This is a genomic window from Nocardia sp. NPDC051832 (assembly GCF_040681285.1).
GTDB lineage: Bacteria > Actinomycetota > Actinomycetes > Mycobacteriales > Mycobacteriaceae > Nocardia.
In genome coordinates, this window is sequence record NZ_JBFAYL010000002.1 from 1,015,114 (window position 1) to 1,072,020 (window position 56,907).

Genomic DNA, 56,907 nt, shown 5'->3' on the forward strand with positions numbered 1-56,907 from the left:
AGCTCGAGGCCGAACGCGACGCCGTCATCGACCTGGGATTCGCCAAACGCGACTGAGAAATCCGCGAAAGCGCAGCGCACGGCCTTCGGGCCGTGCGCTTTTTTGTTCTCACCGACACCCTTGGCATCACTACAGATGGAGTACTACATTCACATCACTACGAATGCAGTGGTTCAAGGAACGTCAAGGAGACACCGTGCGAAACCAGCTTCAGAACACCGTCCTCGACAACAACGACCAGGCGCAGAACCGCGCGGCCCGGCGCGGAAAAGGTAAGGCGGTCCGCAGCATTCAGCCGACCGGCCGCTTGAACACCTCGCGGCGGCCCTCGGCCGCTCCGCGTCGCAGTGCCTACTGACATGCGGGCGAACGCCGAAAAGGCGGTTCCGGCTTCGGCCGGGACCGCCTTTTCGCTGTATGAACTATGTTCCGACGGTCCAGGTTTCAGTGCCGCTGAGCAGAGCTTGCAAGGAGTCGCCGTCGACGGGCCCGCGTTCGCGCGCCGCGTCGGCCTGGGCGCGAACGCCGTCGTCGTAGGTGGGGCGGCTGACGGCGCGGAAGACGCCGGTGACGACATGGCCCAGGTCTTGGTCGGACAGGCGGGACAGGGCGTAGGCGTATTCCGGGTTGTCGCGGTAGGCGTCGTGCACGATGATGTCGGATTCCTCGACGTCCGCGGTGCGCGCCACCAATAACGCGAATCCGGAACGGACCACGGCGAATTCGCCGTCCGCGCCGAAACGGATCGGCCGGCCGTGGTGCAGCGGGATCAGGCGGGATTCGGCGTCACCCTTGCGGAGCACGTCGAAGGAGCCGTCGTTGAAGATGGGGCAGTCCTGCAGGATCTCCACGAACGAGGTGCCGCGATGCTCGGCGGCGGCGCGCAGGACCTCGGTCAGGCCCGCGCGGTCGGAGTCCAGAGCTCGTGCGGCGAAGGAGGCTTCGGCGCCCAGGGCCACCGACAGCGTGTTGAACGGATGGTCCACCGAACCCATCGGCGTCGACTTGGTGACCTTGCCCGGTTCCGAGGTCGGCGAGTACTGGCCCTTGGTGAGGCCGTAGATCCGGTTGTTGAACAGCAGAATCGTCATGTTCACATTGCGCCGCAGCGCGTGGATGAGGTGATTGCCGCCGATGGACAGGGCGTCGCCGTCACCGGTGACCACCCACACCGACAGATCTGGGCGGGTCACCGCGAGCCCGGTCGCGATCGCGGGGGCCCGGCCGTGGATGGAATGGATGCCGTAGGCGTCGAGGTAGTACGGAAAGCGGCTGGAGCAGCCGATGCCGGACACGAACATCAGGTTCTCCCGGCGTAAGCCGAGGTCGGCGAGGAAACCCCGGACGGTCGCCAGGATGACGTAGTCGCCGCAGCCGGGGCACCAGCGCACCTCCTGGTCGGAGGTGAAGTCCTTGACCTTCTGCGGGGCGTCGGCAGCCGGCACGCCGGATAATCCGGTGAGCCCCAGATCGGCGCCGACGAGCGAGGTTTCGGTGACAGTCATCAATTACCCCCGGTCGGGATGTAGGTGGCGCGCGCTCGCGCGGTGAACGCCTTGTCCTGTTCCATGTCCTCGATCGACCCGTCCAGCGCGGCATCGATGACGCCGACGAGTTCCTGCGCGGAGAAGGCGGTGCCCGCGATCTTCGTCCACGGCTTGACGTCGACCAGATACTTCCCGCGCAGCAGCAGGGCCAGCTGCCCGCCGTTCATCTCCGGCGCGACCACGGTCCGATAACGCCGCAGGACCGCGCCGAGGTTGGGCGGCAACGGATTCAGGTGCCGCAGCTGCGCGTGGGCCACCGGGACGCCGCGCCGGCGAGCCCGCCGGCAGGCCTCACCGATCGGGCCGTAGGAACTGCCCCAGCCGATGATCAGCAGCTCGGCGCGCCCGTCCGGATCGTCGACTTCGAGGTCGGGCACGGTGATTCCGTCGATCTTGGCCTGCCGCAACCGCACCATGAGTTCGTGATTGGCAGGGTCGTAGGAGATGTTGCCGGTGCCGTCGGCTTTCTCCAGCCCGCCGATGCGATGCGCGAGGCCCTTGGTGCCGGGCACCGCCAGCGGGCGGGCCAGGGTTTCCGGGTCGCGGGCGTAGGGCTGGAAGTCCTCGGATCCCGCCGGGGTGAAACCCGGTTCGATCGGCGCCAGCCGCGCGACCTCCGGAATCGACCACGGCTCCGAGCCGTTGGCGATCGAGCCGTCCGACAGCAGCAGCACCGGCGTGCGGTAGGTGAGCGCGATCCGGGCGGCCTCGACCGCGGTGGCGAAACAGTCGGCCGGGGAGCGTGGCGCGAGCACCGCGACCGGGGATTCGCCGTTGCGGCCATAGAGCGCCTGCAACAGATCCGCCTGCTCGGTCTTGGTCGGCAAGCCCGTGGAGGGCCCGCCCCGCTGGACGTCGACGATCACCAGCGGCAGTTCCGTCATCACCGCGAGCCCGATGGTTTCGCTCTTGAGCGCGAGACCCGGCCCGGAGGTGGAGGTGACGCCCAGCGCCCCGCCGAGCGAAGCGCCCAGGGCCGCACCGATTCCGGCGATCTCGTCCTCGGCCTGGAAGGTGGTCACACCGAAGTTCTTGTGCTTGCTGAGTTCGTGCAGGATGTCGGAGGCGGGGGTGATCGGGTAGGTGCCGAGGAACACCTCCAGCCCGGACAGCTGCCCCGCCGTCACCAATCCATAGGCGAGCGCGGTGTTTCCGGTGATCTGCCGATAGGTGCCGGGCGGCAGCGTCGCCGGCGCGATCCGATACGTGGTGGCGAAGGCCTCGGTGGTCTCGCCATAGTTCCAGCCGGCCCGGAACGCCAGCACGTTCGCCTCGGCGATCTCCGGCTTCGCTCCGAACTTCTCGCGCAGGAACCGCTCGGTGCCGCCGATCGGACGCCCGTACATCCAGGACAGCAGGCCCAGCGCGAACATGTTCTTCGCGCGCTGCGCGTCCTTCTTGCCGACTCCGGCGGATTCGGTGGCGCCCATGGTCAACGACGTCATCGGCACCCGGTGCACCACGAAGTCGGTGAGCGTGCCGTCGTCGAGCGGATCGGCGGGATAGCCGACCTTGGACAGCGTGCGCTTGCTGAACTCGTCGGTGTTCACGATCACCGTCGCGCCGCGCGGCAGATCTTCCAGATTCGCCTTCAGCGCAGCCGGATTCATCGCCACCAGCACGTCGGGCTGATCGCCCGCGGTCAGGATGTCGTAGTCGGCGATCTGGATCTGGAACGACGAGACACCGGGCAGCGTGCCCTGCGGTGCGCGGATCTCGGCCGGGAAATTGGGCTGGGTGGCGAGGTCGTTGCCGAAAGCGGCCGCCTCGTGGGTGAAACGGTCGCCGGTGAGCTGCATGCCGTCACCGGAGTCACCCGCGAACCGGATGACTACCTTTTCCAATTTTATTGCGGCGGCACCGCTTTGGTCCGCCGGGTGGGTCCACTGCGCCATCGGCCTGCGTCACTTCCTCGTCATAGACGGGTGCCATTGGCCAAAGTACTCCGATTCCGGGAGCCCCTTCAGGCGAACAGCGTGAGCTGCGGATCGGTGGTGTGCTCCGGCTTGGTTTCGGCTGCCGACGGTAGCGCGGTTTCCCTTGTCAGGCCGTGTTTTTGCAAAAGCGGGCCGAGGCGCTCGCGTAACCACGCCGCATACTCCGGCGTCACGTAGGCGCCGCGCCCGTACAACTGGCGGTAGCGGCGCAGCAGCGCCGGATGCTCGCGGGCCAGCCACTCCAGGAACCAGCCGCGGGTGGCGCCGCGCAAATGCATCGGAAACGCCACCGCCGACGTCGCCCCCGCCGCGGCGATCTCGCCGAACAGCTCGTCCAGGTGGGCCCGGCTGTCGGTGAGATACGGAATCACCGGCGCCACCATGACATTCACCTCGAAGCCGGCCTCGGTGAGCGCCTTGACCAGCTCCAGGCGCGCCCGCGGCGAAGGCGTCCCGGGTTCCAGGCCGTGATGCAGTTCCAGGTCGTAGATCGCGATCGAGACCGCCACGCTCACCGGCACCTCGTGCGCGGCCTGAGTGAGCAGCGGCAGATCCCGGCGCAGCAGCGTGCCCTTGGTGAGGATGGAGAACGGGGTGCCGGAGCGGGTGAGTTCGCGAATGATGCCCGGCATCAACCGGTATCGGCCCTCGGCGCGCTGATACGGGTCGGTGTTGGTGCCCAGCGCCACCGGCTCCCGATGCCAGGAACGCCGGCCGAGTTCCTTGCGCAGCACCGCGGCGATATTCGTCTTCACCACGATCTGCGCGTCGAAATCCCGGCCGGCGTCCAGATCCAGATATTCGTGAGTGGGGCGGGCGAAGCAGTACCGGCACGCGTGCGAGCAGCCGCGCATCGGGTTGATCGTCCACCCGAACGGCAGGTTCGAGCTCTCCGGCATTTTGTTCAGGGCGCTCTTGCAGAGCACCTCGTGAAAAGTGATGCCTTCGAATTCGGGAGTCTGCACGGTGCGCACGAACCCGGCCCGGTCGAGACCGGGCAATGCGCCGTCGTCGGCGTCCAGGGTTTGGTTCTGCCACCGCACCCCCTCAGTCGAACATGTGTTCTAAGAAGTGTCAAGCGATGCGGCGGGTGTCCTCGGGCACGAAGGCGGCCGGGTCGTTGAAGAAGGCGACCAGGTCACGCACGGTGTCCTCGGTGGATCGCGGCTGGTAGCCGAGTTCCTTGGTGGCCTTACCGTGATCGACGATCGGCGCCGAGATGATCGCGCCCAGCGCGGCTTTCGAGAGCACCTCGCTGCCGAAGAGTTTGCCGATCGGCTCCAGCACCGGCATCACGCCGGCGACCAGCTTGACCGGCACCTCGAAGCGCGGGCCCTTCCGGCCGTTGGCCGAAGCCGCCATGCGACACAAATCGATGGTGGTCACCATCTCGCTGCCGAGCAGGTAATTCTCGCCGGTGCGGCCGCTCTGTGCGGCCAGGGTCAGACCGAGCGCGACGTCCCGCACGTCGACCATGTCGAAGCCGCCGCTGATCATCGCCGGGACCTTGCCCAGCGACGCGTCCTTCAGATACTTGTTGACCCGCGACAGCGGGGTGCAGAAGTCGGCCGGACCGTAAACGCCGGTGGGGTTGCAGATGACCGCGTCCAGGCCCTGGTCGATGACCTTGCGCAGCTCGATCTCGCCCTGCCACTTGGAGCGGTCGTAGACCGGCAGTGCGGGATCGGTGGAGCGCACGGTGGACTCGTCGATCCGCCCGCCGCAGGTGTACTGGTTGAACGCGTGGATGGAGCTGGTGTGCACCATGCGCCGCACGCCCGCCGCGAGCGCGGCCTCGGCCACCACGCGCACGCCTTCGGTGTTGACCTTCCAGGCGAGATCGTTCTTCTCGGAGAGCGTGATCACCGCGACCAGGTGATACACCAGCTCATTGCCGGCCAGGACGTCCCGCATCGATGCGGGATCCAGGACGTTGCCCGAGACCCAGGTGATCCGGGGATCCGTAGGGTGTTCGGGAACGGCCCGATCGATGGCGGTGACCTCGTGTCCCGCCGCGACGAGCAGGGGGAGCAGGTTACTGCCAAGGTAGCCGGCTGCGCCGGTCACTGCGACCTTCATGTGATCGAGAATATAGAACTCGTTCTAATTTGCAACACGTTCCAGTTAGGCATCCGGACACCTGTATCGGCTCGAAAACTGTGCGCCAGGTCGGCTATATTGAGCGCCAACCGTAGCGGCCGGTTCGAACGCTAGGTGGCGAAACACAGTGATGTCACAAACAACTTGGGGGGTGCCAACTTGACGAATCTCGCGGTAGACACTGACGCGGTGCGCATGTTCGGCGTGCAGAACGCGAACATCGCCAGCCAGATCTTCGGTGTGGCGAATGTGGACTCGGCGGCGAGCGTCGCGGCGATGGTGCCGGTCTTCGGCGTGATCGGCGCCGATTTTCTGATGAGCTTCACCGCGGCGCAGGTCCTGCAGGCCAAAGACATGAACGAGCTCGGGGCCAAGTACTCCGAACTCGCGGCCAACGCCCAGACGGCGGCGCAGTCCTATCTGGCCGAGGATTCCACCAACGCGGTGAATCTGGCGGTCCAGAACAACAAGCTCTGAGGCGGGGGATATGAAACCAATCGATTCCGGGAATACCGGCGTGATCGCGCCGCAGGACATCCCGGCTTCGGAGTCGCTGCAGCATGCTGCCGCGACATCGCACGAACCGGCCGTCGCGGCCGTGCAATCCACCCAGCAGGCGGTTCCCGACGTGCCGCTCGGGCAGTGGCCCGCCGATGTGGCCGAACCCGAGTCGCCCGCACTGGTGTACGCGCGCAAGCTCGCCGAGGACCAGCAGAACGCGGGCACCATGCCGGCGGGGCTGGGGCTCGGCGGCCTGACCGGTCAGCCGATCGCCGACACCCAGAACCTGCTCAACGCGGTGCCGGCCGATGTGTCGAGCCTGCTCAGCGGCGCGCAGACGTCCATCACCGCGGCTGCGCAGCAGGCCCAGACCGCGGCGACCAGCGCGCTCACCGGCGCCGGCAGCGCACTCACCTCCGGCGAGCTGCAGAAGCAGGTCGCCTCGATCGCCGACACCGCCGGGCTGTCCTCGGTGCTCAACGACCCGGCCACCGCGGTGAACTCGCTGCTGAACGGCGCGTCGCTGTCCGCGCTGCCCGGTGTCGACCAGCTGCTCAGCCCGATCCTGGAGCTGCTCAGCAGCTTCGGATCCGGCGTCATGGGCGCGCTCGACCCGACCGCGATCATGAGCAGCGCCTCCTCGGTCATCGAGTCCGCGATGGAGGTGGGCCAGGGCGCCATCACCAGCGTGCAGCAGTTGTGGGAGGGCACCGCGTCGGAGCAGGCGACCATCGCCGCCCAGCAAGCCAACACGCAGGGCACCGAGACCAGCCAGCGCGGGTTCGACATCTCCGATCTCACCCAGAAGGCCGCGGCCGTGGTGCAGACCGGCAACACCCAATTGACCGGTATCGCCACGTCGTTCGCCTCGCAGGCGGTCGCGATGGCGCCGGTCATCCTGACCCCGCCCGGTCAGGCCGCGCTGGTGGCCTCGGCGACCGAGCACCTCGGCAACGCGGTCTCCGTCGTCAACGCGACCCGCGGTGACCTGTCCGGCAAGACGACGGAGCTGAACGCCATGCTCCAGGGCCTGCTCGGCCAGAGCGGGTTGCCCTCGGTGCAGGAAGTCGCGGAGACGGTGGCGCAGAACGTCGCCGAGCCGCTGTCGACCACGGCGCAGGAAGCCGCGACGCAGGCGCAGTCCGCCCTGACCTCGGGCTCGCCGTCGAGCACCACCACCCCGGCCTCGACCAACCCGTCGGCGGTCAATACCGCCGGAACCCCGGGCACCACCAGCGCGCTGGGCACGGGTACCCCGCGGGGCACCACCGGCACGCCGAGAACCGGTACGGGCAGCGGGAATCCGTCCACCGGCAATCCGGCCGCCAAAGCCGTCTCGGGTGTACCCGGCACGGTCTCGCCGTTGCGCGCGGCCACCGTCCCGACCGGTCTCGGTACCGGCCTGAACGCCTCGACGACCCCGGCTGGCACCGGCAACTCGTTCATGGGCAACCCGGCCGGCGCGGCCAACCGCGGCGGCAACAACGACGACGACGAGCACGATCGCAACGTGACGCCGTACCAGAGCCTGACCGGCAACGACGATCTCACCGGCCCGCTCGGTGAATCGACGCCGGACGTCATCGGCGCTACGCACTCCGATGAGATGCTCGGGATGGATTACGAGCAGGATCAGTTCTAGCCGTACGAAAAACGGTGCCCCGCTTCCCTTTCGGGAGGCGGGGCACCGTTTCTTATACGGGCCTAGTCCTGGACGAAGGCGTCGAACAGCCGGCGGTAGAGGGCCGCGAAACGAATCCGCCCGTCCTGCTGTTCGGGCGAGAGCCCTTCGCTGAAACCCGGCGCGTACAGGATCAAATGCACTTCCTGGCCGCGCTCCTCGGGCATCAGGTCGATGATCTGTTTGCTCTCGTCGGTCACCGCGGGCTCCCCGAGATCAACCATCGACAGCGACCGGATCTCGGCTTGCGCGGCCCGCAGCACGTCCGCGCGGATCGAGCCGTTGAGCTGCTGCGGCGGCACGTCGGGCGCCCGTCCGGCGAAGGCGGCATCGGGCTTCTTGATCGCCCGGCCGTCCGGATACACCTCGAGTTCGGGGCGCAGGTCGTGGCGGCCGGACCAGCCGTGCGGGATGTTGGTGAGGGTGATCTCCGCCAGCGACGGCGGGTCGGCCGCGGCGAGGCCCGAGCCCGCCGCGAACAGCAGAACCAGAAGAAGGACAACCGATTTCGCCTTGCGCATGAAAACCCCTAGTTGTTGGAACCGGGTAGTGCCTCGACGGTCGAACGCGCGGGAACCGGGGGTTCCCGCGCGCTGCGGTGCGGATCATTCTGACAGTGCGCGCCGGCCGGCGCGGGCCGGATCAGCGCAAGGCGGGCGGATTGCGCAGATCGGCGGCGGCGAAGGTGTCGCAGCCCTTGACCTGGCCGCTCTTGTAGCCGGCCAGGAACCAGGCCTGGCGTTCCTCGGAGGATCCGTGGGTCCATGCCTCCGGATTCACCCGGCCGGTGGCCGCGCGCTGGATCCGGTCGTCACCGACCGCGGCGGCCGCCGAGAGCGCGTCCTTGACGTCCTGGTCGGTCAGCGGCTTCAGGAACGGCTGCTCGCCGCCGGGCGCGGGCTGCTTGTCGGCGTAGTGCGCCCAGATCCCGGCGTAGCAGTCGGCCTGTAGTTCGGTGCGCACCGCGCCGGACTCGGGTCCGTTCGGATCCCGCTGGGCCCGGCCGAGATCGCCGAGCAGGTTCTGGATGTGATGCCCGATCTCGTGCGCCACCACGTACTCCTGGGCCAGCGGGCCGGTGCTCGCGCCGAAGCGCGTGGTCAGCTCGTTGAAGAAGCGGACATCGAAGTAGGCGGTCTGGTCGAGCGGGCAGTAGAAGGGACCGACGTCGCTGGTGGCGTTGCCGCATCCGGTGGCGGTGGCGCCGGAGAACAGGACGACCTGCGGCTTGACGTACTTGTCGCCGGTCTGCTTCGGAAACTCGGTGCCCCACACCGCGTTCAAGCTGGTGACGGTCGCCGCCACCCGGCAGTCCAGGTATTTGTTGGCGTCCTCGCCGGTCTTGCAGTGCTCCGGCGTGCCCGCGCTCGGCGCGGAGGGTGATTCCTGCACCCCGTTCAGTCCGCCGATCACCGAGCCCGGGTCCCCGCCCAGCAGCAGGACGACCACCGTCAGGATCAGACCGCCCAAACCGCCGCCCAGGGCTAGCTTTCCGCCCGTACCGGGACCACCCCCGGACCTGACCGCGTCCGGATCGATCTGTGAGCCCTCGTTGAAGGTCATGGGTGTCGCTCCTGTGTATCGAGTGGCCGTTGCGGGCGCGGTTCGTCGCGATGGAGCCAGAGCGCCTACAGCTTTACACGTGATACCCAGCAATCCGGGACTCACCGCGAACGTGTCGCGCCGGTCTGGTGCGGTCGCCCTTATTAGGGCTTGGGCCTGCGTCATCGCTACGATGGCTAGGCACCGGGACGGGGAGAATGCCCGGTGACCGCAATCGTCGAAAGGAACACCGTGCTGCGCACCCACTTGGCTGGTTCGCTGCGAAGCGAGCACGCCGGTCAGACCGTCACCCTCACCGGATGGGTGGCCCGGCGGCGTGACCACGGTGGCGTGATCTTCATCGATCTGCGCGACGCCTCGGGCGTCTCGCAGGCAGTGTTCCGCGAGGGCGCGGCGGCCGAGCAGGCCCACAAGCTGCGCGCCGAATTCTGTGTCCGGGTCACCGGTGTGGTCGAGCAGCGGCCCGACGGCAACGAGAACCCCGAGCTGCCCACCGGCCAGATCGAGGTGAACGTCACCGAGCTCGAGGTGCTGAACGAAAGCGCCCCGCTGCCGTTCCAGCTCGACGAGCAGCCCGGTGAAGAGGCCCGCCTCAAGTACCGCTACCTGGATCTGCGCCGCGAAGGCCCGGCCCAGACCATGCGGCTGCGCTCCAAGGCCAACGCCGCCGCCCGCGCGGTGCTGGCGTCGCACGAGTTCGTCGAGGTCGAGACCCCGACCATGACGAAGTCCACCCCGGAGGGCGCCCGCGACTTCCTGGTGCCCGCGCGGCTGCAGCCCGGCAGCTTCTACGCGCTGCCGCAGAGCCCGCAGCTGTTCAAGCAGCTGCTCATGGTCGGCGGCATCGAGCGCTATTACCAGATCGCGCGCTGCTACCGCGACGAGGACTTCCGCGCCGACCGCCAGCCCGAGTTCACCCAGCTCGACATCGAGATGAGCTTCGTGCGCCAGGACGACGTCATCCTGCTGGCCGAGGAGATCCTGGTCGCGCTGTGGAAGCTGATCGGCCACGACATCACCACCCCGATCCCGCACATGACCTACGCCGAGGCCATGCGTCGCTACGGTTCGGACAAGCCGGATCTGCGCTTCGAGGTCGAGATCACCGAGTGCGCCGAGTACTTCAAGGACACCCCGTTCCGAGTGTTCCAGTCGCCGTATGTCGGCGCGGTCGTGATGCCGGGCGGCGCGAGCCAGCCGCGGCGTCAGCTCGACGCCTGGCAGGAGTGGGCCAAGCAGCGTGGCGCTCGCGGTCTGGCCTATGTGCTGATCGGCGAGGACGGCGAGCTGACCGGTCCGGTCGCGAAGAACCTGTCCGAGGCCGAGCGTGAAGGTCTGGCCAAGCACGTCGGTGCGGAGCCGGGCGACTGCGTCTTCTTCGCCGCCGGCGACGTGAAGTCCAGCCGCGCCATCCTCGGCGCGGCTCGCGGCGAGATCGCGCGCAAGTGCGGCCTGATCGATGAGAACGCGTGGGCGTTCGTGTGGATCGTGGACGCGCCGATGTTCGAGCCGGCCGCCGACGCCACCGCGAGTGGCGATGTGGCGCTGGGTCATTCGGCCTGGACCGCGGTGCACCACGCGTTCACCTCGCCCAAGCCGGAGTCGGTCGACACCTTCGACACCGACCCCGGCACGGCGCTGGCCTACGCCTACGACATCGTCTGCAACGGCAACGAGATCGGCGGCGGTTCCATCCGTATCCACCGTCGCGATGTCCAGGAACGCGTGTTCAAGGTGATGGGCATCAGCCACGACGAGGCGCAGGAGAAGTTCGGCTTCCTGCTCGATGCCTTCGCCTACGGCGCGCCGCCGCACGGCGGTATCGCCTTCGGCTGGGACCGCATCACCGCGCTGCTGGCCGGTGTCGACTCGATCCGCGATGTCATCGCCTTCCCGAAGAGTGGTGGCGGCGTCGACCCGCTGACCGACGCGCCGGCGCCGATCACCCCGCAGCAGCGCAAGGAAGCCGGCCTGGACTTCAAGCCGGCGGACAAGAAGAAGGACGACGGCAAGCCTGCCGAGTAGTTCGAAGCAAAACTCCGCCCCGCGCTCGACAGAGCGCGGGGCGGAGTGCGTTTGCCGGGCCTACACCGGGGCGCTGTCGGCGAGGACGCGGTAGGCGTAGGTCACCGCGATGACAGCGATCGGCGCGGCGGCGAGCAGGCCGAAACCGCACAGCAACGCGCCCAGGAAGGTGATCACGATGACCGCCAGGGCGAGCAGCAGGCACGGACCGACATTGGCCATGACCAGTCTCGCGCTGGACTGGATGGCCTGGATCGGGCCCTGGTCCCGATCGATCACGTAGTGCAGGGCGAACATGCACAGGAATCCGATGATGATGCCCGGCAACACCAGCAGTGCCAAGCCGATGAAGGTCGCCGTGAAGGCCAGCAGCGAGGTCAGCAGCACGTTGCCCGCATCGCCGAACTGGAAGAAGGAGCCGAAAACCGGTGGGGTGCCGTCGGTTTCGTAGAGTGCGCCGCGCACCATGGCGGCCTGTAACAGCCACAGCGCCGCCATCACCGCGAGGAACAGCACCGTCAGCACCAGCACCGAATTCGGTTCGAAGAGCGCGACGAACAGCCAATACACCAGGTAGATGGCGAAACCGACCGCCGTAATGCCAAGCCACGGTGCGATATTCGCGCGGAACCGGTCCAGGCCGTAGCCCAGCGCGGCGCCGACATCGAGGCCGGTTCGCTGGTTGTGCGCCTGGTAGCCGTAGGTGGGTGGACCGGAAGGCTGCTGCTGCCCGGGCGGCGGCATGGCCCCCGGCGGCGGTTGCATGCCGCCAGGCGGGCCGTAGCCGGGCGGCGGGGGCGTTCCCGGCGGACCATAGCCCGGCTGGCCCGGGTGGCCGTGCTGGGGCTGGTAGCCCGGCTGGGGCTGATAGCCCGGCGGCGGAAAGCCTTGCTGCGGTGGATAACCCTGCTGTGGCTGCTGGCCGACGTCCGGCGGCGGCTCCACCGGCTCGTCGCCGTACTGCGCCGCGCCCGGGCCGCTGAATTGCGGGTAACCCGCCGCACCCGGCATCTCGTGCTTGCCGTGCCCGCTTTGTCCGGGTTCGGGGTCGGCCTGGCTACCCCCTGGTTCGGGCGCGTCGCCGGTGGGGGCCTTTTCTGGGTCCCTGGGGGCGGAATGCGGTGTGTCGGTCATTGTCGTCGACCTTTCCGGCGCAACTGGTTTGCGGTGTGGCGCACAACAGTTCAGGATGAGAAAACCGGACGAACGCACCTCGTGTCAAGCAGACAGCGCAGCCCCGGCAACCACGACACAGACACGCCGAGCGACGCGGAAAGGTTGTGTAACCGCTCGCTAGAAGTGACCCCATGCGAGTAGCTTGAGAGGCGATGACCGCACTATTGGCCGAACGCGCCGCCGAAGTCGTGTCCGCAGCACAGCAATTGCTCACAAAGCGAATGGGTGCTCCGGTGAAGCTGAGCGATCCGATGGAACTCAGCGGTAGTGGTAGGACGACGGTTCTACGTGTGCGCGTTTCAGAGAACGCTTTCTCGTTGCCCCGCACCCTCATCATCAAGCAGGTCCGCGGCAACGCCGAAGAACGCCGCACCGGCGGGCTCGCCCCGGGCGTCGTCAGCATCGATTCGGCATTCCTACGGGAAGCCGTCTCCTACCAGTTCACCACCGCCCTGTCGCGCGACCAGCGCCCCGGCGCCTACCTCATCGCGCACAGCCTCCCGGACCGGCTGCTGATCCTGAGCGACCTCGGCGAGAACTCGCTGCTGACCCAGCAGTTGCAGTCCGGCGCCGAACCGGCCACCCGCAACGCGCTGATGGCGTTCGCGCAGGCGCTGGGCCGGATGCACGCGGCAACCGTCGGGCGCGAACCCGACTTCGTGGCGCTGCTGCGCCGCGTGGACGTGATGCACCGGGTCGACGGCATCGCCCAGCAGGCCGAGACCGCGATCGCCGAGGTGCCCGGGATGCTGCAGCGCGAACTCGGCATCGAGGTGCCCGGCGAGATCGCCGAGCTGATCGTGCGCGGTAACCGGCTGTTCTCCGCGGGCCGGTTCCGCGCGTTCAGCCCGTCGGACCTGTGCCCCGACAACGTCATTCTCAACGAGGAGGGCGCACGCTTCCTCGACTACGAGTGGGGCGGATTCCGGGACGCCACCCTCGACATCGCCTACGCGCTGGTGTCCTTCCCGGGCTGCCTGTGCGATTTCGAACTCGCCCGCGATCGCGCCCGGCAGATGGTGGAGGCGTGGCGTTCCGAGGTCGTCGGCGTGTGGCCGGCCCTCGCCGACGACACCGTCCTCGCCGAACGGATCCTCGAAGCCCGGCTGATCTGGGTGTGGCTGAGCACCTACTGGTTCCTGCCCGCCGACCACGCGCGGATCGCCGCGGCCCGCGAGCACGGCCTGTCGGTGCCGCGCTCGGAGGCGCTGATCAACCGCTGGGCCGCCCTCGCGGAGGACGCGCGGTGCACCGGGGACGACATCATCGGCGACTTCGCCGACGAGGTGTCGGCGATGCTCGAAGAACGCTGGTCCGAGTAGCCCTCTCGCCCCGGCCGGAAAGCCGGCCGGGGTGACAGCGTGATCAGACGACCGGACTCGTCCGCGGCTCGATCCGCCCGCCTGAGCGCACCGCGAAGGAAGCGCCGTGGCGGACAGGAGTATTCGGGTCCTCGACGTTCAGGACATAGAACCAGTCCATTTGGGTCTGGTCGGCGGTGACCTCGAGGACGCCGTAGCCGTGGGACTCCAGTTCCACGTAGCGCAGGTGGTGGTTGACGCCCTTGATGGTTTCCTCGATCGGCACGGCGGTCGTGCGCGGGGCGGCCTTCAGGAGCTCGCCGATGCTGGAGGAGGTGACCGACGGGACGACGAATTCCGCGCCGACGGTCGGGCCGGCGGGGTAGTTGGCGGCCTCCAGCGGCAGGTCGGCTGCCCAGGAGGAGTGGATGTCGCCGGTCAGGAAGACCACGTCGGAGACCTGGTTGCCGCTCAGCGTGCTGAACAGGGTGCGGCGGTCGGCCGCGTAGCCGTCCCACTGGTCCGCGTTCGCCGGGACGCCGGACTGTGGGACGCCCAGGGCGTCGGTGAACGCCTTGCTCTGCGCCGGATCCAGCGGCGGGAACACCAGCGGCGCGACCATCACGGAATTGCCGATCAGCTTCCAGCGCACCGGCGCGGACGCCAAACCGGCGGTGAGCCAATCCATTTGGGTCTTGCCGGTGATGGTGCGCGCGGGGTTGTCGACGTTGCGCCAGCCCGCGCCGGGGGTGACCTCTTCGTCGCGGTAGCTGCGCAGGTCCAGCATGGACAGTTCGGCCAGGGTGCCGAAGCGCAGGCGGCGGTAGATCTGCACCTCGTCGCCGGAACCCTTGGCGCGCACCGGCATCCACTCCAGATACGCCTGGGCGGAGGCGGCGCGGCGGGCCGGCCACGGGCCGTTCACGGCCGGATCGTGGTGGTTGGAGCCGCCGGACCAGGAGTTGTCGGCGGACTCGTGGTCGTCCCAGGTGCAGATGAAGGGCAGCAGCGCGTGCAGGGCGGCCAGGTCCGGGTCGGTCTTGTACTGCGCGTGCCGGATCCGGTAGTCGGCCAGGGTGACGATCTCGTTGACCGGATCGTGCCCGCGGACCGCGCCCGCCCGGCCACCGTACTTGCCGCGGCCGTACTCGTAGATGTAGTCGCCGAGATGAATGATCGCGTCCAGGTCGCCGCGGGCGGCGAGGTGACGGTAGGCGCTGAAGTAGCCGGCTTCCCAGTTGGAGCACGACACCACGCCGAAGCGCAGCCGGTCGGGAGTGTCGGCGTCGGCCGGGGCGGTGCTGGTGCGGCCGACGGGCGAGGTCTCGCCGAGCGCGGTGAACCGGTAGTAGTAGACCCGGCCCGGGGCCAGGCCGGTGACGTCGACTTTCACGGTGTGATCGGAATCGCTTGTGGCCGTGACGGTTCCGGACGCGGCGAGCGATCCGAACGCTTCGTCGGCGGCCACCTCCCAGCGCACCGAGGCGGCCGCGCCGACACCGGAGCCCGGCATTGCTTCCTCGGACACGGTGACACGGGACCAGATGATCACGCCGGCCGGTAGCGGATCGCCCGAGGCGACGCCGTGCCGGAACACCGCGCCCGCAGCCCGCGCGGGGCCGGCCGCTAGCAGCGTCGTCGTGGCGGCAGCGACCGCGCTGCCCTTGAGGAGAGTTCGCCGACCGATCGATCCCGGCGCAGCAGAATCTGAAACAACCGTGTTTTCAGCCACGACTATTGATTTCAGTCGATCGCCGGGCGCTAGGCAAGTCGAAACGCCCATCCTGCTGGTCGGATGTCCAGTTATGGGGGAGTATTCGCCCCGAGTTCACCTGCGCCGACCCCGCAGGCTTAGCGCCATTTGCTGTGTCAGCGCAGGCGGCGAGTCGTCGGTGGCACGGCAATGCCCCTGACCGGCAGCGACTCGGCCACGAGAACCCCATCCTGGACATAGTGGGCAGAGCTGAGCCGGGCGCGGTTGTCGACGGGGCACGCGGGTCTGGCGTCAGGCGAGCGGACGTGTCGGAGGTGCCCGGTACCGTCGCCCTCATGACCGAGCGCATCTTCTATCCGTGTGCCCCGAGCGAGGTGCGGGCATGACCGATGGACTGTTCGACGTACCCGGGCAGGCCGCGGGGGAGTCGGATGGGCGGGGCCGGGTCGAGTTCCGCGGTGCGGGCGATTCGGTGCCGCTCGCGGTGCGCATGCGCCCGGCGTCGCTGGAAGAGGTTGTCGGGCAGCAGCATCTGCTCGGGCCGGGGTCGCCGCTGCGCCGGTTGGTGGAGGGGTCGGGTGCGGCCTCGGTGCTGCTGTACGGTCCGCCGGGGACTGGGAAGACCACGCTGGCGTCGCTGATCTCGCAGGCCACCGGCCGCCGGTTCGAAGCGCTGTCGGCGCTGTCGGCGGGTGTGAAGGAGGTGCGCGCGGTCATCGACCTGGCCCGTCGCCGGCTGACCGTCGGCGAGCAGACCGTCCTGTTCATCGACGAGGTGCATCGCTTCTCCAAGACGCAGCAGGACGCGTTGCTCGCGGCAGTCGAGAACCGCATCGTGCTGCTGGTCGGCGCGACCACGGAGAACCCCTCGTTCTCGGTGGTCTCGCCGCTGTTGTCGCGATCGTTGGTGCTGCAACTCCAATCGCTCACCGATGCCGACATCCGGCAGGTCATGCAGCGCGCCATCGACGATCCGCGCGGCTTCGGCGGCGAGTACACCGTGACCGAAGCGGCCCTCGATCACATCGTCCGGATCGCGGGCGGCGACGCCCGCCGCGCCCTGACCGCCCTGGAAGCCTCGGCCGAATCCTCCCTCGACGGCACCGTCGACGTCGACCTGGTCGAAGCCAGCGTCGACAAGGCGGCGGTCCGCTACGACCGCTCCGGCGACCAGCACTACGACGTGGTCAGCGCGTTCATCAAATCCATCCGCGGCTCCGATGTCGACGCGGCCCTGCACTATCTGGCCCGGATGATGAGCGCCGGCGAGGATCCGCGCTTCATCGCCCGCCGTCTGGTCATCTCCGCGAGCGAGGACATCGGCATGGCCGACCCGACCGCGCTGCAATCCGCGGTGGCGGCGGCCCAGGTGGTGCAGCTGATCGGCATGCCCGAGGCGCAGCTCACCCTGACCCACGCCACCATCCATCTGGCCACCGCCCCGAAGTCCGGGGCGGTCCCGGCCGCGCTGGGCGCGGCCATGTCCGACATCTCCGCGGGCAAAGCCGGTCTGGTTCCCCCGCACCTGCGCGACGGCCACTACGCGGGGGCGGCCAAGCTCGGCAACGCCCAGGGCTACAAATACCCGCACGATGACCCGGACGGCGTTCTCGCTCAGCAATACCCCCCTGACGACCTGGTAGGCCGCGACTACTACACCCCCACCGACCACGGTAACGAGCGTGAAATCGGCCCCCGCGTCCAGAAACTCCGCCGCATCGTCCGGGGGAAGTGAAAGTCGTCCTGTGCGGCCGATAATCGAGAGAAGGATGTCGGACCCTCGGCGTATGGTGGCCCCATCGTTGCTCTACCGGCCAGCCGAGTAGAACGGGAGGACCTGGGTGTCGGCGATGGCGGATCGACCACAGATGCTAGTCACCGAGTTCGAAGAGCTCGCCAAGCATTCCGGCGAGACGGTTTCACTGGAGTTTCTGTACGGGAAGCTGGGGGTGAAGGCTGTGCCGGATGGGGATCATGACCAGACGTTTCGTTGGATCATGCTGCAGATCCTGCGGCAGCGACCCGATCTCTGGCTTTTTCCGGAACGCGGCCTGAAAGTTCAGGGCTATCGAGATGGTCGGGCGCGCACCGATGGAGTCTTGGCCCCAGGCGAGTCGTTTGTCGGTGAAGGAGAGTGGGCCGACCCGGAACCTGCACTCATGGTCCTCGAAATAACCTCGTACGACTCCGACACCGATCGACGTGACCGAGTGGAGAAGCCGCGAGCGTATGCCGAAGCGGGGATTCCTTGCTATCTCCTGGTCGACCGCGACAGCGGTGTGGTCGTGGTGTTCAGCGACCCGAAGAACGGCGTCTATGCCACGAATGCGCGCAAGCCGTTCGGTCAGGTCATCGAGCTCGGCGATCCGGTCAACGTCACCCTCGAAACCGAACGCTTCAAAGAATGGGTCCGCTGAGCTGTAAAGCCGGTCCGATCGATTACCACATCACACCCGGATAACGTTCCGGCCCAACGGTATCCACGCGTCGCACCGGCGCGCGGATCGGCCCGCCCGGCAGCGGCGAAATCGCGGGTGCGGAATGGTTGCCGGGCGTAGGGTCGACCCAGCGTGGTATCCAACGCCCGACCGCAGGAGGTGCTGGGTGACAGTTCGGCCGGACCGACCGCAGATGTCGGAATCAGATTTCTCCACCCTCGCCGAGCACGCACCCGCCGCCGTCCAGCTCGAATTCCGGTCCGGGAAGCTGGGTGTGCAGGCCGGTGCGGGCGGCCCGCAGTTACTGATCGAGGAGTTCGAGGAGCTGGCCCGGCACGCGCCCGCCGCGGTTGCGCTGGAATTCCTGGACGGTGCGCTGGGTGCGAAGGTGGCCCCGGACCGAACCTGTGTGGAGATCCGCCGTTCGATTACCCAGCAGATCCTGCGACAGCGCCCGGAACTCCGGCTCTATCCCGCCCTCGACCTAAAAGTACAAGCCGATCGAGAAGGCCGGGTCCGTGCCGACGGCGCGCTGGCGCTCGACGGCTCCTTCGGCCGCCGCACCGGCTGGGCCGAACCCGACGAGGTCCTCCTGGTCCTCGAGATCACCACCTGCGAAACCGCCACCGACCAGCGCGCCCGCACCCGCAAAACCCAGGCCTACGCCGAAGCCGAAATCCCCCTCTACGTCCTCGTCGACCGCGCGGTCCACGGCGTCTTCATCTTCAGCCACCCGCTCAAAGGCTGGTACGCCCAAACCGCCCGCACCGAGTTCGGCCACACCATGGAATTGCCGGACCCGGTCGGCGTGGTCCTGGAAACCGAACCGTTCCGGTTCGGCGCCGCCTGACCTATGCGGTGAGCTGGGCGGCGATGGAAGCGCCGTCCAGCCAGACGTTCTCGCGCGCGATCTTGCCGTCCTGGAACTCGAACACGTGCAGGACGCGGAATTCGATGTGCCGGTTGTTGCCCGGGATGCCGAGCATCGCACCGGTCACCGTGCCCTGCATCAGATTCTCGATGACGCAGGCGTCGTCGGCGTAGTAGGTGTGCAAGCGCTTCTCGCCTTCGGTGCGGAAGTCGGTGACCAGCTGCCGGTAGAAGTCCAGCGCAGCGGGGATGCCGCGGACCGGCCCGCCGGGGAAGCCGACCACGTCGTGCTCCACGTCTTGGGTGTAGTTGGCCACCGCGCCTGCCGGGTCGCCGTTGCCCTCGGCACGCAGGTGGTCCTCGACCAGATTTTCCATCTCGGCGGGTGTCATCGGTTTCTCCTTCGCCCCGGCCGTGCAATTTTATGAGACTTGATTATCATAAAGCTATGAGTGTCTCGAAACAAGAAACTTCTCTCATGAAGGGCCGGGTCCGGCAGAAACAGCGGACCCGGCAGGCGCTCATCGACGCCGCCCGCGAGCTTGCGCGCCAAGGACGGGCACTCACCATCGCCGAGGTTGCCGAGGCCGCCCAGGTTTCGCCGGCGACGGCTTATCGCTACTTCTCCCGGCCGGAGGAGTTGATGCGGGAGATCGCGATCGCGCCCTCGGCGCAGATCTCCGATGATCTGCCGCATGACCCGGCCGAGCGGATCGCCGTCGTCATCGATCGGCTGATGTCGATGCAGTTCGGCGATGAGGCGCTGTGGCGGGCGATCGCGCTTGCCGCGCAGGAGCGCTGGTTCCGCCAGTTGAGTGAGGGCGGCGAGGATCCGGCGCCGGTGCGCGGGCAGCGGCGACTGGAGGTCACGCGCGCCGCGCTCGCACCGCTGGCGGGTGTCCTGGAACCCGCCGAGCTGCATCGGCTCACCATGGCGATCATGCAGGTCTACGGATTGGAGGCGATGATAAGCGCGTTCGACGCGTGCGGCATGGAGGCCGGGGAAGCACGCGCGGTGATGCAGTGGTCGGCGCGGACGTTGTTGCGGGGTGCGCTCGCTGAGGCGGGCGTCGAGCCGGTCGATGGCGCCGGACCAGGACTGGGCCGTGAAAAACGGGATGCGCCGTCCCGGTAGGCTGATTACCTGTGCAGACCCACGAGATCCGACGGCGATTCCTGGAACATTTCGTCCGTGCCGGCCACACCGAGGTGCCCAGTGCCCCGCTGAGCCTGGACGACCCGACCCTGCTCTTCGTGAACGCGGGCATGGTTCAGTTCAAGCCGTATTTCCTGGGTCAAGAGGCAGCGCCGTATCCGCGAGCTACCAGTGTGCAGAAGTGCGTGCGCACCGGTGACATCGAAGAGGTCGGCGTCACCACCCGGCACAACACGTTCTTCCAGATGGCCGGCAACTTCTCCTTCGGCGACTACTTCAAGGAAGGCGCGATCACCCTCGCGTGGGAGTTGCTGACCAAGTCGCAGGAAGACGGCGGCTACGGCTTCGACCCGGAGCGGCTGTGGGTCACCGCCTACGAGTCCGACCCCGAGGCCGCCGAACTGTGGAGCAAGAAGATCGGCATCCCCGCCGAGCGAATCCAGTTCCGTGACGGCCGCGACAACTACTGGGACATGGGCGTGCCCGGCCCCGGCGGCCCGTGCTCGGAGATCTACTTCGACCGCGGCCCCGCCCACGGCAAGGACGGCGGCCCGGTCGCCGACGAGGACCGGTACCTGGAGATCTGGAACCTGGTCTTCATGCAGGACATCCGCGGCGAGCAGAGCCCCAAGTACGGGCACCCGCCGATCGGTTCGCTGCCGAAGAAGAACATCGACACCGGCATGGGCGTCGAACGCGTCGCGATGCTGCTGCAGGGCGTGGAGAACGTCTACGAGACCGACCTGCTGCGACCGATCATCGCCAAGGCCGAGGAACTCACCGGCAGCTCCTACGGCGTCGACGCCGAGGGCGATCGTCGCTTCCGCGTCATCGCCGACCACGCCCGCAGCGGCGCGATGCTGATCGCCGACGGCATCAACCCCGGCAACGACGGCCGTGGTTACGTGCTGCGCCGCCTGCTGCGTCGCATCGTGCGCTCGGCCCGCCTGCTCGGTGCGGACAAGCCGGTGATCGGCGGGTTCATGCAGACTGTCAGCGATCTCATGGCCCCGTCCTACCCGGAACTCGGCACCGACTTCGAGCGCATCAAGAACGTCGCCGTCGCCGAGGAGGCCGCGTTCCTCAAGACCCTCAACACCGGCTCGAAGCTGTTCTCCGACGCCGTCGACGAGGTGGCGGCCAAGGGCAGCAAGACGATTCCCGGTTCGGCGGCCTTCAAGCTGCACGACACCTACGGCTTCCCGATCGAGCTGACCCTCGAAATGGCTTCCGAGGCCGGGCTTTCGGTGGACGAGGACGGCTTCCGCTCGCTGATGGCCGAGCAGGTCGCGATGGCCAAGGCCGACGCGCAGGCGCGCAAGCACGGCCACGCCGACCTGTCCATCTACAAGGAACTTGTCGATCGCGGCGCCACCGAGTTCACCGGTTTCGACGAATTGACCTCCGAGGCGAAGGTGCTCGCGCTCATCGCCGACGGCGTGCGCGTCCCGGTCGCCACCGCCGGGCAGGACGTCGAGGTCATCCTGGACCGCAGCCCGCTGTATGCCGAGTCCGGCGGCCAGATCGCCGACCGCGGCTCGATCACCGGCACCGGCCTGAAGCTGACCGTCAACGACGTGCAGAAGATCGCCAAGAAGCTGTGGGTGCACAAGACCACGGTCGAGCAGGGTCAGATCACCGAGGGCGATGTCGTTCTCGCACAAGCGGATCCGGCCTGGCGCCGGGGCGCCACCCAGGGCCACTCCGGCACCCACATGGTGCACGCGGCGCTGCGGCAGATCCTCGGCCCGAACGCGGTGCAGGCCGGTTCCATGAACAAGCCGGGCTACCTGCGCTTCGACTTCAACTGGACCGGTCAGCTCTCCGAGAGCCAGAAGTCCGATATCGAAGCCGTCTCCAATGACGCTGTGGGCGCGGACTTCCCGGTGAACACCTTCGTCACCGACCTGACCCGGGCCAAGGAGATGGGCGCGATGGCGCTCTTCGGCGAGAACTACGGCGACGAGGTGCGCGTCGTGGAGATCGGCGGCCCGTTCTCGATGGAACTCTGCGGTGGTACCCACGTGCAGCATTCCTCGCAGATCGGCCCGATCACGCTGCTCGGCGAGTCGGCCATCGGTTCGGGCAAGCGTCGCGTGGAAGCCTTTGTCGGCCTGGACTCCTACAAGTACCTGGCCAAGGAGCGCGCGCTGCTCGCCGGTGTCGCCTCCTCGCTGAAAGTGCCCTCCGAGGAGGTGCCCGCTCGCGTCGAGCAGCTGGTCGAGCGGCTCAAGGTCGCCGAGAAGGAACTCGAGCGGTCCAAGATGGCCGCCGTGTTGTCCTCGGTGTCGGCCTTCGTCGAGCAGGCCGAGCGGATCGGCGGCGTGCTGCTGGTCGCGGTGGCCGCGCCCGAAGGCGTCGGCGCCGCCGACCTGCGGACCCTGGCCACCGATATCCGTGGCCGCTTCGGCACCGATCCCGCCATCGTGGTGCTGCTCGGCAATGCCGACGGCAAGGTGCCGTTCGTGGTGACCGTGAACAAGCCCGCCCAGGATCTCGGCTTCAAGGCCGGTGACCTGGTCGGCGCCTTCGGCCCCAGCATCGCCGGGCGCGGTGGCGGCAAGCCGGAGATGGCGCAGGGCGCCGGTTCGGACCCCTCGGGCATCGCGACCGGTCTAACCGCGGTTCGGGCCAGGGTGGCCGAACTGGCCTCCTGATGGACGACTCCGACAGTTCGAGTTCAGACCTGCCCCAGGGCGGTCACCGGCCGGATCCGGCGACCGACCCCGGGCGGGGCCGGCGCATCGCGATCGACGTGGGCAGCGTCCGCATCGGCGTGGCGTCAAGTGACCCTGACGGCATTCTCGCGACGCCCGTCGAGACCGTGCCGCGCGCGAAATCCGGTGCGCGCGGCGGAGGTCCGGCAGCCGACATCGCGAGGATTGCCGAAATTGTGCGCGAGTACGAGGCCGTGGAGGTTATTGTCGGCCTGCCCCGAACATTGCGCGGGGAGAAAGGTACTGCCGCGGGATTGGCCATTGCGTTCGCCAGGCGTTTGCAGGCCAGTGTTGCCCCCGTGCCGATCCGGCTTTCCGACGAACGTTTGACTACGGTGTCAGCTGCACGTGCATTGCGGGACAGTGGAGTACGCACGCGTGGCCAGCGCCAAGTAATCGATCAGGCGGCGGCCGTGTCGATCCTGCAAGGATGGTTGGACGAACGGAGTGCGGTGTTGAGGTCGGGCGAAGAGGTACGTGGTGCGTCGTCGGAGGGCGATGCATGACGGATCGATGGGCGCGGGCCGAAGAACGTTTCCGGCAGCGCGAGGCTGATCGGCGCTACCGGCGTGACGACCGGGCGTGGGCGAACGAGCCCCGCGGGCGCGCGGCAACCGGATCGAACCCCGACGCCTGGGACGACTACGACGACGACACCACCGTCATCCCGCGCTACACCGACGACGAACCGTTCTACGAGGGCCCGGCGCTCTACGACCCGGCCAAGGACGCCGACTACGACGGTTACGACGCCGCAGGCGATTTCGAGGCCGACTTCGACGACGAGCCCGAGGCGCCGGAACCCCCGAAGCGGGGCAAGGCGGTGCGCACGAACTCCCGTGCCACCAAGCGGGGCAAGCCCGACCGCCCCTCGAAGTCGCCGCGCAACCGGCGTTCCCGCGCGGCCTCGCGCAAGGCCGCCGAGCGCAAGCGCCGCCGCCGCAATCTGTGGGTCATCGCGGGCGTCTTCATCATCCTGTTCGCCGGCGCCGCCGGATTCGCGGTGAAGAAGTTCGCCGAATCCTTCGGGCCCCCGGCCGATTACGCGGGTCCGGGCGGCCCGCTGGTGGTGGTGCAGGTGCACCCCGGCGACACCTCCACCCAGATCGCGGACACCATGCTGGAGAAGGACGTGGTGAAGAGCAGCTCCGCGTTCTTCCAAGCGGCCATGCGGAATTCGAACATGACCTCGGTGCAGCCGGGTTACTACGCCATCCCCAGCCAGATCCCGGCCGCGCAGGCGGTGACCACGCTCGTCGGCAAGGGGTCGCGGGTCGGCAATCTGGTTGTCGCGGAAGGCAAGCTGCTGCACGACCAGCACGAGGTGGGCACCGAGGAACGCGCGGAAGGCCTCTACACCAAGATCGCCGCGGCCAGCTGTGTCGGCACGGGATCTCAGCAGAAGTGCGCCAGCGCCGATCAGCTGGCCGCCGCCGGTTCGAGCACCGACCTGGCCGGGCTGGGCGTGCCCGCGTGGGCGATGAACGAGGTCCGCGCGGCCCCCGACCGCAGCCGGCAACTGGACGGCCTGATCGCCGCGGGCACTTGGGATTTCGATCCGAGCGGTACTCCGCAGCAGATTCTGCGGCAGCTGATCACGCAGAGCGCGGCGAGCTACGAGTCGACCGGTCTGCTGCAGTCCGGCGCGGAAACCAAGCTCAGCCCGTATCAGACGCTGATCGCGGCGTCCATGGTCGAGCGGGAGGCCAAGCCGCAGGACATGGGCAAGGTCGCGCGGGTGATCGTGAACCGGCTGGCGATCGACCAGCCGTTGCAGTTCGACTCCACGGTGAACTACTCCCTCGACAAGACCGAGGTCGCCACCACCGACGCGGACCGCGCCGCGAAAACCCCGTGGAACACCTACGCGATGCCCGGCCTGCCGGCCAACCCCATCGCCGCGCCGTCGCTGAACGCGTTGCGCGCCATGGAGAATCCCGAACCCGGTAACTGGCTGTACTTCGTCACCATCGACAAAAAGGGCACGACGCTGTTCACCGAGAGCTACGCCGAACACCTGCGCAACATCAAGAAGGCGCAGGACAGCGGAATTCTGGACAGTGGGCGCTGAGGTGCGCAAAGCCGCGGTCCTGGGTAAGCCGATCTCGCATTCCCGCTCTCCGCAGCTGCATCTGGCCGCCTACCGCGCGCTGGGTCTGCCGTGGACCTATGAGCGCATCGAATGCTCGGCCGAGCAGTTGCCGGGGTTGGTGGACGGGCTCGGCCCGGAATGGGTCGGGCTCTCGGTCACCATGCCGGGCAAGGAAGCGGCACTGGCCTACGCGTCCGAGCGCACCGAGCGCGCGGTGCTGGTCGGCTCGGCGAACACCTTGCTGCACACCGAAAACGGCTGGCGCGCCGACTGCACCGATGTCGACGGCGTGCTCGGCGCGCTGCGCGGCGGGGGAGTCGGCGCGATCACCGAGGCGGTCGTGCTCGGCGCGGGCGGCACCGCCCGCCCGGCATTGCTCGCACTCTCCGAGCTCGGAGCGAAATCGGTGACGGTGCTGGCCCGCGACGCCGGAAGAGCCCGCAGCGCACTCGATCTCGCCGAACGCCTCGGCCTGACCGCCACCGTCGTCGGATTCGACCCCGACGCGGTCCGCACGGCATGCACCACCGCCGGGGCCGTAGTCAGCACCATCCCGTCCGAAGCGGCAGCACTCGTCGCCGACTCGGTCGCCGTAGCCCCCGTGGTCCTCGACGCCATCTACAACCCCTGGCCGACTCCACTGGCCGAGGCAGTCGAGCGCGCGGGTCACACCGTGGTCAGCGGCCTGCAAATGCTACTGAACCAGGCCTACGGCCAGGTTGAGCAATTCACCGGCCAGCCGGCCCCGCGCGCGGAAATGGCCGCGGCCTTGACTGCCTGAGCAGCGGGCTGCTTCGCAACTGCCTGGCGGAGGGTCCGCATTCAAGATCATCGAGAGCTGGTGGCAAGTCTGCACTGCCGATGCCGCTGTTGGTTCCGGATGATCTTCGACCCCGGCCGGGTTCGGGAGTTGCGACGGGGTCGGGGTCGGGGGTGCTGACGTGGTGCTATGGATGGTCGGAAATTTCTGGTACCGGTTCTAGTTAGGTTTCTTCTAGCTGCGGGTTATGGTGTTGGCCATGACTGGTTGGGTTATGCGGGCCGTGCTGCTCGGGGGGCTGGTGGTGGCCATGCGCACCCTGCTCGGGTTCGCGATGGTGTACTGGCCGACGCAAGGCTCGTGGATGCGGATGCTGTGCCTGGCGGTGCTGATCGGCGTTGTTGTGGCGTGGGGCGTGCTCGACGGGCGCAAGGATCGCGAGGTGCACCCCGATCCGGAGCACGGTTCGGATCTGACGATTCTGTGGTTGAAGGCGGCGGTGGCCGGCGGGCTCGGCATGGGGCTGGTGTCCTGGCTGCTGGACTTCCTGCCGCGGTTCGACCTCGGTGACAACCCGATTCTGTTCGAGATGACGGCGGCGGCGTCGTTCATCGTGCTGCTGATCTTCCTGCCCGCGCTGACCGGTGTCGGTCTCGGGCGGATGATGGCCGAGCGGCGTTTCGAGAAGGCGCGCACGCCGCGGGAGCCCGCGGGCACCGCGGTCTGATTCGCGGAATTGGACGCAAATACGCCACGGCACTCGGTCGACGAATGCCGTGGCGTCTTTGTTGTGCTGGGTGTTCGGGCGAGAGCCGTGGGCTCCTACAGCAGGATCGCGCCGCCTGACGGGGTTTCCTCCCGGGCGATAGCCGAGTAGGCGGCCGCCAGTAGCGTCGGGTCCGGGCCCTCCAGACGACCCGGCTTGGCCAGGCCGTCGAGCACCACGAAGCGCAGGACGCCGGAGCGGGTCTTCTTGTCGGTCTGCATGGCGTCGAGCAGCTGCGGGAGGGCGTCGGCGTCGTAAGTGGTCGGCAGACCGACGCTTTCGAGGACCGTGCGATGCCGGTCGGCGGTCGCGTCGTCCAGGCGACCGGCCAGGCGGCCCAGTTCGGCGGCGAACACCAGGCCCACCGACACCGCGGCGCCGTGCCGCCAGCGGTAGCGCTCGCGGCGCTCGATGGCGTGACCCAGAGTGTGGCCGTAGTTCAGAATCTCGCGCAGGCTGGATTCCTTGAGGTCGGCGGCGACCACATCGGCCTTGACCTGAACGGCGCGGCGGATCAGCTCCGGCAGCACGTCACCGGTCGGGTCGAGTGCGGCCGCGGGGTCGCGTTCCACCAGGTCCAGGATGACCGGGTCGGCGATGAAACCGGCCTTGAGGATCTCGGCCATGCCCGCGACGATCTCGTTGCGCGGCACCGTTTCCAGCGTCGCCAGGTCCACCAGGACCGCGGTGGGCTCGTGGAAGCAGCCGACCAGGTTCTTGCCCGCCTCGGTGTTGATGCCGGTCTTGCCGCCGACGGCCGCGTCCACCATGGCCAGCAGCGTGGTCGGCACGTGCACGATGTGCACGCCGCGCATCCAGGTGGCGGCCACGAAACCGGCCAGGTCGGTGGCCGCGCCGCCGCCCAGGCTCACGATGACGTCGTTGCGGGTCAGCCCGATCCGGCCGAGCACCTCCCAGCAGAAACCGGCGACCTGCAAATCCTTGCCGGCCTCGGCGTCGGGGATCTCCACGCGGTGCGCGTCGAGCCCGGCCTCGGCCAGCGCCTTGCGCACGGCCTCCGCGGTTTCGGCCAGCGGCGGCTGGTAGAAGATCGCGACGGTGCGCACGCCGTTGGTCGCGCCGGTGACCGACTCGACGAGCTCACCGAGCAACCCGCGCCCGATGATCACCGAATACGGGTCGGCCGTGCGTACCTCGATACGGGTCGGCTCACTCACGTTGTCTGCTCCGATTCTGTTCGTGCCGAAGGGTCCTGGGCTCGCCCGCGGCCGCGGCGAGAACGGCCGCGCCGCGCGCGCCCGCTGGAAGTAGCGTCGTCGCCCGGCTTTCCGGCGGCGCCGACCCCCGCGGACCCGGTCACCGGACTATCGGCCACCGAGTCGTTCGTAGTGCCCGGCACCCGCCGACCCGACCCGGTGTCGGATCCAGCCGGGGTGCCCGCGGAGTCGGCGCGGGTGGGCGCATCGGCGGTGCGGCGAATCGACCGGGCGCCTGCGGAGTCGGCGCGGTTGGGTGCGCCTGCCGCGCGGCTGGCGCGCCGTGGGCGGCGGCCTGTCCGGCGCTCGGGTTCCGTGCCGGCGCCCGTGGATTCGCTGCTGGGTGGAACCTGTCCGGAGGTCGCGGGGGCAGGAGGGGCCGCGTTGTCGGGCGACGCACTGTTCGGTCCGGTGGCGGTTCGCCTGCTGCGGCGGCGTCCGCGGGCCCGGCGCTTGGGGGCGCTGCTGGTCTCGGCTCCGGATTCCGTGGCGGGACTGGGCGTTTCGGCGGTTTCCGGGGTATCGGCGGTGCGCCGGGCGGCGGCTGCGCGGGCCCGAGCCCGGCGGCGGGAGCGGGATCGGCTGTTGCCCGAGGGTGCGGGCGCGGTGGGGGTTTCGGTGGCGAGGGGGTCCGGGGTCGAGGGTTCGACGCCGAGTTTCGCCAGGATCATGCGCACGACGCGCCCGGGGCTGCGGCCGTCGGTGCGGACTCGGATCGAGGCGACCTCGCGGTAGAGCGGGCGGCGCTTGCGCATCAGTTCGCGGTACTTGGCGCCTGGGTCGGCGCCGTTGAGCAGCGGGCGCTGGCTGCTCGCGCCGGTGCGGCGCAGGCCTTCGGCGACACTGATTTCCAGGTACACCACGGTGCGGCCGCGCAGCAGGGCGCGGGTGTCGGCGGAGAGCACCGAGCCGCCGCCGAGCGACACCACACCGCGTTCGTTGAGGATGGCGCGGCGGACCACGCGCTCCTCGATCGCACGGAACTCGGGTTCACCATCGGTGGCGAAGATTTCCGGGATGGTGCGGCCGGTGTCGGACTCGATACCGGCATCGGTGTCGAACAGCTCGACACCGAGTTCCTTGGCGAGCTTGCGGCCGATCGTTGACTTTCCCGCTCCGGGCGGCCCGACCAGCACCACGCGCGGGGCGCGTGGATCGGTCTGGACAATCATTGCGGAATGTGCGGCCGAGAGCTGATCCGCTTGAGGTAGCTGTTGATGTTGTCGACAGTCTCGACCAGCGAATCTCCGCCGAACTTCTCCAGTGCGGCCTGGGCCACGACCAGCGCCACCATGGCCTCGGCGACCACGCCGGCGGCCGGCACGGCGCAGACATCGGAGCGCTGGTGGATGGCGACGGCTTCCTCGCCGGTGGTCATGTCGACAGTGGACAGCGCCCGCGGCACGGTGGAGATCGGCTTCATCGCGGCGCGCACGCGCAGCGGTTCACCGTTGGTCATGCCGCCTTCCAGGCCGCCGGCGCGGTTGGTGGAGCGCAGCACGCCGTCGGGGCCGGGCTTCATCTCGTCGTGCGCCTGGCTGCCGCGCCGGCGCGCGGTCTCGAAACCATCGCCCACCTCGACGCCCTTGATGGCCTGAATGCCCATGAGCGCGGCGGCCAGTCGCGAGTCCAGGCGGTCCGCGCCGCTGATGAACGAGCCGAGGCCGACCGGCAGGCCTTCCACGACCACCTCGACCACGCCGCCGAGGGTATCGCCGTCCTTCTTGGCGGCTTCGATCTCGGCGATCATGGCGGCTTCGGCGTCCTTGTCGAACGCGCGGACCGGGCTCTCGTCGATCGCGGCCAGGTCGGCGGCGGTCGGGACGACACCGGTGGTGTTGGCGGCGGCGCCGATCGACACCACGTGCGAGACGACCTCGACGCCGAACGCCTGGCGCAGGAAGTTGCGCGCCACGGTGCCCGCGGCGACGCGCGCCGCGGTCTCGCGGGCGCTGGCGCGTTCGAGCACGTTGCGGGCATCGTCGAAGTTGTACTTGAGCATGCCGGAGTAGTCGGCGTGCCCGGGCCGCGGCCGGGTGAGCGGCGCGTTGCGGGCCAGGTCGGCCAGCTCGGCCGGATCCACCGGGTCCGCGGACATGACGGTGGTCCACTTGGGCCACTCGGAGTTGGCGACCTCGATGGCGACCGGCCCGCCCATGGTGCGGCCGTGGCGGACGCCGCCGACCAGGGTGACCTTGTCGGCCTCGAACTTCATCCGGGCGCCGCGCCCGTAGCCGAGTCGCCGGCGCGCCAGCTGTGCGGAAACCTCGTCGGACGTCACTTCGACACCCGCGACCATCCCCTCGAGGATGGTGACGAGAGCGGGACCATGGGATTCTCCGGCAGTTATCCAGCGCAACACGCCTTATATCCTTTCATGCTGGTACCCGAGGCTCGGAATCTGGTCGATTGTGATTGCGGGCACGTGCCTGGCCGGCCGGTCGGGCCGGGTGCACAGAGGTCATCGCGGCGCGGGCCCGATTGCGCAACGGCGGCTCAGGGTGGCGCCGCGGCCAAGGCGAACAGGGTGGCGGCACACATCGCGGGTCCGTGCGGCACCGGACGCGGGCCCGCCGTCGCGGCTCCGCGGCGAATTCTGTTGGCGCACAACGCGGTGATCCCGAGGCCCGCGGTCAGCGCCGGCGCCGCGACCGCCGCCCACACCCACGCCTGCGCGCCTCCGATTCCGGCCGCCGCGCCCAGCCCGGCCGCCAGCTTCACATCACCCGCGCCCAGCGCGTCCGGCCGCACCAGGTGCACCAGCAGATAGGGCCCGGCCAGCAACAGCGCCCCGGCCACCGCCGCGCTGAATTGCGTTGTCAGCAGGGCATACCCGAGCACGCCCAGCACCAGCAGGCCGGTGAGCGCGTTGGGCAGCCGCCGCTGCCGCAGATCCCACCCACTCAGCACCGCACACCATCCTGTGAGCACCGCGAACGCCAGGATTTCCATGTCCGCCAGCCTGGTCCGCACCGCACCGGACCACCACCTCGGATCCGGATCTGGGGATAACTCTCCCGGATGTGAACATCGCGTCTCCCGCCGGAGCACAGACCGGCAACGAAGCGATGCCAGCTGATCGCCGGTCTCGTGTTGTGGCTCCGCGATACGGCGTGTCGGCGGTAGTTTGGATCCATGTGTGCTGATCACGCGGGCGCTGGGCCGGACTACGCGGCGCGCCGGAGCGCGTTGCGGAGTCTGTTGATAGAGAACGAGGTCGACGCACTGCTGGTCACCGATCTGGTGAACATCAGGTACCTCACCGGTTTCACCGGATCCAACGCCGCACTGCTGGTGCACGCGTGGGAGATGCGCAATGCCGAGGAGCGCACGGTGATCGGCACCGACGGCCGCTACCGCGACCAGGTCGCCCAGCAGGTCCCCGACCTGCGCGCCGAGATCGCCCGCGCCACTGCCCGCCGCATCATGGAACTGGCGGGGGAATGGCAGGTCGGACGGGTCGGCTACGAAAGCCACATCGTCACCGTCGATCAGCATCGCGGATTCGCGGAGCAGAAGACGGGCCTGGAACTGGTCCCGATCGCCGGGCTGGTCGAGCAGTTGCGCATGGTCAAGGACGACTTCGAGGTGGCTCAGCTGCGCGCGGCCTGCGCCGCGGGCGACGCCGCCCTGGCGACCATCCTGGAGCGCGGGGCGCTGCGCCCCGGCCGCACCGAACGACAGGTCGCCCGAGACCTGGAATGGGCCATGTACGAGGAGGGCGCGGAGGCGATCGCGTTCAAGACCATCGTCGCCGCGGGCGCCAACTCCGCCATTCCGCATCACCGCCCGACCGAGGCGATCCTGAAGCCGGGCGACTTCGTCAAGATCGACTTCGGGGCCGTCGTCGGCGGCTACCACTCCGATATGACCCGCACCTTCGTCCTGGGCGCCCCCAGCGACTGGCAGCGCGAGGTGTACGCGCTGGTCGAGGAATCGCAGCGGGCCGGGCGCAAGGCGCTGCGCCCCGGCGCCGACGTGGTCGACGTGGACGCGGCCGCACGCGCGGTCATCGAGGCGGCCGGGCACGGCAAGCTGTTCTCGCACGGTCTGGGTCACGGCGTCGGACTGGAAATCCACGAAGCACCGGGAATCATGAAAACCGGAACCGGTACACTTCTCTCCGGCGTGGCGGTGACCGTCGAACCTGGTGTGTACTTTCCCGGCCGCGGCGGAGTCCGGATCGAGGACACGCTCGTGGTGCGCGAAGGGGGCCCGGAGTTGCTCACCAACACCAGCAAAGACCTGACCGTCGTCGAATGACGCCGGCTTGACCTGTGACGAACGAGGAGATCCGAGGACAGTGGCGGACACCAGCGACTTCAAGAACGGCCTTGTGCTGAAGATCGACAACAATCTCCAGCAGATTGTCGAATTCCAGCACGTCAAGCCGGGTAAGGGCCCCGCCTTCGTGCGGACCAAGCTGAAGAACGTGGTGTCGGGCAAGGTCGTCGACAAGACCTTCAACGCCGGCGTCAAGGTGGAGACCGCGACCGTCGATCGTCGCGACATGACCTACCTGTACCACGACGGCTCGGACTACATCTTCATGGATGGCGAGACCTACGACCAGATCCATCTGCAGGAGAACATCGTCGGCAAGGCGGGCGGCTTTCTGATGGAGAACATGGGCGTGCAGATCGCGATGCACGAGGGCGAGGCGCTGTTCATCGAGCTCCCGGTCTCCATCGAGGTGCTGGTCACCCACACCGAGCCGGGCCTGCAGGGCGACCGCTCCAGTGCCGGCACCAAGCCCGCCACCATCGAGACCGGCGCCGAGGTGCAGGTCCCGCTGTTCATCAACCAGGGTGACAAGCTGAAGGTCGACACCCGCGACGGCAGCTACATCAGCCGCGTCAACTCCTGACGCGCGGATAATGTGACTGTGCCTCAGCAGCCGGAAGACAAGAAGTTCAAGAAGCTCGGCGCCCGGCACAAAGCCCGGCGCCGGGCGGTCGATCTGCTCTTCGAAGCGGAGGCCCGCGACGTCGACGTCGCCGACCTGCTGTCCGAGCGGGTCGAGCTGGCCCGCGGCGACCAGGCGGTCGCCCCGGTGCACGCCTATACCCACACGCTGGTCGAAGGCGTCGCCGACGATCTGGACCGGGTGGACGGCACCATCGAGTCCTACCTGCAGGACTGGGCCCTGTCCCGGCTGCCCGCCGTGGACCGCGCCATCCTGCGCATCGCGGTGTGGGAGTTGTTCCACGCCAACGATGTTCCGCCGGTCGTCGCGGTCGACGAGGCCGTCGAACTGGCCAAGGAACTCTCGACCGACGACTCCCCGTCCTTCATCAACGGCGTCCTCGGCCAGGTCGTTCTGGTCGCTCCGCAGGTGCGCGCCGCCGCCGCGGCCACCCGCGCTCCCCGCCCGGACCCCGAAGCGTAGCGGGGCCGGTCAGGCGTACGGGTCCGGCGACCGCAACGCCATGTCGGCGAGCTCGGCCAGCACCGTGTCGTCCCAGGGCGGGGTGGTCAGGTCGAGCACCTCGAAGACCCGCCGGACCTCGGCCGGCGTCGGCACCGTGCTGAGCGAAATTTGTTTGGCGGCTTGCAGATCGACCGCCCGCGCTTGTTTCCAGCTGACGTCGATCTCCTTTTCCAGGCAGTCGTAGGTCGGGGTGTTCCGATAGATGACGGTCGCCGGAAACCCGGGCCCGCGCTGGGTCAGGATGAGCTTGTCCGCCGCCAGTTCATAGCGCAGCAGGGTGTAGGTGGCGGACAGCCGGACCTCGATGTCGAGGCGCGCGTAGTGCTGCTGATGCCAGCAGGCCGCGAGGATCGTCGCGAACAGTTCGCGCTGGGTACCCTCGGCCGTCCATTCGTGCACCGGGCCCGACGGATCGCTCATCGACCGCTGGAAATCGACGAAGCGGGCGCACAGCAGCGCATCGGTCGGATCGAGGATCTCCAGCTGGAAGGACAGCGCCCGATGGCTCGGCCGCGCCATCCGGATGCATTCCGGCAGGGTGACGGCCCGGACATAGGTGGCGGTCGCCCCCTTGAACACCCAGTTCCGGGTCTCCATCCGGACTTCGGCGAGCAGCCGGCTGCAACCCGAGCCGTCGATCACCTGAACGACCTGCTGCTGATTCAGTTCGGCGGCCAGGGCGTCGAGTTTGTCGTGGGTTTCCTTGCGGGTGCTGTCGCTGCGCGCTCGATCACGCAGTAATACCAAAGCGACGACGGCAAGCGTGGCCATCATGGCGTTCTGCAGAATCCGGTCCGAGGTCTCCCCGACAACGTCCAGTCCGACCATGACCAGCGCCAGCGCCAGAGCCGCGAGGACGTCGACATATCGGAAGGTCCACCGAATGATCCGCGTCATCGAGTCCCACCCCTCGTGATCGTGAAGTCACCCGATCGTAGGCGGAATGCCCGGGTTCCGCCGGGGGTGTACGGGAACCGGCGGAACCCGGCGCGGAATTCATGCTGGTTCCTCAACCTTGCTCGAGGTCAAGGGGATTGGATGTGGGGTGGGCCACGCCGGTGACTTCGGCAATACCGGGTGGCAGGGGGTGCGGGGGCACCTATCCTGGTGGGAAACACGGGGAGGGTGGTGCATGGCGCGGTTCCTGACGTGGTTGCGCAATAACGTCGACGGTTTGGTGGCGCTGGTGCTTGCCGTGACCGTGGGCGTGCTCGCGGTCGCCGATGTGCTGGAGACCGAAAAGGTCAACGCGGCAGTGCTTTTGGTGCTCGCGTTGCTCGCGACCACACTGTTGCGGGATCGGCACCTCTCGGCGAAGGCGATGCGGGACGCCTCCTCGGTGCAGATGCTGAACGGGCCCGAGATCGGGCATCAGCACACCCTCGCCCGCCGCGACACCGAGAAGTGGATCTTCAAGGGCGGCACCGGAACTTACATCCGCGCGGTGACCTTGAAGGAGTGCGTGCGCAACGCGCGCCAGGCGCAGCGCAGCCTGCGGGTGCGGCTGGAGATCCTGGACCCGACCAACGAGTTGCTCTGCAAGACCTACGCGGAGTTCCGGGCCTCGGTGGCGCCGGACGCCATCCGCGCGCGCGACCCGTGGACCACCCGGCGGGTCCAGCAGGAATCGTTCGCGACCGTGCTCGCGACGTGCTGGTACAAGCAGCAGTACAGCCCGCTCGATATCGCGGTCGGGTTCTCGTCGGTGATGACCACCTTCCGCTGGGACCTGTCCACCAGCTGCGTCATCATCACCCAGGACAACCCGAACACCCCGGCCATGATGTTCGAGCGGGACAAGCCGTACTACCGGGATTTCAGCCGGGAACTGGACTCGAGCTTCGATCAGGCCAAGAAGGTGCCGCTGGGCAACGCCCGGGACGTCCAGCTGGACGACCCGCCCTCGGTCGAGCAGGTCCGGGCCGTCTTCGACGCCCTCGGCCTGCCGTTGCCCGCGTCTTTCGAGGATCGTGACGTCGCCGACATCGTGCGTCGTGCGTTGAACCCGGAGAACCCATTCTGATGAATCCCTATGCCCGACTACGCCGTTCGTTCGCCTCCGCCGCCGCGGCCCGCGAAGTGGGTAGCTGGGTGCGGGAGTACCTGGGGCCGGTGGCCGCCGGCGCGGCGCTGGTGAAAGTGGTCCGTCATCCGCTCGGCTTCCTCTGTTTCCCGGTCTGGCGGGACGGCGATCTGGGGATCTGCCTGCACGTGTGGGCCGAGGGAATGCGAGCCCAGCCCACCACCTCGCCGATCCACGCGCACAGCTGGGATCTGCTGAGCATCGTGCTCTACGGCGCGGTCGCCAACGACGTCTTCGAGGTGGTCGACGCGCCCGAACGCCCGACACACCGGGTGTTCGAGATCCAGAGCGGCGCCGACGGCGACCTGGTGCGGGCGACCTCGCAGGTCGTCGCCTACCGGCGGCGGTCGCATGAACTTTTCCGGGCAGGTGACGCATATACCCTCCCGCACGGTGTATTCCACGTATCAGAGGTGGGCGGTGCGGCTGCGACGGTGGCTCTGGGCGAGTACCGTCACGGCAAGCCCGATCGATCACTGGGTGGTCTCGCCACCGACGACCACTGGGTGCACCGCATCCCGTGCACCGCGGAGGAAACCCGCCGCGTCGCACAGACCGTACTGGAACAGCTGACCCAGCCAGCTCACTTGGAGGAGCAATGGGACCGAGCAACCTCTTGAACTCGGTACCGGATCTCGTCACGCCGCCGGTCCTCGCGGTGGACGTGGCGATCACGGCGGCCGAGGAGGCAGGCGAGGCGATCCGCGCCGGTCTCGGCGGCGCGCTGGCCATTCGGGCGAAGGGCTCGGCCGGCGACCTGGTCACCGATCTCGATCTGCGCGCCGAAGACATCATCCTCGGCCATCTGCGCCGGGCGTTTCCCGGCCACCGGATCCTGGCCGAGGAAGCCGGCCTGCTGGCCGGCGCCGACGACGCCTGGTGCTGGGTGGTCGACCCGCTCGACGGCACCAACAACATCGCCATCGGCCTGCCGGTATGCACCGTCGGAATCGCCCTGTGCCACTACGGGACTCCGGTGGTCGGCGTAGTGCACGAACCGCTCACCGGGCACACCTGGTCGGCCGTGCGGGGCGGTGGCGCGAGCGGCCCGGACGGCCGGCTGTGGCAGCCGCCGTCGGCGCGCAGCGCGGCCGCGCCGGTACTGGCCTGGTTGCAGGGCTATCCGGTGGGCCGCGCGGATCCGATCGCCCGCGCCATGCGCTTGACGCTGGAGGCGAATTCCCGCCGCCTGATCCAACTCTGGTCGCCGCTGCTGTGCTGGATCATGCTGGCGCGCGGCGATATCGACGGTTTCGTCGGTTACCGCGCGGGCGTGGTCGATTTGCCGGCCGGCAGCCTCATCGCGCGCGAATCCGGCGTCGAGCTCACCGATTTCGGCGGCGCGCCCTTGGACGACACGATCGATCCGCTGGGCGGCGAGGTCGACTTCATCGCGGGCAGCCCGCACATGACCGCGGAACTCGCCCGGTGGGTGAAAGCCGCCGCCGAGGTCGCGGTCACCGGTCTGCGCTAGCTCGTAAGCAGCAGGGCGGCAACGGAACCGGCCGTCGCGAGGATGGCGAGCACCAGCCCGGTGCCCACGAACCGCCCCATCGGCACCCGCACCTTGTGGGTGCGGCAGAACTCCAAACAGAGCAGGGTCGCCAGCGAGGCCCAGGGCGTGACGACCGGACCGACATTGGTCCCGATCAGCAAGGCCAGCAGCTGATCCTGATTCTCGGCCGGTACGACGGCCTCGCCCGCGGTGTACGCGGGCAGATTGTTGGCCACGTTCGACAGGCCCGCGCCCGCCGCGGCGGCCCGGTAGGCGCCTTCGGCGCCGGGATCGGCGCCGATCAGCAGATGCATCAGGTCGGAGAGGCCGTGCCGGCTCAGCGTCGGGACCACCAGGAACAGGCCGACGACGAAGACCAGCAACTGCCAGGGAAACAGCGCGAACTTCAAGGCGCTCCGGTCGAACACCGCGAAGGCGAGCAGCGCGATCAGCGCGGCGATCACCGCCGCCACGCCGATCTGTTCGCCGAGGATCGGGATCGCCACGATGAACAGCAGGCACGCGCCCGCCGTGGTGTACAGCAGCGCCCGTTCGCGGGCATTCTCCAGCCGCACCGGCTCCGGCGGGACGTACCGGTCCGCGTCGCGGTGTCCGCGCCGCCAATAGAACACCCACAGGCACAGCATGGTCGCCGCTATCGAAACCAGCTGCGGCGCCCACATTCTCGCGGCGAAGTCGGTCGCGTGCAGCGCCACCCCCTCGGCGGCGAGCAGGTTCGTCAGGTTCGACACCGGCAGCAGCAGGCTCGCGGTATTCGCCAGCCACAGGGTGAGCATCGCCAGCGGCAGCGGTGGAATCCGCGCGGGCCCGGCCAGGGCCAGCATCACGGGCGTGAGCAGCACCGCGGTGGTATCCAGATTGAGCAGGATCGTGGTGGCCGACGCGAACAGCACGCACAACCCGAACAGCGCCGGATAGTAACCCCGTCCCAGGATCGCGAGCCGATGCGCGATGATGTCGAAAACCTTTGCTTGCCGGGTGAGTTCGGCCAGGATGATGACGGCGCCGAGGAACATCAGCAGCGGCCAGATCCGCCGCATGTTGTCGACGGCCTCGTCCTCGGGCAGTGCGCCGGTGAGCACGCAGAGCAACCCGGCGATCAGCAGCGCGATCCGAACCCAATCCAGTATCGTCAGTCCCCAGTAACGCCGCGTCTGCTCGGCGGGCGGCGTCGTGGACGCGTCGGAATCGACCTGTTCGGGCACTTGTTCATGATCGCATTCGCGGCGGCAATCGGCGCGCACTCGTTCCCGGTGGTTCGCGGACCCGCTGGTGCACCGCTGATTCCGGTGTCTCCCAAGATGATCAAGCAGGCGGGCATACTAGGAGGGTGACGCAACCCGGCGCCCAGCCCCGTGATTTCTTCATCAGCTACTCTCCGGCAGACGAACGGTGGGCCACCTGGCTGGCCTGGCAACTGGAATCCGCGGGCTTCAAGACCCTGATCCAGGCGTGGGATTTCGTGCCCGGCACCAACTTCATCGACTTCATGGACCGCGGTGTGCGGGAGTCGGCGGTGGTGGTGGCGGTGCTGTCGGAGAACTACCTGAACTCCAAGGGCGGCACCCAGGAATGGCAGGCCACCTACCGCACGGAACCGGGCAAGTTGCTGCCGATCCGGATCGCCGAGTGTGAGCTGACGGGCTTGTTGGCCACCATCACCTATGTGGATCTGGTCGGCATGGCCAGCGCCGAGGTGGCACGGCGGACCGTGCTGGACCGAGTGGGGCATCTGCTCGCGGGACGAGCCAAGCCCGGGCTCGCGCCGGCTTTCCCGCTCGACGCCGTGCTGGAACATCGCGCGGAGGACGAGCCCGAGAACGTCGAAAGGCCCTGGCACCGGCGGACTCCCGTCGCGGCGCCGGAGTTCCCGGGTGCGCCCACCGCGCTCGGCGACCGGCACGAGGGCGTGTCGGTGCTGCATGTGGCCGGTCCGCGCTTCGGCCGCGGTCTGCTCGGTCGCGACGACCCCGCCACCGCAGGCGATCTGCAAGCCCACATCTGGGCCAACGTCACCCAGCTGGTGGATCAGGGCGTGCCCAAGCCGGATCTGATCGTGGTCACCGGTGACCTGACCGAGTCCGCCCGCCCCAGCCAGGTCGACGAGGCGCTGCGGTTCCTGACGGGCCTGCGGGTGCTGCTCGGCCTGGAACCGAGCCGGGTCGTCGTGGTGCCGGGTAACCACGATGTCTCCAAGGCCGCCTGCCAAGCGTATTTCCTGGACCAGGAGGCCAACGAGCGCCGCACGCAGCCGCCGTATTTCCCTAAGCTGAAACAGTTCTCACGGTTGTTCGGCGACCTGTATCAGGGGCTGGACCATCTGGTCTTCGACATCGGCCAGCCCTGGACGCTGTTCCCGATTCCGGAACTGCGGGTGGTGGTCGCCGGATTGAACTCGACGATGGCGATGAGTCATCGGCCGGGCGACGACTACGGCGAGATCGGTACCTCGCAGGCGGCGTGGTTCGCCCAGCAGTTGCGGGAATTCGAGCGGCTCGGCTGGTTGCGGTTGGGCGTACTGCGGCACGATCCGCTGCCGGGTCCCGCTGCCGCACCGGAGGATCCGACCGTACTGCGTGACGCCGACGCGCTCTCCCGCCTGCTGGGCGGGCGGCTGAATCTGCTGCTGCACGGCCCCGGTCCCGGCGGGCGGCATCTGGACCGGCTGGGCGGTGTGCTCCCGGTGCTGCCCGCCGCCGCGCCCGGCCGCGACGAGATCGTGCACATCACCCTGGACGGGCTGGCCCGCTACAGCAGCACCGAAGCGAAACCCGGTGAACCCTGGGCGAAGCTGACCCAGACCTGGGTGCACGCCGCCGCCGCGCTGCCGCCGGAGCAGCTGCTGGCACTGCCCGAGGCCGAGGACCTGGAGCTCGAGCAGTCCGAGGCCGCCGATCCGGAGATCGTGGACCCGCACAGCCGGCTGCTGGAACGCGTCGCCGAGGTCTGCGAGACCCGCTTCCCGGGCGCGAAAATCCGCCGGGTGCAGGCGGATCCGCCGCATCTGCTGATCGTCCACAAGGACGGGGAGGTGGTCGGCGTGCGACGGGTGGGCGTGCACGTCGGGGACATGACTCGGCAAGTGGTCGAGGAATTCCTGGCCCAGGACCCGGAATACGGTTCCGACCTGGTCTATCGTGGTGCGCCGCCGCCACTTTCGCTGCGCGAGGAAGCCGCCAGCCACGGCGTGTGGCTGCGCAGCTTCACCGATTTCCAGGGCCTGCTGGACCTGGACCACTATCTGGCCGGTCAGCTGGCGCGGCTGCGCACCGACCGCCGATACCCGCCGGATCTGTATGTGCCGCAACGGTTCCGGATGCTCGAGCACGGCGACGAGCAGGCGCACGAGGATCTGGTGGGCGAGCTGCTGCGGGTGGTGTCGGCCGACCACGGCCGATTCGTGTTGCTGCTGGGCGATTTCGGACGCGGCAAGACCTTCGCGCTGCGCGAACTGGCCCGCCGCATCACCGAAACCCGGCCGGCGCTCATCCCGATCCTGATCGAGCTGCGCGGCCTGGACAAGTCGCACACGGTGGACGGGCTGGTCGCGGCGCACCTGGCCAATCACGGCGAGGGCCGCATCGATCTGGACGCGCTGCACTACATGCTGCGCGAGGGCCGGGTGGTGCTGCTGTTCGACGGTTTCGACGAACTCGCCACCCGCATCAGCTACGAATTCGCCGCCCAGCACCTGGAAACGCTGCTGCAAGCCGCGGCCGGCAAGGCGAAGATCATCGTGGCCAGCCGCACTCAGCATTTCGAGTCCCGCGCCCAGGTGCTCTCCGCGCTGGGCGAGCGGGTCGGCATGCTGCAAGACCGGCACATCCTGAGCATCGAACCCTTCGGCCACGAGCAGATTCGGGCGTTCCTGGTGAACCGCTACGGCGGTGACCTGGCGCGCGCCGACGACCGGATGCGGCGCATCACCGGCATCCAGGACCTGCTGGGTCTGGCCCGCAACCCGCGCATGCTCAGCTTCATCGCCGACCTGGAGGACACCCGCCTGCGGTCCGCGGCGGACACCAAGGGCGCCGTCGGACCGGCCGGGCTGTATCGCGAAATCCTGGAGGCCTGGCTGGAATTCGAGGCCCGGCGCACCGGTTCGGTCGCGGGTTCGCAGCCGGGGCTCACGGTCCGCGAATTGTGGCTCGCGGTCACCGCTTTCGCGCTGCGCTGCTGGGAATCCGGTGAGCAGTATCTGAGCATGGCCGAATTGACCACCGTGGCACACGATCTGGTGGAGATCACCGGGTCCAACCGGATGACTCCGGAGCAGCAGGTGCACGCCATCGGCGCCGGCAGCCTGCTGGTGCGCACCGAGGAGAACCTGTTCGGGTTCATTCACTCCTCGGTGACCGAATGGCTGGTGGCCAACCACATCGCCGGGCAGTTCGCGGCCGGGACGGCGGCGCCGCCGCAGCTGGCCGCCCGCCCGCTGTCCCAGCTGACCGTCGACTTCCTCGGCGATCTGGCCGATCATCGGGCCGCGGGCGCCTGGTCGGAGGCGGTGCTCGCGGACCCCGAGGCCGGAGAGCACGCCCGCCGCAACGCCTTACGGGTGAGTACCCGGCTGGCCACCGCGCCCTCGGCGGACTTGCGCGGTGCGATGCTGGCGGGTGCGGACCTGTCCTATCGCCAGCTGCGCGGCGTCGATCTGAGCGAGGCGAATCTGAGCGGGGCCCGGCTCGTCGGCACGAATCTGGCGGGCGCCGTACTGCGGAACGCGCGGCTGGCCGGCGCCCGGCTCGACGACGCGATCCTGACCGGCGCGGACCTCAGCGGCGCCGACCTGACCCGGGCGCGGCTGGCCCGCACCGACCTCACCGGTGTGCGCGCTACCGGTACCCGCTGGCATCGCGCCGCCCTGCTGGAAGTGACCGGTACACCGGTGGATTCGGAGCTGCGCGGCGCGGCGACGGTGCCGGGCGCGACGGTGCACACCGAGTTCGCGCCCGCCGCGATCGGCGTGCGGCACGGTTTCCACGCCCGGCACGGGCGCTTGCCGCAGCCGGTGGCCTACAGTCCCGACGGCAGCACCCTGGCGATCGGCAGCGAGGACGGCGGTCTGCTGATCTACGACACCGAGACCGGGCGACCGCTGCGGACCTTGCAGACCCACCGGGCGCGCACCTTCGCGGTGGGCTACACCGACCGGGTGCTGATCACCGGTTCGGGCGACGGCACGGTCGGCATCTGGGACGCCGGCACCGGGGAACTGCGCCGCATCCTGTCCGGCCACGACAACTGGCCGTGGCCGGTGGTGCTGAGCAAGCGCGGCGACGTGCTCGCCACCGGCGACGCCGCGGGCGTGCTGCGGCTGTGGTCGCTGCCCAGCGGTGCGCTGCTGCACGAATGCCGGCCGACCGGCGGCAACGACCTCATCTACAGCATGGACTTCCACGACGGGTTGCTCGCCGCCTCCTACCGTGACGGCGCGGTGCGGTTGTGGGATGTCGAAACCGGTACGGAGGAGGGCGCATTCACCGCGACCTCCGGATCGGTGTACCGCATCGTCTTCAGCCCCGATGGAAACCTGCTGGCGACCGGCGCGGCCGACGGCACGGTGTCGCTCTGGGATCCGGACACCTGCCTGCGGGTGCGCGACCTGACCGGTCACACCGGCCGGGTCTACACCCTCGGCTTCCATCCGAGCCTCCCGATCCTGGCGAGCGGGGATACCGAAGGCGGACTGCGCCTGTGGGACATCGAGACCGGCGACGCTCGATACACCTCGGCCGAGCATGCCGGGTCGGCCATCTACTGGCTGAGTTTCGATCCGGCGGGCGAGCAGGTCGCCTCCGGGGACAGTGCGGGCCGAATCTTCCTGCACGACAGCGTGACCGGGCAGCTGCGGCACCGGCTCACCGCGCACACCGGCTCGATCTGGCCGTTCGCCTTCCGTGCCGACGGCCGCCAGCTCGCCGTGACCGACGACCAATTCACCACGCGGCTCTGGGATCCCGAGACCGGGGCCTGCCGGCACGTGCTGTCCGGCCACGGAAGACAAGTCACCACCGTGCGTTTCAACTCCGACGGCACCCTGCTCGCCGCTTGCGGCAACGACGGCGTGGTCCGGTTCTGGGATCCGGTCACCGGCCGGCTGACCCGCCGGCTGCTCGGCAGCGAGGACCGGCTGTTCTCCTACGAGGCGGCCAGGTTCAGCTCGGTGGACCCGAACCAGATCGCGATCGCCCGCAACGACGGCCGGCTGAGCCTCTACAACCTGGCCACCGAATCCTACGAGCGGCACATCACCGGTGAGTCCCCGCCGATCTGGGCCACCGCCTACGACCCCTCCGGTGAATTCGTCGCCACTGCCAACGACGACGACACCGTCACGCTGTGGATTCGCACCACCGGCGCGGTGCACCAGCACTGCGTCGAACATCGTGGCCGGGTCCGGTCCATCGCGTTCAACGCCGACGGCACGCTGATGGCCACCGGCTGCGACGACAAAGTGGTCCGGCTGTGGGACGTGCGGACCGGGCGTTTCCTGCGTGCGCTGCGCGGCCACGAGGACCGGGTGTACGCGGTGGCGTTCCACGGTAACCGGCTCGCCAGCGTTTCCTGGGACACCACGGTGCGGATCTGGGATGTGGACAGCGGCGACTGTCTGCACGAATTGACCAGGCACACTGCGCGTTTGTGGGCCGCCGCGATCGACCCGAAGACCGGCATCCTGGCCACCGGCGGCGACGACCTGGTGATCCGGTTGTGGGACATGGCCACCGGGCGGCACCTGCACACCCTCGAGGGCCACAAGCGCCAGATCTGGTCGCTGGCTTTCGATCCCGCCGGACGGGTGCTGGCCAGCGGCGGCGACGACGGCAACGTCATCCTGTGGTCGATGGGGGAGCAGGTGACCGACGTGCCGGTCATCCGGGCGTTCCTGCTCGGGCTGCCGGAGAGCTGGGCGGCGGTCGCCCCGGATGGCCGCTACAAGCTCGACGGCAGCCCGGCCGGCCAGTTCTGGCACGTCATCGGCATGTCCCGCTTCGATATCGGCGAGCTCGATCAGTTCCTGCCGGAAGTGCGTCAGCTGCCGCCGGACGAGCCGTTCTGAGAGAACGATAGGATTTCTCTCGCAACGGTGCGAGGAGGAGATTCGGAATGGACCACGGCGCGGAATTGACGGCCCTGCTGACCTCCGGGTGCACACCGGAGCAGGCCTGGGACTTGTTCGACCGGCTACCCGCGGCGCCGGTCGCGGCGATCACCACCGGGCGGTGGCGCGGCGAGGAACTCGACACCGGGCATCCGTGGGCCGGTGTGCTGGTCGAATCCGGCTGGTACGGAAAGCAGTTCGACGACGCGGAAACCGTGCACCCGCTGTTGTTCGCCGACGGCGCGGGCACGGTGTTCGCGGTCGACCCGCGCCGCGTGCCGTTCGGACTGGCCGGGAAGGTGCCGTTGCCCGCGATCCGTGCGTTGCGGAAGACATTGCGCTACACCGCTTTCACGCTGCGCACCGCGAAGCCGGCGGCGCGGCTGCGGAGCATCGAATACCGGGGCGTAATCAGCGCCGCCATGGTGTACGACCACTTGCCGATCATCGACCACTTCCGGCGGGTGGACGCCGGCACCCTGCTCGGGGTGATGGACCTGCGCGGTATGGCCGATCCCTATTTCTTCGTGCTGCGCAGCTGATTCGGCGCGGTCGATAACGGCCTGCTGGGACCGGCGCCGAACTACCATGATACCGCTTGCACATCCGCTTCCGGATGTCCCCGGGGGCGCGTGCGTACCGAGGGAGGTGGCTCGATGGAACGTACGACGTGCCTGGTGGTGGGCGGCGGTCCGGCGGGAATGGTGCTCGGTCTGCTGCTGGCGCGGGGCGGCATCGACGTCACCGTGCTGGAGAAGCACAAGGACTTCCTGCGCGACTTCCGCGGTGACACAGTGCATCCCACGACGCTGGACCTGCTCGACGAGCTGGGGCTCGGCGCCGAATTCGCGAAGCTGCCCGCCCGCCGGATCCACTCGATCCAATTGCCGATCGGGGCGTCGGTGCAGGTGCTCGCCACCCTGGAGCATCTTCCGGGTAAGCACAAGTACATCGCGATGGTTCCGCAGTGGGATCTGCTGGATCTGCTCGCGCGCTCCGCCGAGCAGGAGGCGGGCTTTCACCTGCGAATGAATACCGAAGCGACAGAACTGATCTCGGAAGACGGCCGGGTGGCGGGGGTCTGGTATCAGACGGCAGGCGGTGGCTCCGGTGAGATACGCGCGGACCTCACCGTGGCCTGCGACGGACGGTCCTCGGTCCTGCGCGCGGCCTCGGGACTGCCCACCCGCAGCTGGCCCACGCCGATGGACGTGTGGTGGTTCCGGTTGCCGCGCAACGACACCGATCCCGCGGGCGCCGTCCCGGTCGTCAGCGCCCACCGGGCCGCCGTCCTGCTCGATCGCGGCGACTACTGGCAGGTCGCCACGCTCATCGCCAAAGGCAGTGACGAGGTGGCCCGGCAGGGGCCGGTCGAGGCGATCGTGCGGAGCATGGCCGATGCCGTCCCGTGGCTGCGCGACCGCGTCGACGCGCTGCGCGGCTGGGACGAGGTGAAGCTGCTCGACGTGAAACTCGACCGCCTCGGCAAGTGGTACACCGGCGGCCTGCTCTGCCTCGGCGACGCCGCCCACGCCATGTCCCCCGTCGGCGGCGTCGGCATCAATCTCGCCGTCCAGGACGCGGTCGCGGCCGCTCGCATCCTGGCCGAACCACTCGCCGAACACCGGGTCTCCACTGCCGACCTGGCCCGGGTCCAGCGCCGTCGCAGGCTCCCCACGGCGGTTACCCAGGGGCTGCAACGCTTTCTGCACGCCCGCGCCATCGCGCCCGCGCTGGCGGGCCGCATCGACATCGCGGGCGCCGACGAGGTCCCGCTCCCGGTCCGCGTCTTCCGTCGCATTCCGGTGCTCCGCAGCCTGCCTCCGTATCTCCTGGCGCGCGGCATTCGTCCTGAGCACGCCCCGGTCTTCGCTCGCCGCTATCCCCCGAACGAAACACGCTGACCGGAATCCGCTAGCACGTATGTTCGACCTGGCGTAGATTCGGGGCCATGTCGACACCGTTGCTGCAGGGCTCGCTGCTGGATGGGTTCGGTGCGGTCGAGGTGGGTGAGCTCGGCTCGATCCGCCGCACCGTGCTGGCGCACGGGGCCTGGGTGGATGTGCTGCCGGGGTGGATGAGCGGCGCGGATGTGCTGTTCGAGCGGCTGGCTGAGGCGGTGCCGTGGCAGGCCGAACGGCGGCCGATGTACGACCGGGTCGTGGATGTGCCGCGGTTGCTGCGGTTCTACGGCGAGGGCGAGGAGCTGCCGGATCCGGTGCTGGACGTGGCGCGTTCCGCGTTGAGTGCGCATTACCGGGCCGAGCTCGGGGAGCCGTTCCGGACCGCCGGGATGTGCTACTACCGGGACGGGCGCGACAGTGTGGCCTGGCACGGGGATACCTCCGGGCGCGGCGCCACGCACGACACCATGGTCGCGATCGTGTCCGTCGGCGCGCCGCGGGCGTTGCTGCTGCGACCGCGCGGCGGCGGCGCGGCGATCCGCTATCAGGTCGGTCACGGGGATCTGCTGGTGATGGGCGGATCGTGTCAGCGCACCTGGGAGCACGCGGTGCCGAAGACGCGGAAACCCGCCGGGCCGCGCATCAGCATTCAGTTCCGCACGCGTGGGGTGCGGTAGCTGTGACGGAGCAGACTCCGCCGCCGCATTGACCTGAACATTGGTTCAGGTATAAAGCTGTTGCCCATGAGCGCAACGACTTTCGAAGCCCCCACCGTCAACGACACCACGGTCGACCACACCGCCGACATCGCGGCGATCGAGCAGATCGTCCGGGATACCGAGACCGCCTACAACACCAACGACGCGGAACTGCTGACCAGTCCGTTCACCGCGAACGCGGCCGTGGTCAACGCCGTCGGGGTGCTGATGACCGGTCGCGACACCCTGCTCGCGGCCAATCGCGCCGGTCTGGCCGGGTTCCTGAAGAACCAGTACGCGCGCTACGACGTCACCGACATCACCTTCCTGCGGCCGGACGTCGCCATTGCGCACAAGGTCGCGCGCGCCACGACTGCCGAAGGTGAACTGATCGACCAGGACCCCGCGATGATCGCGCTGTACGTGCTGGTCAAGGAGAACGGCAAGTGGTGGACCGCCGCGCGCCAGAACACCTTGGTGCCGCAGGCAGGCTGAGCGCGCCGGGAATACCCCGCCACCACCCCGAGTTCCCTCTCCTCGTTGGCTCGATCGTGAGGAGTGGTGCAGATGGGTACGTCGTTCTTGCTCGGAGGCGAGCTGAAGGTGAACCGGATCGGTTACGGCGCAATGCGATTGGCAGCCGCGCCGGAACCGGGGTTCGAAGCGGGCATGGGGCACATCTGGCGGGCGCCGGTGGATCGCGAGGCAGCGAAGGCCGTCCTGCGCGCGGCCGTCGAATCCGGGGTGAATCTGATCGACACCGCGGATTCGTACGCGCTCGGCGAGAACGAAGAACTGGTCGCGGAGGCGCTGCACCCGTACCTGGACGACGTCGTGATCGCCACCAAGATCGGCGTGGCCCGGCCCTCACCGACCGAATGGGTGCCGGTCGGGCACCCGGCGTACCTGCGACAACAGGCCGAATTGAGTTTGCGGCGACTGAAACTGGACCGGATCGATCTGCTGCAACTGCATCGCATCGATCCGTCCGTGCCGCTGGCCGACCAGATCGGTGCGCTGCACCAGCTGCGCGAGGAGGGCAAGGTGCGCCACATCGGACTCTCCGAGGTCACGGTGGATCAGCTGCGCGCGGCCGAGCAGATCACCCCGATCGCCAGCGTGCAGAACATGTACAACCTCGCGGAACGGGGCCACGAAGCCGTCCTGGCGTACGCCGCCGACCACGACATCGCGTTCATTCCGTTCTTCCCCGTCGCCGGTGGTGACCACGCGGGCCCGGGTAGTCCGGTCGCCGAGGTAGCCGAGGAGATCGGGGCGACGCCCGCGCAGACCGCGCTGGCCTGGCTGCTGCGCAAATCGCCCACCGTGCTGCCGATTCCGGGCACCACCTCGCCGGCGCACCTGGCGGAGAACATCGCCGCCGGTGACGTGCGGCTGTCGGACGACCAGTTCGAGCGGTTGTCTGCGATCGGGTGAACCCGATACCGATTGTGTGATGCGCTTTGGGTGGGCAGGTCGCGATCAGTCTGTAGCCGTGCGCTTTTCGTCGCCGGTGGGGTAGCGCCGGCGACGAACGGTCGCGCCGTGCGACCAGATCCGCGATTCGATCCCCAGGGCCGAACGCGCGCCGGTGCGGGCGAGCACCTCGGTGCGGGCCTGGCGGGCGATGTTCACTTTGCGCCGATACTGGCGGAAGATCTGCACCTCGCCGTCGACCTCTTCGTCCAGGTAGAGGTAGTCCATGTCGTAGTGAGCGTAGGTGCCCAGCGTCGCGAGAGTGATTGCCCAGTCCTGCATTTGGGCGGCCGTCCCGTATATCGCGAGCATGCCGCCCACCCGCTCGATCCGGACCCACCCGGTCGGCGGGGACCAGCGGTGGGGATGGGCCTGCGGTTCCGACCGCCAGGCGTTCGCCTCCGCCACCGCCGGTCCGAGGCCGAAGGTCTGGAACCGCACCGTGCCCTGCGATTTGTCCCGCAGCGGCAGCCGCCGACGCAGCGCGGTGGCCGCGGCCTGGGTGAACACGGTGCGCTCGGCGGGCACCAGCACGATGGGGTCCGACGGCGCCGCGTCGAACGGATTCGGGTCCAGGTGCGCCGGATCGATCACCACCAAGGTGCCGGGCCGCCGCTGATACGACAGCCCCCACAGCAGCCGGGCCAGCGCCCGGGATCCGCGCCAATCCGACAGCACGTGCCAGGTCTGGTGAAAACGGTTGGTGGCGAAGCGGAAATCGCTGCCGGGGCGCAGTGTGAGCACGGTGTAGACGCGGCCGTCCAGCACCATGGTGCGGCGGTGCAATTTCAGCATGTCGTGGGTGGCCGAGGCTGGGCGCGGCCGTTTGTTCTGCGCGGCCACTCGATACCTCCGGTTCCTGCCTCGCGTGGATTCCAGGACACCACGGGCGGATCTCGCCCGGCAACGGGTTTTCCTGGCACACCGTGCCCGAGAACACAGGGGGAGCAGTGCGAATATGCTGCGCGCGGACGGTGGTGTCCCAGATAGATTGGGCGTATGAGCAATCCTGGGGCGGGGGTCTTGGCCGTGATGCCGCTGCACACGATCAGCGAGGTCTACGGGGAGTCCGGGCTGCGTGAACGATTACTGTTGGAGATCGCCGAGCATCCCGATGTCGAGCGGCTGACCGCGGCCTTGGAGCTGGCCTCGGAACTGCACGTCGCCGATCGATACGGCCGCGAGCCGTACATCAATCATCTACTGCGCGTGGCGATCCGGATCATCAGTCACTACGAGGTCCAGGAATCCGACGTGGTGGTGGCGGGCCTGCTGCACGATTCCGTCGAAGACCATCCCCGGGAACTGGCGGGCGAGCGCGCGGGCGAACCGACCGCCGCCGCGCTCGGCGAACTGGCCCGGCGCTTCGGGCTCCGGGTCGCCGATATCGTTGCCGCCGTGACGAATCCGGCGCCCGACCCGCGCCGGGACCGGCACCAGCAATATCGCGAGCATGTCGCCGCGAATCTCGATCGCGCGCCCTGGGCGCGGGTGGTGAAGCTCTCCGATTTCACCGACAACGGCGTCGGCATCCTCTATTCCACCGGCCCGCACATGCGCAAACTCGCGAGCAAATATCGCCCGCTCACCGACGTGTACCGGGATCTGGTCACGCGCGCCGACACGCCGCTGGCCGAGCACGTCAAACAGCACATCCTCGACCAGCTCGACCGCGCCGACGAGCGCTTCGAGGCGATCCTCGCGCGCGACTGACCAGCGCCTGACGCCGGCCCGGCATAAGCTCGTTCTATGGCGATCAAGAACACCGTCGAACGGCTCTTCGTGGGTCTCAACGCATTCCTGTACCGGATCAGCGGCGGCAAAGTGCTCGGCAAGATCCAGGGCGCGCCCGTGCTGTTGCTCGGCACGGTCGGCCGCAAAACCGGCAAGTCCCGTACCTCTCCGGTGCTGTACCTGCGAGACGGCGACCGCTACCTGGTCGTGGGGTCGCACGCGGGCGCCGAGACCAACCCGGCGTGGGTGCACAACCTGCGCGCCGAGCCCGCGGCGGAAATCGAAATCGGGAAGGAAACGATTCCGGTCACGGCGGTCGAGTTGTCCGCCGCCGAAAGCGCACCCCTGTGGCCGCGGCTGGATGCCATGTACGCGGGATATGCCGATTACCGCACCAAGACCGACCGCACCTTTCCGGTCTTCGCGCTCACTCGGCGGTAACGTCCTCGCCCAGGAATCCACCGGACTGATGCCGCCACAGCTTCGCGTACACCCCTTCCGCGTGGAGCAGCTCCGCGTGCGTCCCCTGCTCGACGATGGCGCCGCGATCGAGCACGACCAGTTGATCCATGCTCGCCACCGTGCTCAACCGGTGCGCCACCACCAGTGCGGTGCGACCCGACATGAGTTCCCACAGCGCCTGCTGCACCAGTAACTCACCCTCGGAATCCAGCGCGCTGGTGGCCTCGTCGAGCACCAGGATCGGGGCATCGCGCAGGATGGCGCGGGCCAGCGCGACCCGCTGGCGCTGGCCGCCCGACAGCTTCACCCCGCGCTCGCCGACCAGTGTTTGCAGCCCCTCGGGCAGGGCGTCGGCGAACTCGGTGACATGGGCCGCCTTCGCCGCGTTCTGTACCTCCGCGTCGGTGGCGTCCGGGCGGGCGAAGCGGATGTTCTCGCGCAGGGTGCGGTGGAACATGGCCGGTTCCTGCGGAACATAGGCCAGCATCGCGCGCAGGTCCGCCTGCTTCAGCCGGGAGATATCCTGCCCGCCGATGCGGATCGCGCCGCCCTGGATATCGGTCATGCGCAACAGCAGTTGGGTGATGGTGGTCTTGCCGCCGCCGGAGCGGCCGACCAAGCCCACCCGGGTGCCCGCGGGAACCAGTAGATCCAAGCCGGTGAACAGCGGCGGCGCGCCCGGATAGGTGAAATCTACCTTGTCGAAATGCACTCCGAAATCTTTGGGGTGCAAGGCTTCCGGATCCGGATCTTCCGTGATCGCCGGCGGAATCAGCAACAGTTCGGTGAATTGGGCGGCTTCGGTGACCGAGCTTTCCAGTCGGCGATAGATCTGATTGAACCGGAACATGATTCCGGACGCGTTCCAGAAATAGGTGAACACGACGATGATCACCTCGACACCGGCTCCGTTGTGCACCAGCCGCAACGCCAGCAGCAGCCCGATCACGTTGGTGAGCACGAACAGCGGCGCCACCACGAGATCGATCCGGAGGTTCCCGTAATCCCAGGACCGCAACGCTTTTCGACGCTGCTCGGCCACCCGCCGCCGGTGCTCGGCCGCCTCCTGCCGCTCCGCGGCGAACGCGCGCACGGAATGCATGTTGGACACGCTGTCGGCCACATGGCCCGCTACCCGGGCGATCGCGCCCTCCCGCTCGTCCACCAGTTTCTGCCGCCGCCGCACGAGCGGGGCGATCAGCAGGCCGGTGAGCACGAGCAGTCCGAGCATGGCCAGTACCAGCAGCGGGTCGTACCGCCACAGCACGAACGCCGCGAAGCCGACCGGCACCAGGAACGCGCACACCTCGAACACCAGTGTGTCGACGAACTCCTCGAAACGCGACGCGAAACTCAACGCCCGTTTGGTGAGTGATCCGGCGAAATTATCGTGAAAGAAGGCGGCGTCCTGAACGAGCAACTCGTCCATCGCCGTCACATACAAACTCTCGATTCCGTAGGCGTCGGTGCGATTCAGACAATGAATTCCGAGCCGCCAGCACACCTCCGAACATACGAGCAGTCCAGCGACACCCAGCACGTACGGCAGCACTGCCGCCGCCGTGACCTCGCCGGTGCCGGCAATTCGCCCCACCATGGCCGCCACCACCAGCGGCACCAAATACAACTGACAAATATTTCCCAGGGCCGGCGCCAACATCGCCGGAACCGCGAACTGCGGGCGTCGCCGCAATTCCTTTCCGTAGTAGCGAAGTACCAGCCGTACAGCAGTCCTGCGGGCGGCCATGCGCCTCCTTCTCGAACCGTCTTCGAGCAGCCCCCGCCGATCCCGGGACAGCACTGGGCCGGGACGCATAGAAAGGATGGACTAGCCATGTTGCCCGCCCACCGGCGATCGGGCCAGTGCTTTTCGGCGGGAGTGCGAGAGTGCGGCGAAGCTGTGGCCGCTACTTCCGCCTGGCGGCTTGTGTATCAGGGTGCGCGGACGACGGATTCGACCAATTCGCGGACAGCGATCAAGAGGCGATCGGCGGCTCCGGCGCGGACCAGGTGCGGCACCAGCTCGCCGCCCAAGGGTGCGAGCAGCAATGCGCCGACGGTTTCGGCGTCCAGGTCCGGGCGAGCTTCGCCGAGCAGCGCGGTGATGTGGGTGGCCCAGAACCCGTGGAACTCCGCGCGCTGGGGATGGGGCGGCACGGCGTGGTAAGCGACGACGAGCTCGACATTGTCGATGACAAGCCGGGTCATCGCGTCGAAGTAGGCGAGCAGGCGCGCATCCGCGGGCGCGCCGGGACCGAGTGGCGGTGGACCGCTGGTGATCGCCTCCATCAGGTTGCGCGCGGGTTCGGCGACCAGCTCGTGCAGCAGTCCCGCACGGCTGCCGAAGCGGTGAAAGATGGTGCCTTTCCCGACACCCGCCGCAGCCGCGACCCGGTCCATGGTGACGCCTTCGGCGCCGTGCTCGGCGAGCAGGGCCTTGGTGGCGTCGAGAATCGCGCGCCGGTTGCGTGCGGCATCGGCGCGTTCCCTGGGTTGCCCGTCGGACATCGCACTTCCTTCAACAGCCTAGAGCCACAAAAGCATTGACAAGTTGACCGGCGGTCCATAACGTCGAAGTTAATTGGACCGCTAGTCAACTTATGGAGTTGTCGATGAAGGCAATCGTAATGACGGGTGTCGGTGGACCCGAAGTGCTGGTCACCCGAGAGGTGCCCGAGCCGCGACCGGGAGCGGGCGATCTGGTGATCCGGGCCGAGGCTATCCCGGTGTTGTTCCCGGAGACGAAGCTGTGCTCAGGCGAGTACCCGCTGCCGGTCGAGCCACCGGTGCCGTTCGGATTTCAAGCGGTCGGCACTGTCACCGAAGTCGGCGCGGACGTCGACACCGCCCTGATCGGTCAGCGAGTCGCGGTGGACACCATGGGTTTCGGTGCCTACGCCGAATATGTCTGCGCCCCAGCCACTTCCGCGGTCCCGATACCGGACGCACTGTCCGCGCCGGACGCCGCTGCTGTCCTGATGAGCGGCTCGGTAGCCCTGACCTTGCTCGAAACCGCCCGCCTGACCGGCGTGGAAACAGTCCTGATCGAAGCCGCCGCAACGGGCGTCGGCGCCGCCCTGACCCAACTCGCCAAGCGCAACGGCGCGGCCCGCGTCATCGCCACCGCCGGCGGTCCGGCCAAACTCGCTCAGGCCCGCAAACTCGGCGCCGACGAGACCATCGATCACACGGACCCGTCCTGGCCCGCCCAACTCGCCGAATCCCGCACCGGCGCAACCGTGGACGTCGTCTTCGACTCGATCGGCGGCCCCACCGCCACAGCGCTCCTGGACGCCGTCACCCCGCTACAAGGCCGCATCCTCAGCTATGGATTCCTCTCCGGCGCCCCCGCCCAAATCTCCGCCGCCGACCTCATCCCCCGAGGCATCACCCTCACCGGCTGCTCCGGGCCGCACTGGCTGGCCCGCGTCGCCAACTCCCGCCCCGCGGCCCTCGCCCAAGCCGCCACCGGAACCCTGATCCCCCAAATAGCTTCGATCCTCCCCTTGGACCAAGCCGCCACCGCCCACCAACTCCTGGACTCCCGCACCCCCCTCGGCGCGATAATCCTCACCCCCTCCTGAACCAACGAGCTGACGGGGGAGGGCAGGCCGCGGGTGGGTTGGCACCCGCGGCTGCTGGACTACCGGATCAGAAGATGCCGGGGTCGGGGTTGTAGCCGAAGAAACCGAAGAACAGTGCCAAGAAGTCCATTTCATCCCATCCTGCGTGTGAACGACGCGCAATGTTAGCGCGCGGGTCGGGCAAACGGAGGCGGAATCTCGGTGACCGGATGGTTGTGGGCCGCAAAGGAACTCGGGGGTGGGGTTGCGGGGTGTGGAGCTAGCGTGGAGCAACGGCGGGCGGGCGGTGGGCGGGGGCGGGCGCGTGGCCGGGCTCACAGCGCGCCGCGTGGCCCGGCTCACAAGGGATATGCCTGGTGGAGGCACGGATTGGGGCGCTGTTAGGCTGCTAGCCGTAAGACATCCTTTAACGGACCGTTCAGTGAGGCGGGGAAGGAGGTCGGCATGGCTGTGCCTGGAGATCGGGCGGCCAAGTCCGGCGAGCAATCGCAGAGGCATACTCCGGAGTGGGTGGCTGCGGGCCGTGAGCTGCTGTCGCCATCCGATGTCAGTCGGACCATCGCGCGTATCGCGCATCAAATCATCGAGAAGACCGCGCTCGATTCGGACGATCCCGCCCACCCCCGGGTGGTACTGATCGGTATTCCGACCCGCGGCACCACCCTGGCCGCGCGGCTGACCGAGAAGATCGAGGAATTCTCCGGCGTCCGCCCGGCCCTCGGTTCCCTCGACATCACCCTCTACCGCGACGATCTGCGGACCCGTCCGCATCGCCCGCTGGAACGCACGAGCGTGCCCGAGGGCGGTATCGAGGACGCGCTGGTGGTGCTCGTCGACGACGTGCTGTTCTCCGGCCGCACCGTGCGCTCGGCCCTGGACGGCCTGCGCGACCTCGGTCGCCCGCGCTCGGTGCAGCTGGCGGTGCTGATCGACCGCGGCCACCGCGAGCTGCCGATCCGCGCCGACTTCGTGGGCAAGAACGTCCCCACCTCCCGCTCGGAAGACATCTCCGTACTGCTCGCCGAACATGACGGCCGCGACGGCGTCTACTTGCATCAGGAGGATGAGGCGTGAGGCATCTGCTCAGCGTCACCAATCTCGATCGCGCCGCCGCCGTCGAAATGCTCGATGAAGCAGAACGTTTCGAGCAGGCGCTGCTGGGCCGCGAAGTGCACAAGCTGCCGACCCTGCGCGGCCGCACCGTGATGACGGTTTTCTACGAGAACTCCACTCGCACCCGCGTCTCCTTCGAGGTGGCCGGCAAGTGGATGAGCGCGGACGTCATCAATGTCAGCGCCAGCTCCTCCTCGGTCTCCAAGGGCGAATCGCTGCGCGACACCGCTCTGACCCTGCACGCGGCCGGCGCCGACGCGCTGATCGTCCGCCATCCGGCCTCCGGCGCGGCCCATCAGATCGCCCGCTGGATGGATGCCTGGGCGGCCCAGGAGAATCGCCCGGGTCCCGCGATCATCAACGCGGGTGACGGCATGCACGAGCACCCGACCCAGGCCCTGCTGGACGCGCTGACCCTGCGCCAGCGTCTCGGCGACATCGAGGGCAAGCGGGTCGTCCTCGTCGGCGACATCCTGCACAGCCGGGTCGCGCGCTCGAATGTCTTTCTGCTCGACACGCTCGGCGCCGAGGTCACCTTGGTCGCGCCGCGCACCCTGCTGCCGGTCGGCGTCGAATCCTGGCCGTGCCGGGTCGCGAACTCGCTGGACGCGGAGCTGCCCGGCGCGGACGCGGTGATGATGTTGCGGGTCCAGCAGGAGCGGATGAACGGCGGTTTCTTCCCGTCGCCGCGGGAGTACTCGGTCAACTACGGACTCAGCGAACGCCGGATGGCGATGCTCGACGACCACACCGTGGTCCTGCACCCCGGCCCGATGCTGCGCGGCATGGAAATCGCCCCCGCCGTTGCGGATTCGGCGCGGGCGGCGATTCTGCAGCAGGTCACCAACGGTGTGCACATGCGCATGGCGGTGCTGTTCCGCCTGCTCGTCGGCACCCAGGAGGCAGTCGCATGACAGAGAAAGGTGGTGCCGTGGAACTGGTGATCAAGGGCGCCCGCCCGTACGGCGAGGGCGATCCGGTCGACGTGCTGATCCGGGACGGCGTGATCGCCGAGATCGGCACCGATCTCACGGCCGGCGAGGTGATCGACGCCCAGGGCCAGATCCTGCTTCCGGGCTTCGTCGACCTGCACACGCACCTGCGCGAACCCGGCCGCGAAGACACCGAAACCATCGAATCCGGTTCTTCCGCCGCCGCTCTCGGCGGTTACACCGCGGTTTTCGCGATGGCCAACACCAACCCGGTCGCCGACTCACACGTGGTCACCGACCATGTCTGGCGGCGCGGTCAGGAAGTCGGCCTGGTCGACGTCTACCCGGTCGGCGCGGTCACGGTCGGCCTCAAAGGCAAGCAGCTCGCCGAAATGGGCACCATGGCGGCGGGTGTCGGCCAGGTCCGGATGTTCTCCGACGACGGCCACTGCGTCTACGACCCGCTGATCATGCGCCGCGCCCTGGAGTACGCGACCTCGCTGGGCGTGCTGATCGCCCAGCACGCGGAGGAGCCCCGGCTCACCGAAGGCGCGGTGGCGCACGAGGGCCCGAATGCCGCCAAGCTGGGCCTGGCGGGCTGGCCGCGCGCCGCCGAGGAGGCCATCGTGGCCCGCGACGCCCTGCTCGCCCGGGACGCCAAGGCTCGCGTGCACATCTGCCACGCCTCCACCGCGGGCACCGTGGAACTGGTGAAATGGGCCAAGGCCCAGGGCATTTCGATCACCGCCGAGGTCACTCCGCACCACCTGCTGCTGGACGACTCGCGCCTGGAAACCTACGACGCGGTCAACCGGGTCAACCCGCCGCTGCGCGAGGCCTCCGACGTCGCCGCCCTGCGCCAGGCGCTGGCCGAGGGCATCCTCGACTGTGTCGCCACCGACCACGCCCCGCATGCCGAACAGGACAAGTGCTGCGAGTTCTCCGCGGCCCGCCCCGGCATGCTCGGCCTGGAGACGGCGCTGTCGATCATCGTGCAGACCATGGTCGAGCCGGGTCTGCTGGACTGGCGCGGCGTCGCCCGGGTGATGAGCGAGAAGCCCGCCGCGATCGTCGGACTGGACGAGCACGGCCGCCCGATCGAGGTCGGCGAGCCCGCCAACCTCACCCTGGTCGACCCGGACGCGTCCTGGACGGTGCGGGCGAAGGAACTGGCCAGCATCTCCGACAACACGCCGTTCGAGGAGATGACGTTCCCGGCCAAGGTGACGGCGACGATGCTGCGCGGCCGGGTGACCGCTCGTGATGGGAAGGCAGTGCGCTAAATGGAGAGAACGCTGTGGGTTGCCG

Annotated in this window: 51 protein-coding genes and 1 pseudogene (2 of these 52 cut by a window edge); 34 read left to right on the forward strand and 18 right to left on the reverse strand. The window is 68.5% G+C overall.

The genetic code is table 11. The features are described from left to right. A protein-coding gene (locus tag AB0M14_RS14610; protein ID WP_364994073.1) for a malate dehydrogenase crosses the window boundary here: on the forward strand, positions 1–56 show its 3' portion. It extends 958 nt beyond the left edge of the window; only the last 56 of its 1,014 coding nucleotides appear in the window; its start codon lies beyond the left edge, outside the window; it ends in the stop codon at positions 54–56. 140 nt (positions 57–196) lie between these two features. Further along, a complete protein-coding gene (locus AB0M14_RS14615; RefSeq protein WP_364994076.1) occupies positions 197–358 on the forward strand; it encodes a hypothetical protein in 162 nt (53 codons plus the stop codon). Between the two features lie 64 nt (positions 359–422). Here AB0M14_RS14615 and AB0M14_RS14620 read toward each other — a convergent pair whose 3' ends face one another. The 4 genes from AB0M14_RS14620 to AB0M14_RS14635 all read right to left on the reverse strand — a co-directional run bounded on the left by AB0M14_RS14620 (position 423) and on the right by AB0M14_RS14635 (position 5,563). Beyond that, positions 423–1,505, reverse strand: a complete 1,083-nt coding sequence (locus tag AB0M14_RS14620) for a 2-oxoacid:ferredoxin oxidoreductase subunit beta (protein WP_364994079.1) — start codon at positions 1,503–1,505, stop codon at positions 423–425. Then, a complete protein-coding gene (locus AB0M14_RS14625; RefSeq protein ID WP_364994082.1) occupies positions 1,505–3,442 on the reverse strand; it encodes a 2-oxoacid:acceptor oxidoreductase subunit alpha in 1,938 nt (645 codons plus the stop codon). The genes AB0M14_RS14620 and AB0M14_RS14625 overlap by 1 nt, the downstream gene beginning before the upstream one ends. A gap of 68 nt (positions 3,443–3,510) precedes the next feature. Further along, positions 3,511–4,527: an Rv2578c family radical SAM protein gene (locus tag AB0M14_RS14630; RefSeq protein WP_364994084.1), complete on the reverse strand. Its 1,017-nt coding sequence runs from the start codon at positions 4,525–4,527 to the stop codon at positions 3,511–3,513. 31 nt (positions 4,528–4,558) lie between these two features. Then, positions 4,559–5,563, reverse strand: a complete 1,005-nt coding sequence (locus AB0M14_RS14635) for an NAD-dependent epimerase/dehydratase family protein (protein ID WP_364994086.1) — start codon at positions 5,561–5,563, stop codon at positions 4,559–4,561. Positions 5,564–5,743: 180 nt separating this feature from the next. On the opposite strand from AB0M14_RS14635, the gene AB0M14_RS14640 reads away from it, so the two are divergent. Together AB0M14_RS14640 and AB0M14_RS14645 are read left to right on the forward strand one after the other, a co-directional pair. Further along, entirely contained in the window at positions 5,744–6,061 is a 318-nt protein-coding gene (locus AB0M14_RS14640; protein WP_364994089.1) for a type VII secretion target, read from the forward strand. A 10-nt stretch (positions 6,062–6,071) separates the two neighbouring features. Next, positions 6,072–7,727, forward strand: coding sequence for a hypothetical protein (locus AB0M14_RS14645; RefSeq protein ID WP_364994092.1), 1,656 nt, complete (start codon positions 6,072–6,074; stop codon positions 7,725–7,727). A 62-nt stretch (positions 7,728–7,789) separates the two neighbouring features. Here the strand turns inward: AB0M14_RS14645 and AB0M14_RS14650 are convergent, their stop codons facing one another. Further along, positions 7,790–8,287 (reverse strand): hypothetical protein, encoded by a 498-nt coding sequence (locus AB0M14_RS14650; protein ID WP_364994095.1) that lies wholly within the window; start codon positions 8,285–8,287, stop codon positions 7,790–7,792. A 121-nt stretch (positions 8,288–8,408) separates the two neighbouring features. Then, positions 8,409–9,329, reverse strand: coding sequence for a neutral zinc metallopeptidase (locus tag AB0M14_RS14655; RefSeq protein ID WP_364994098.1), 921 nt, complete (start codon positions 9,327–9,329; stop codon positions 8,409–8,411). Between the two features lie 231 nt (positions 9,330–9,560). Between AB0M14_RS14655 and aspS the strand changes: the two genes are divergently transcribed. Then, positions 9,561–11,354, forward strand: coding sequence for an aspartate--tRNA ligase (aspS, locus tag AB0M14_RS14660; RefSeq protein WP_364995791.1), 1,794 nt, complete (start codon positions 9,561–9,563; stop codon positions 11,352–11,354). A 60-nt stretch (positions 11,355–11,414) separates the two neighbouring features. Here aspS and AB0M14_RS14665 read toward each other — a convergent pair whose 3' ends face one another. Beyond that, positions 11,415–12,488 carry a hypothetical protein gene (locus AB0M14_RS14665; RefSeq protein WP_364994101.1) on the reverse strand — a complete coding sequence of 358 codons (1,074 nt, stop codon included), beginning with the start codon at positions 12,486–12,488 and terminating at the stop codon, positions 11,415–11,417. A gap of 194 nt (positions 12,489–12,682) precedes the next feature. Here AB0M14_RS14665 and AB0M14_RS14670 point away from each other — a divergent pair, with 194 nt between their 5' ends. Further along, on the forward strand, positions 12,683–13,852 hold the full coding sequence (locus tag AB0M14_RS14670) for a kinase (RefSeq protein WP_364994102.1): 1,170 nt from the start codon (positions 12,683–12,685) through the stop codon (positions 13,850–13,852). 43 nt (positions 13,853–13,895) lie between these two features. Here the strand turns inward: AB0M14_RS14670 and AB0M14_RS14675 are convergent, their stop codons facing one another. Next, positions 13,896–15,518 (reverse strand): alkaline phosphatase D family protein, encoded by a 1,623-nt coding sequence (locus AB0M14_RS14675; protein WP_364995793.1) that lies wholly within the window; start codon positions 15,516–15,518, stop codon positions 13,896–13,898. A 409-nt stretch (positions 15,519–15,927) separates the two neighbouring features. On the opposite strand from AB0M14_RS14675, the gene AB0M14_RS14680 reads away from it, so the two are divergent. From AB0M14_RS14680 to AB0M14_RS14690, 3 genes are all read left to right on the forward strand, one after another. Further along, positions 15,928–17,280 (forward strand): replication-associated recombination protein A, encoded by a 1,353-nt coding sequence (locus AB0M14_RS14680; RefSeq protein WP_364994106.1) that lies wholly within the window; start codon positions 15,928–15,930, stop codon positions 17,278–17,280. Positions 17,281–17,395: 115 nt separating this feature from the next. Continuing rightward, positions 17,396–17,962 (forward strand): Uma2 family endonuclease, encoded by a 567-nt coding sequence (locus AB0M14_RS14685; RefSeq protein WP_364995796.1) that lies wholly within the window; start codon positions 17,396–17,398, stop codon positions 17,960–17,962. A 214-nt stretch (positions 17,963–18,176) separates the two neighbouring features. Continuing rightward, positions 18,177–18,833 (forward strand): Uma2 family endonuclease, encoded by a 657-nt coding sequence (locus tag AB0M14_RS14690; RefSeq protein ID WP_364994109.1) that lies wholly within the window; start codon positions 18,177–18,179, stop codon positions 18,831–18,833. Between the two features lies 1 nt (position 18,834). Here AB0M14_RS14690 and AB0M14_RS14695 read toward each other — a convergent pair whose 3' ends face one another. Then, on the reverse strand, positions 18,835–19,245 hold the full coding sequence (locus AB0M14_RS14695; RefSeq protein ID WP_364994112.1) for an ester cyclase: 411 nt from the start codon (positions 19,243–19,245) through the stop codon (positions 18,835–18,837). 56 nt (positions 19,246–19,301) lie between these two features. On the opposite strand from AB0M14_RS14695, the gene AB0M14_RS14700 reads away from it, so the two are divergent. From AB0M14_RS14700 to AB0M14_RS14725, 6 genes are all read left to right on the forward strand, one after another. Continuing rightward, complete coding sequence (locus AB0M14_RS14700; RefSeq protein WP_364994115.1) at positions 19,302–19,988, forward strand: helix-turn-helix domain-containing protein; 687 nt, start codon at positions 19,302–19,304, stop codon at positions 19,986–19,988. A gap of 11 nt (positions 19,989–19,999) precedes the next feature. After that, positions 20,000–22,666, forward strand: coding sequence for an alanine--tRNA ligase (gene alaS, locus AB0M14_RS14705; RefSeq protein ID WP_364994117.1), 2,667 nt, complete (start codon positions 20,000–20,002; stop codon positions 22,664–22,666). Then, positions 22,666–23,232 (forward strand): Holliday junction resolvase RuvX, encoded by a 567-nt coding sequence (ruvX, locus tag AB0M14_RS14710; protein ID WP_364994120.1) that lies wholly within the window; start codon positions 22,666–22,668, stop codon positions 23,230–23,232. Before alaS ends, ruvX begins: the two co-directional genes overlap by 1 nt. After that, complete coding sequence (locus AB0M14_RS14715; protein WP_364994122.1) at positions 23,229–24,797, forward strand: endolytic transglycosylase MltG; 1,569 nt, start codon at positions 23,229–23,231, stop codon at positions 24,795–24,797. The genes ruvX and AB0M14_RS14715 overlap by 4 nt, the downstream gene beginning before the upstream one ends. Continuing rightward, complete coding sequence (locus AB0M14_RS14720) at positions 24,787–25,599, forward strand: shikimate dehydrogenase (RefSeq protein ID WP_364994125.1); 813 nt, start codon at positions 24,787–24,789, stop codon at positions 25,597–25,599. Before AB0M14_RS14715 ends, AB0M14_RS14720 begins: the two co-directional genes overlap by 11 nt. Before the next feature lie 238 nt (positions 25,600–25,837). Next, positions 25,838–26,305 carry a B-4DMT family transporter gene (locus AB0M14_RS14725; RefSeq protein WP_364994129.1) on the forward strand — a complete coding sequence of 156 codons (468 nt, stop codon included), beginning with the start codon at positions 25,838–25,840 and terminating at the stop codon, positions 26,303–26,305. Between the two features lie 95 nt (positions 26,306–26,400). On the opposite strand, the gene aroB is transcribed toward AB0M14_RS14725, so the two are convergent. From aroB to AB0M14_RS14745, 4 genes and pseudogenes are all read right to left on the reverse strand, one after another. Further along, the gene (gene aroB, locus AB0M14_RS14730) at positions 26,401–27,522 is read right to left on the reverse strand and encodes a 3-dehydroquinate synthase (RefSeq protein WP_364994132.1); all 1,122 of its coding nucleotides are present in this window, start codon (positions 27,520–27,522) and stop codon (positions 26,401–26,403) included. 692 nt (positions 27,523–28,214) lie between these two features. Then, a pseudogene (locus tag AB0M14_RS14735) lies at positions 28,215–28,733 on the reverse strand (shikimate kinase); the annotation flags it as partial. Beyond that, the gene (aroC, locus tag AB0M14_RS14740) at positions 28,730–29,923 is read right to left on the reverse strand and encodes a chorismate synthase (protein ID WP_364994136.1); all 1,194 of its coding nucleotides are present in this window, start codon (positions 29,921–29,923) and stop codon (positions 28,730–28,732) included. The pseudogene AB0M14_RS14735 and the gene aroC, both read right to left, overlap by 4 nt. Before the next feature lie 134 nt (positions 29,924–30,057). Further along, positions 30,058–30,513: a prepilin peptidase gene (locus tag AB0M14_RS14745; RefSeq protein ID WP_364994139.1), complete on the reverse strand. Its 456-nt coding sequence runs from the start codon at positions 30,511–30,513 to the stop codon at positions 30,058–30,060. Between the two features lie 183 nt (positions 30,514–30,696). Here AB0M14_RS14745 and AB0M14_RS14750 point away from each other — a divergent pair, with 183 nt between their 5' ends. The 3 genes from AB0M14_RS14750 to nusB are packed head-to-tail and all read left to right on the forward strand — an operon-like array spanning position 30,697 to position 32,950. Then, a complete protein-coding gene (locus tag AB0M14_RS14750; protein ID WP_364994141.1) occupies positions 30,697–31,824 on the forward strand; it encodes a Xaa-Pro peptidase family protein in 1,128 nt (375 codons plus the stop codon). Positions 31,825–31,864: 40 nt separating this feature from the next. Beyond that, a complete protein-coding gene (efp, locus tag AB0M14_RS14755; protein WP_364994144.1) occupies positions 31,865–32,428 on the forward strand; it encodes an elongation factor P in 564 nt (187 codons plus the stop codon). Positions 32,429–32,446: 18 nt separating this feature from the next. Further along, positions 32,447–32,950, forward strand: a complete 504-nt coding sequence (gene nusB, locus AB0M14_RS14760; RefSeq protein ID WP_364994147.1) for a transcription antitermination factor NusB — start codon at positions 32,447–32,449, stop codon at positions 32,948–32,950. Between the two features lie 9 nt (positions 32,951–32,959). Here nusB and AB0M14_RS14765 read toward each other — a convergent pair whose 3' ends face one another. Further along, positions 32,960–33,889, reverse strand: a complete 930-nt coding sequence (locus AB0M14_RS14765) for a hypothetical protein (protein WP_364994149.1) — start codon at positions 33,887–33,889, stop codon at positions 32,960–32,962. A gap of 235 nt (positions 33,890–34,124) precedes the next feature. Between AB0M14_RS14765 and AB0M14_RS14770 the strand changes: the two genes are divergently transcribed. The 3 genes from AB0M14_RS14770 to AB0M14_RS14780 are packed head-to-tail and all read left to right on the forward strand — an operon-like array spanning position 34,125 to position 36,549. After that, complete coding sequence (locus tag AB0M14_RS14770) at positions 34,125–35,015, forward strand: hypothetical protein (protein ID WP_364994152.1); 891 nt, start codon at positions 34,125–34,127, stop codon at positions 35,013–35,015. Beyond that, positions 35,015–35,695 carry a hypothetical protein gene (locus AB0M14_RS14775; protein ID WP_364994154.1) on the forward strand — a complete coding sequence of 227 codons (681 nt, stop codon included), beginning with the start codon at positions 35,015–35,017 and terminating at the stop codon, positions 35,693–35,695. Before AB0M14_RS14770 ends, AB0M14_RS14775 begins: the two co-directional genes overlap by 1 nt. Beyond that, entirely contained in the window at positions 35,674–36,549 is an 876-nt protein-coding gene (locus AB0M14_RS14780; protein WP_364994157.1) for an inositol monophosphatase family protein, read from the forward strand. Before AB0M14_RS14775 ends, AB0M14_RS14780 begins: the two co-directional genes overlap by 22 nt. Here AB0M14_RS14780 and AB0M14_RS14785 read toward each other — a convergent pair. Continuing rightward, a complete protein-coding gene (locus tag AB0M14_RS14785) occupies positions 36,546–37,796 on the reverse strand; it encodes an SLC13 family permease (RefSeq protein ID WP_364994159.1) in 1,251 nt (416 codons plus the stop codon). The two genes, AB0M14_RS14780 and AB0M14_RS14785, sit on opposite strands and share 4 nt — an antisense overlap. Positions 37,797–37,921: 125 nt before the next feature. Between AB0M14_RS14785 and AB0M14_RS14790 the strand changes: the two genes are divergently transcribed. From AB0M14_RS14790 to AB0M14_RS14815, 6 genes are all read left to right on the forward strand, one after another. Continuing rightward, positions 37,922–43,654, forward strand: a complete 5,733-nt coding sequence (locus AB0M14_RS14790; RefSeq protein ID WP_364994161.1) for a TIR domain-containing protein — start codon at positions 37,922–37,924, stop codon at positions 43,652–43,654. Between the two features lie 47 nt (positions 43,655–43,701). Beyond that, positions 43,702–44,238, forward strand: a complete 537-nt coding sequence (locus AB0M14_RS14795) for a DUF4334 domain-containing protein (RefSeq protein ID WP_364994164.1) — start codon at positions 43,702–43,704, stop codon at positions 44,236–44,238. Between the two features lie 114 nt (positions 44,239–44,352). Continuing rightward, entirely contained in the window at positions 44,353–45,600 is a 1,248-nt protein-coding gene (locus AB0M14_RS14800; RefSeq protein ID WP_364994167.1) for an FAD-dependent oxidoreductase, read from the forward strand. 47 nt (positions 45,601–45,647) lie between these two features. Then, positions 45,648–46,277 carry an alpha-ketoglutarate-dependent dioxygenase AlkB gene (locus tag AB0M14_RS14805; protein WP_364994170.1) on the forward strand — a complete coding sequence of 210 codons (630 nt, stop codon included), beginning with the start codon at positions 45,648–45,650 and terminating at the stop codon, positions 46,275–46,277. 66 nt (positions 46,278–46,343) lie between these two features. Then, on the forward strand, positions 46,344–46,793 hold the full coding sequence (locus tag AB0M14_RS14810) for an SgcJ/EcaC family oxidoreductase (RefSeq protein WP_364994173.1): 450 nt from the start codon (positions 46,344–46,346) through the stop codon (positions 46,791–46,793). A gap of 72 nt (positions 46,794–46,865) precedes the next feature. Next, positions 46,866–47,735, forward strand: a complete 870-nt coding sequence (locus AB0M14_RS14815; RefSeq protein WP_364994176.1) for an aldo/keto reductase — start codon at positions 46,866–46,868, stop codon at positions 47,733–47,735. A gap of 45 nt (positions 47,736–47,780) precedes the next feature. On the opposite strand, the gene AB0M14_RS14820 is transcribed toward AB0M14_RS14815, so the two are convergent. Next, positions 47,781–48,617, reverse strand: a complete 837-nt coding sequence (locus AB0M14_RS14820) for a hypothetical protein (protein ID WP_364994179.1) — start codon at positions 48,615–48,617, stop codon at positions 47,781–47,783. Positions 48,618–48,773: 156 nt separating this feature from the next. Here AB0M14_RS14820 and AB0M14_RS14825 point away from each other — a divergent pair, with 156 nt between their 5' ends. Then, entirely contained in the window at positions 48,774–49,487 is a 714-nt protein-coding gene (locus tag AB0M14_RS14825) for an HD domain-containing protein (protein ID WP_364994182.1), read from the forward strand. A 36-nt stretch (positions 49,488–49,523) separates the two neighbouring features. Further along, positions 49,524–49,949, forward strand: a complete 426-nt coding sequence (locus AB0M14_RS14830; protein ID WP_364994184.1) for a nitroreductase family deazaflavin-dependent oxidoreductase — start codon at positions 49,524–49,526, stop codon at positions 49,947–49,949. Here AB0M14_RS14830 and AB0M14_RS14835 read toward each other — a convergent pair. After that, positions 49,936–51,717 carry an ABC transporter ATP-binding protein gene (locus AB0M14_RS14835; protein ID WP_364994187.1) on the reverse strand — a complete coding sequence of 594 codons (1,782 nt, stop codon included), beginning with the start codon at positions 51,715–51,717 and terminating at the stop codon, positions 49,936–49,938. The two genes, AB0M14_RS14830 and AB0M14_RS14835, sit on opposite strands and share 14 nt — an antisense overlap. Before the next feature lie 185 nt (positions 51,718–51,902). Then, positions 51,903–52,478, reverse strand: coding sequence for a helix-turn-helix domain-containing protein (locus tag AB0M14_RS14840; RefSeq protein WP_364994190.1), 576 nt, complete (start codon positions 52,476–52,478; stop codon positions 51,903–51,905). A gap of 104 nt (positions 52,479–52,582) precedes the next feature. Here AB0M14_RS14840 and AB0M14_RS14845 point away from each other — a divergent pair, with 104 nt between their 5' ends. The 5 genes from AB0M14_RS14845 to AB0M14_RS14865 form a co-directional block, all read left to right on the forward strand. Then, positions 52,583–53,554 carry a zinc-binding dehydrogenase gene (locus AB0M14_RS14845; RefSeq protein WP_364994193.1) on the forward strand — a complete coding sequence of 324 codons (972 nt, stop codon included), beginning with the start codon at positions 52,583–52,585 and terminating at the stop codon, positions 53,552–53,554. Positions 53,555–53,998: 444 nt separating this feature from the next. Then, positions 53,999–54,628: a bifunctional pyr operon transcriptional regulator/uracil phosphoribosyltransferase PyrR gene (gene pyrR / locus AB0M14_RS14850; protein WP_364994196.1), complete on the forward strand. Its 630-nt coding sequence runs from the start codon at positions 53,999–54,001 to the stop codon at positions 54,626–54,628. Further along, positions 54,625–55,581 carry an aspartate carbamoyltransferase catalytic subunit gene (locus tag AB0M14_RS14855; RefSeq protein WP_364994199.1) on the forward strand — a complete coding sequence of 319 codons (957 nt, stop codon included), beginning with the start codon at positions 54,625–54,627 and terminating at the stop codon, positions 55,579–55,581. The genes pyrR and AB0M14_RS14855 overlap by 4 nt, the downstream gene beginning before the upstream one ends. Further along, on the forward strand, positions 55,578–56,882 hold the full coding sequence (locus AB0M14_RS14860; protein ID WP_364994202.1) for a dihydroorotase: 1,305 nt from the start codon (positions 55,578–55,580) through the stop codon (positions 56,880–56,882). The genes AB0M14_RS14855 and AB0M14_RS14860 overlap by 4 nt, the downstream gene beginning before the upstream one ends. Then, a protein-coding gene (locus AB0M14_RS14865) for a transporter (protein WP_364994205.1) crosses the window boundary here: on the forward strand, positions 56,883–56,907 show its beginning. It continues 473 nt past the right edge of the window; the window shows 25 of its 498 coding nt (coding positions 1–25); it begins with the start codon at positions 56,883–56,885; its stop codon lies off the right edge, out of view. It abuts the gene before it with no gap.

What these genes read in the sequence shown, in the direction of transcription:
- AB0M14_RS14620 (WP_364994079.1), bottom strand. Translation starts at nt 1,505, where the DNA reads ATGACTGTCACCGAAACCTCGCTCGTCGGCGCCGATCTGGGGCTCACC.
- AB0M14_RS14625 (WP_364994082.1), bottom strand. Translation starts at nt 3,442, where the DNA reads ATGGCGCAGTGGACCCACCCGGCGGACCAAAGCGGTGCCGCCGCAATA.
- AB0M14_RS14635 (WP_364994086.1), bottom strand. Translation starts at nt 5,563, where the DNA reads ATGAAGGTCGCAGTGACCGGCGCAGCCGGCTACCTTGGCAGTAACCTG.
- AB0M14_RS14645 (WP_364994092.1), top strand. Translation starts at nt 6,072, where the DNA reads ATGAAACCAATCGATTCCGGGAATACCGGCGTGATCGCGCCGCAGGAC.
- AB0M14_RS14650 (WP_364994095.1), bottom strand. Translation starts at nt 8,287, where the DNA reads ATGCGCAAGGCGAAATCGGTTGTCCTTCTTCTGGTTCTGCTGTTCGCG.
- AB0M14_RS14655 (WP_364994098.1), bottom strand. Translation starts at nt 9,329, where the DNA reads ATGACCTTCAACGAGGGCTCACAGATCGATCCGGACGCGGTCAGGTCC.
- AB0M14_RS14665 (WP_364994101.1), bottom strand. Translation starts at nt 12,488, where the DNA reads ATGACCGACACACCGCATTCCGCCCCCAGGGACCCAGAAAAGGCCCCC.
- AB0M14_RS14670 (WP_364994102.1), top strand. Translation starts at nt 12,683, where the DNA reads ATGACCGCACTATTGGCCGAACGCGCCGCCGAAGTCGTGTCCGCAGCA.
- AB0M14_RS14680 (WP_364994106.1), top strand. Translation starts at nt 15,928, where the DNA reads ATGACCGATGGACTGTTCGACGTACCCGGGCAGGCCGCGGGGGAGTCG.
- AB0M14_RS14685 (WP_364995796.1), top strand. Translation starts at nt 17,396, where the DNA reads ATGGCGGATCGACCACAGATGCTAGTCACCGAGTTCGAAGAGCTCGCC.
- AB0M14_RS14690 (WP_364994109.1), top strand. Translation starts at nt 18,177, where the DNA reads ATGTCGGAATCAGATTTCTCCACCCTCGCCGAGCACGCACCCGCCGCC.
- AB0M14_RS14695 (WP_364994112.1), bottom strand. Translation starts at nt 19,245, where the DNA reads ATGACACCCGCCGAGATGGAAAATCTGGTCGAGGACCACCTGCGTGCC.
- AB0M14_RS14700 (WP_364994115.1), top strand. Translation starts at nt 19,302, where the DNA reads ATGAGTGTCTCGAAACAAGAAACTTCTCTCATGAAGGGCCGGGTCCGG.
- ruvX (WP_364994120.1), top strand. Translation starts at nt 22,666, where the DNA reads ATGGACGACTCCGACAGTTCGAGTTCAGACCTGCCCCAGGGCGGTCAC.
- AB0M14_RS14715 (WP_364994122.1), top strand. Translation starts at nt 23,229, where the DNA reads ATGACGGATCGATGGGCGCGGGCCGAAGAACGTTTCCGGCAGCGCGAG.
- AB0M14_RS14725 (WP_364994129.1), top strand. Translation starts at nt 25,838, where the DNA reads ATGACTGGTTGGGTTATGCGGGCCGTGCTGCTCGGGGGGCTGGTGGTG.
- AB0M14_RS14745 (WP_364994139.1), bottom strand. Translation starts at nt 30,513, where the DNA reads ATGGAAATCCTGGCGTTCGCGGTGCTCACAGGATGGTGTGCGGTGCTG.
- AB0M14_RS14750 (WP_364994141.1), top strand. Translation starts at nt 30,697, where the DNA reads ATGTGTGCTGATCACGCGGGCGCTGGGCCGGACTACGCGGCGCGCCGG.
- AB0M14_RS14765 (WP_364994149.1), bottom strand. Translation starts at nt 33,889, where the DNA reads ATGACGCGGATCATTCGGTGGACCTTCCGATATGTCGACGTCCTCGCG.
- AB0M14_RS14770 (WP_364994152.1), top strand. Translation starts at nt 34,125, where the DNA reads ATGGCGCGGTTCCTGACGTGGTTGCGCAATAACGTCGACGGTTTGGTG.
- AB0M14_RS14775 (WP_364994154.1), top strand. Translation starts at nt 35,015, where the DNA reads ATGAATCCCTATGCCCGACTACGCCGTTCGTTCGCCTCCGCCGCCGCG.
- AB0M14_RS14780 (WP_364994157.1), top strand. Translation starts at nt 35,674, where the DNA reads ATGGGACCGAGCAACCTCTTGAACTCGGTACCGGATCTCGTCACGCCG.
- AB0M14_RS14795 (WP_364994164.1), top strand. Translation starts at nt 43,702, where the DNA reads ATGGACCACGGCGCGGAATTGACGGCCCTGCTGACCTCCGGGTGCACA.
- AB0M14_RS14800 (WP_364994167.1), top strand. Translation starts at nt 44,353, where the DNA reads ATGGAACGTACGACGTGCCTGGTGGTGGGCGGCGGTCCGGCGGGAATG.
- AB0M14_RS14805 (WP_364994170.1), top strand. Translation starts at nt 45,648, where the DNA reads ATGTCGACACCGTTGCTGCAGGGCTCGCTGCTGGATGGGTTCGGTGCG.
- AB0M14_RS14810 (WP_364994173.1), top strand. Translation starts at nt 46,344, where the DNA reads ATGAGCGCAACGACTTTCGAAGCCCCCACCGTCAACGACACCACGGTC.
- AB0M14_RS14815 (WP_364994176.1), top strand. Translation starts at nt 46,866, where the DNA reads ATGGGTACGTCGTTCTTGCTCGGAGGCGAGCTGAAGGTGAACCGGATC.
- AB0M14_RS14825 (WP_364994182.1), top strand. Translation starts at nt 48,774, where the DNA reads ATGAGCAATCCTGGGGCGGGGGTCTTGGCCGTGATGCCGCTGCACACG.
- AB0M14_RS14830 (WP_364994184.1), top strand. Translation starts at nt 49,524, where the DNA reads ATGGCGATCAAGAACACCGTCGAACGGCTCTTCGTGGGTCTCAACGCA.
- AB0M14_RS14835 (WP_364994187.1), bottom strand. Translation starts at nt 51,717, where the DNA reads ATGGCCGCCCGCAGGACTGCTGTACGGCTGGTACTTCGCTACTACGGA.
- AB0M14_RS14840 (WP_364994190.1), bottom strand. Translation starts at nt 52,478, where the DNA reads ATGTCCGACGGGCAACCCAGGGAACGCGCCGATGCCGCACGCAACCGG.
- AB0M14_RS14845 (WP_364994193.1), top strand. Translation starts at nt 52,583, where the DNA reads ATGAAGGCAATCGTAATGACGGGTGTCGGTGGACCCGAAGTGCTGGTC.
- pyrR (WP_364994196.1), top strand. Translation starts at nt 53,999, where the DNA reads ATGGCTGTGCCTGGAGATCGGGCGGCCAAGTCCGGCGAGCAATCGCAG.
- AB0M14_RS14860 (WP_364994202.1), top strand. Translation starts at nt 55,578, where the DNA reads ATGACAGAGAAAGGTGGTGCCGTGGAACTGGTGATCAAGGGCGCCCGC.